This is a genomic window from Vibrio sp. V23_P3S9T160 (assembly GCF_963886625.1).
GTDB lineage: Bacteria > Pseudomonadota > Gammaproteobacteria > Enterobacterales > Vibrionaceae > Vibrio > Vibrio anguillarum.
On record NZ_CAWPDB010000116.1, the window covers coordinates 1 to 57,671 of the forward strand.

51 protein-coding genes (1 of these 51 running past the window's edge) are annotated in these 57,671 nt (G+C 42.6%); 37 read left to right on the forward strand and 14 right to left on the reverse strand.

The annotated features are described in order from the left end of the window. The first annotated feature begins 210 nt into the window (after nucleotides 1-210). Entirely contained in the window at nucleotides 211-1,131 is a 921-nt protein-coding gene (locus AACU59_RS08055; protein WP_094144734.1) for a precorrin-2 dehydrogenase/sirohydrochlorin ferrochelatase family protein, read from the forward strand. Between the two features lie 119 nt (nucleotides 1,132-1,250). On the opposite strand, the gene AACU59_RS08060 is transcribed toward AACU59_RS08055, so the two are convergent. Both AACU59_RS08060 and AACU59_RS08065 read right to left on the reverse strand, forming a co-directional pair. Next, complete coding sequence (locus AACU59_RS08060; RefSeq protein WP_010319065.1) at nucleotides 1,251-1,733, reverse strand: YajQ family cyclic di-GMP-binding protein; 483 nt, start codon at nucleotides 1,731-1,733, stop codon at nucleotides 1,251-1,253. Nucleotides 1,734-1,760: 27 nt separating this feature from the next. Further along, nucleotides 1,761-2,822 (reverse strand): 3-deoxy-7-phosphoheptulonate synthase, encoded by a 1,062-nt coding sequence (locus AACU59_RS08065; RefSeq protein WP_094144733.1) that lies wholly within the window; start codon nucleotides 2,820-2,822, stop codon nucleotides 1,761-1,763. A 206-nt stretch (nucleotides 2,823-3,028) separates the two neighbouring features. Between AACU59_RS08065 and AACU59_RS08070 the strand changes: the two genes are divergently transcribed. Next, nucleotides 3,029-3,919 (forward strand): putative PEP-binding protein, encoded by an 891-nt coding sequence (locus tag AACU59_RS08070; RefSeq protein WP_010319067.1) that lies wholly within the window; start codon nucleotides 3,029-3,031, stop codon nucleotides 3,917-3,919. Between the two features lie 119 nt (nucleotides 3,920-4,038). Continuing rightward, a complete protein-coding gene (locus AACU59_RS08075) occupies nucleotides 4,039-4,518 on the forward strand; it encodes a PaaI family thioesterase (protein WP_017047658.1) in 480 nt (159 codons plus the stop codon). A 14-nt stretch (nucleotides 4,519-4,532) separates the two neighbouring features. Here the strand turns inward: AACU59_RS08075 and AACU59_RS08080 are convergent, their stop codons facing one another. Next, on the reverse strand, nucleotides 4,533-5,885 hold the full coding sequence (locus AACU59_RS08080; protein ID WP_094144732.1) for a hypothetical protein: 1,353 nt from the start codon (nucleotides 5,883-5,885) through the stop codon (nucleotides 4,533-4,535). A 98-nt stretch (nucleotides 5,886-5,983) separates the two neighbouring features. Here AACU59_RS08080 and AACU59_RS08085 point away from each other — a divergent pair, with 98 nt between their 5' ends. Next, complete coding sequence (locus AACU59_RS08085; RefSeq protein WP_094144731.1) at nucleotides 5,984-6,817, forward strand: CvfB family protein; 834 nt, start codon at nucleotides 5,984-5,986, stop codon at nucleotides 6,815-6,817. A 204-nt stretch (nucleotides 6,818-7,021) separates the two neighbouring features. Here AACU59_RS08085 and rsmF read toward each other — a convergent pair whose 3' ends face one another. The 4 genes from rsmF to AACU59_RS08105 form a co-directional block, all read right to left on the reverse strand. Then, on the reverse strand, nucleotides 7,022-8,443 hold the full coding sequence (gene rsmF, locus AACU59_RS08090; RefSeq protein ID WP_202598762.1) for a 16S rRNA (cytosine(1407)-C(5))-methyltransferase RsmF: 1,422 nt from the start codon (nucleotides 8,441-8,443) through the stop codon (nucleotides 7,022-7,024). A gap of 112 nt (nucleotides 8,444-8,555) precedes the next feature. Then, complete coding sequence (locus tag AACU59_RS08095; RefSeq protein ID WP_094144729.1) at nucleotides 8,556-11,195, reverse strand: MlaD family protein; 2,640 nt, start codon at nucleotides 11,193-11,195, stop codon at nucleotides 8,556-8,558. Further along, complete coding sequence (locus tag AACU59_RS08100) at nucleotides 11,188-12,447, reverse strand: paraquat-inducible protein A (RefSeq protein ID WP_094144728.1); 1,260 nt, start codon at nucleotides 12,445-12,447, stop codon at nucleotides 11,188-11,190. Before AACU59_RS08100 ends, AACU59_RS08095 begins: the two co-directional genes overlap by 8 nt. A gap of 31 nt (nucleotides 12,448-12,478) precedes the next feature. After that, nucleotides 12,479-14,275, reverse strand: a complete 1,797-nt coding sequence (locus tag AACU59_RS08105; protein ID WP_094144727.1) for an ABC transporter ATP-binding protein — start codon at nucleotides 14,273-14,275, stop codon at nucleotides 12,479-12,481. A 91-nt stretch (nucleotides 14,276-14,366) separates the two neighbouring features. On the opposite strand from AACU59_RS08105, the gene AACU59_RS08110 reads away from it, so the two are divergent. The 14 genes from AACU59_RS08110 (at nucleotide 14,367) to rmf (ending at nucleotide 35,313) form a co-directional block, all read left to right on the forward strand. Next, nucleotides 14,367-14,840, forward strand: coding sequence for a GAF domain-containing protein (locus AACU59_RS08110; protein WP_017041971.1), 474 nt, complete (start codon nucleotides 14,367-14,369; stop codon nucleotides 14,838-14,840). Nucleotides 14,841-14,939: 99 nt separating this feature from the next. Continuing rightward, complete coding sequence (proQ, locus tag AACU59_RS08115) at nucleotides 14,940-15,569, forward strand: RNA chaperone ProQ (protein ID WP_017047653.1); 630 nt, start codon at nucleotides 14,940-14,942, stop codon at nucleotides 15,567-15,569. 17 nt (nucleotides 15,570-15,586) lie between these two features. After that, nucleotides 15,587-17,581 (forward strand): carboxy terminal-processing peptidase, encoded by a 1,995-nt coding sequence (gene prc, locus AACU59_RS08120; RefSeq protein WP_094144726.1) that lies wholly within the window; start codon nucleotides 15,587-15,589, stop codon nucleotides 17,579-17,581. 141 nt (nucleotides 17,582-17,722) lie between these two features. Further along, nucleotides 17,723-18,406 carry a hypothetical protein gene (locus AACU59_RS08125; protein WP_094143213.1) on the forward strand — a complete coding sequence of 228 codons (684 nt, stop codon included), beginning with the start codon at nucleotides 17,723-17,725 and terminating at the stop codon, nucleotides 18,404-18,406. A 210-nt stretch (nucleotides 18,407-18,616) separates the two neighbouring features. Further along, nucleotides 18,617-21,223: an aminopeptidase N gene (pepN, locus tag AACU59_RS08130; RefSeq protein ID WP_094145237.1), complete on the forward strand. Its 2,607-nt coding sequence runs from the start codon at nucleotides 18,617-18,619 to the stop codon at nucleotides 21,221-21,223. Nucleotides 21,224-21,288: 65 nt separating this feature from the next. Further along, nucleotides 21,289-21,507, forward strand: a complete 219-nt coding sequence (locus AACU59_RS08135) for a DUF2835 domain-containing protein (protein WP_013856912.1) — start codon at nucleotides 21,289-21,291, stop codon at nucleotides 21,505-21,507. A gap of 182 nt (nucleotides 21,508-21,689) precedes the next feature. Next, nucleotides 21,690-26,531, forward strand: a complete 4,842-nt coding sequence (locus AACU59_RS08140; protein ID WP_017041966.1) for an NAD-glutamate dehydrogenase — start codon at nucleotides 21,690-21,692, stop codon at nucleotides 26,529-26,531. 45 nt (nucleotides 26,532-26,576) lie between these two features. Further along, on the forward strand, nucleotides 26,577-27,587 hold the full coding sequence (gene pyrD / locus AACU59_RS08145; RefSeq protein WP_013856910.1) for a quinone-dependent dihydroorotate dehydrogenase: 1,011 nt from the start codon (nucleotides 26,577-26,579) through the stop codon (nucleotides 27,585-27,587). Nucleotides 27,588-27,776: 189 nt separating this feature from the next. Then, nucleotides 27,777-28,319: a cell division protein ZapC gene (locus tag AACU59_RS08150; RefSeq protein ID WP_010320557.1), complete on the forward strand. Its 543-nt coding sequence runs from the start codon at nucleotides 27,777-27,779 to the stop codon at nucleotides 28,317-28,319. Nucleotides 28,320-28,795: 476 nt separating this feature from the next. Further along, nucleotides 28,796-30,925 (forward strand): bifunctional 23S rRNA (guanine(2069)-N(7))-methyltransferase RlmK/23S rRNA (guanine(2445)-N(2))-methyltransferase RlmL, encoded by a 2,130-nt coding sequence (gene rlmKL / locus AACU59_RS08155; RefSeq protein WP_094145238.1) that lies wholly within the window; start codon nucleotides 28,796-28,798, stop codon nucleotides 30,923-30,925. A 3-nt stretch (nucleotides 30,926-30,928) separates the two neighbouring features. Next, nucleotides 30,929-31,177 (forward strand): glutaredoxin family protein, encoded by a 249-nt coding sequence (locus AACU59_RS08160; RefSeq protein ID WP_013856908.1) that lies wholly within the window; start codon nucleotides 30,929-30,931, stop codon nucleotides 31,175-31,177. After that, the gene (locus AACU59_RS08165) at nucleotides 31,155-33,071 is read left to right on the forward strand and encodes an ABC transporter ATP-binding protein (protein ID WP_017041963.1); all 1,917 of its coding nucleotides are present in this window, start codon (nucleotides 31,155-31,157) and stop codon (nucleotides 33,069-33,071) included. The genes AACU59_RS08160 and AACU59_RS08165 overlap by 23 nt, the downstream gene beginning before the upstream one ends. A 9-nt stretch (nucleotides 33,072-33,080) precedes the next feature. Continuing rightward, nucleotides 33,081-34,970, forward strand: coding sequence for a DUF3466 family protein (locus tag AACU59_RS08170; RefSeq protein WP_094145239.1), 1,890 nt, complete (start codon nucleotides 33,081-33,083; stop codon nucleotides 34,968-34,970). 169 nt (nucleotides 34,971-35,139) lie between these two features. Next, on the forward strand, nucleotides 35,140-35,313 hold the full coding sequence (gene rmf, locus AACU59_RS08175; RefSeq protein ID WP_010320553.1) for a ribosome modulation factor: 174 nt from the start codon (nucleotides 35,140-35,142) through the stop codon (nucleotides 35,311-35,313). A 135-nt stretch (nucleotides 35,314-35,448) separates the two neighbouring features. On the opposite strand, the gene fabA is transcribed toward rmf, so the two are convergent. Then, nucleotides 35,449-35,967 (reverse strand): bifunctional 3-hydroxydecanoyl-ACP dehydratase/trans-2-decenoyl-ACP isomerase, encoded by a 519-nt coding sequence (gene fabA / locus AACU59_RS08180; protein WP_013856904.1) that lies wholly within the window; start codon nucleotides 35,965-35,967, stop codon nucleotides 35,449-35,451. A gap of 71 nt (nucleotides 35,968-36,038) precedes the next feature. After that, nucleotides 36,039-37,682 carry a S16 family serine protease gene (locus tag AACU59_RS08185; RefSeq protein WP_017044702.1) on the reverse strand — a complete coding sequence of 548 codons (1,644 nt, stop codon included), beginning with the start codon at nucleotides 37,680-37,682 and terminating at the stop codon, nucleotides 36,039-36,041. A 164-nt stretch (nucleotides 37,683-37,846) separates the two neighbouring features. Here AACU59_RS08185 and matP point away from each other — a divergent pair, with 164 nt between their 5' ends. The 3 genes from matP to AACU59_RS08200 all read left to right on the forward strand — a co-directional run bounded on the left by matP (nucleotide 37,847) and on the right by AACU59_RS08200 (nucleotide 39,092). Beyond that, the gene (matP, locus tag AACU59_RS08190) at nucleotides 37,847-38,296 is read left to right on the forward strand and encodes a macrodomain Ter protein MatP (RefSeq protein ID WP_094145240.1); all 450 of its coding nucleotides are present in this window, start codon (nucleotides 37,847-37,849) and stop codon (nucleotides 38,294-38,296) included. A 14-nt stretch (nucleotides 38,297-38,310) separates the two neighbouring features. Continuing rightward, nucleotides 38,311-38,628, forward strand: a complete 318-nt coding sequence (locus AACU59_RS08195; RefSeq protein WP_013856901.1) for a DUF3634 family protein — start codon at nucleotides 38,311-38,313, stop codon at nucleotides 38,626-38,628. A 128-nt stretch (nucleotides 38,629-38,756) separates the two neighbouring features. After that, nucleotides 38,757-39,092, forward strand: coding sequence for a hypothetical protein (locus tag AACU59_RS08200; protein WP_013856900.1), 336 nt, complete (start codon nucleotides 38,757-38,759; stop codon nucleotides 39,090-39,092). A gap of 250 nt (nucleotides 39,093-39,342) precedes the next feature. Here the strand turns inward: AACU59_RS08200 and AACU59_RS08205 are convergent, their stop codons facing one another. After that, complete coding sequence (locus AACU59_RS08205) at nucleotides 39,343-39,639, reverse strand: hypothetical protein (RefSeq protein ID WP_094144240.1); 297 nt, start codon at nucleotides 39,637-39,639, stop codon at nucleotides 39,343-39,345. 258 nt (nucleotides 39,640-39,897) lie between these two features. Between AACU59_RS08205 and ccoN the strand changes: the two genes are divergently transcribed. The 11 genes from ccoN to ttcA all read left to right on the forward strand — a co-directional run bounded on the left by ccoN (nucleotide 39,898) and on the right by ttcA (nucleotide 49,893). Then, the gene (ccoN, locus tag AACU59_RS08210; protein ID WP_026027333.1) at nucleotides 39,898-41,325 is read left to right on the forward strand and encodes a cytochrome-c oxidase, cbb3-type subunit I; all 1,428 of its coding nucleotides are present in this window, start codon (nucleotides 39,898-39,900) and stop codon (nucleotides 41,323-41,325) included. A gap of 12 nt (nucleotides 41,326-41,337) precedes the next feature. Then, the gene (gene ccoO, locus AACU59_RS08215; protein ID WP_013856896.1) at nucleotides 41,338-41,952 is read left to right on the forward strand and encodes a cytochrome-c oxidase, cbb3-type subunit II; all 615 of its coding nucleotides are present in this window, start codon (nucleotides 41,338-41,340) and stop codon (nucleotides 41,950-41,952) included. 9 nt (nucleotides 41,953-41,961) lie between these two features. Beyond that, nucleotides 41,962-42,138, forward strand: coding sequence for a CcoQ/FixQ family Cbb3-type cytochrome c oxidase assembly chaperone (locus AACU59_RS08220; protein ID WP_010320252.1), 177 nt, complete (start codon nucleotides 41,962-41,964; stop codon nucleotides 42,136-42,138). Continuing rightward, on the forward strand, nucleotides 42,135-43,112 hold the full coding sequence (gene ccoP / locus AACU59_RS08225) for a cytochrome-c oxidase, cbb3-type subunit III (RefSeq protein ID WP_013856895.1): 978 nt from the start codon (nucleotides 42,135-42,137) through the stop codon (nucleotides 43,110-43,112). The genes AACU59_RS08220 and ccoP overlap by 4 nt, the downstream gene beginning before the upstream one ends. 86 nt (nucleotides 43,113-43,198) lie before the next feature. Continuing rightward, the gene (locus AACU59_RS08230) at nucleotides 43,199-43,678 is read left to right on the forward strand and encodes a FixH family protein (protein WP_017042885.1); all 480 of its coding nucleotides are present in this window, start codon (nucleotides 43,199-43,201) and stop codon (nucleotides 43,676-43,678) included. Nucleotides 43,679-43,681: 3 nt separating this feature from the next. Further along, nucleotides 43,682-46,054, forward strand: a complete 2,373-nt coding sequence (locus AACU59_RS08235) for a heavy metal translocating P-type ATPase (protein ID WP_094143507.1) — start codon at nucleotides 43,682-43,684, stop codon at nucleotides 46,052-46,054. Further along, nucleotides 46,055-46,225 carry a cbb3-type cytochrome oxidase assembly protein CcoS gene (ccoS, locus tag AACU59_RS08240; protein WP_013856892.1) on the forward strand — a complete coding sequence of 57 codons (171 nt, stop codon included), beginning with the start codon at nucleotides 46,055-46,057 and terminating at the stop codon, nucleotides 46,223-46,225. Then, nucleotides 46,222-46,902, forward strand: coding sequence for a sulfite exporter TauE/SafE family protein (locus AACU59_RS08245; protein WP_094125500.1), 681 nt, complete (start codon nucleotides 46,222-46,224; stop codon nucleotides 46,900-46,902). The genes ccoS and AACU59_RS08245 overlap by 4 nt, the downstream gene beginning before the upstream one ends. Nucleotides 46,903-46,990: 88 nt before the next feature. Continuing rightward, nucleotides 46,991-47,743 carry an FNR family transcription factor gene (locus AACU59_RS08250; RefSeq protein WP_010320258.1) on the forward strand — a complete coding sequence of 251 codons (753 nt, stop codon included), beginning with the start codon at nucleotides 46,991-46,993 and terminating at the stop codon, nucleotides 47,741-47,743. 127 nt (nucleotides 47,744-47,870) lie between these two features. Next, entirely contained in the window at nucleotides 47,871-48,818 is a 948-nt protein-coding gene (gene uspE / locus AACU59_RS08255) for a universal stress protein UspE (protein WP_013856890.1), read from the forward strand. Nucleotides 48,819-48,960: 142 nt separating this feature from the next. Next, a complete protein-coding gene (gene ttcA, locus AACU59_RS08260; RefSeq protein WP_013856889.1) occupies nucleotides 48,961-49,893 on the forward strand; it encodes a tRNA 2-thiocytidine(32) synthetase TtcA in 933 nt (310 codons plus the stop codon). A 66-nt stretch (nucleotides 49,894-49,959) separates the two neighbouring features. Here the strand turns inward: ttcA and AACU59_RS08265 are convergent, their stop codons facing one another. Genes AACU59_RS08265 through AACU59_RS08275 form a run of 3 tightly spaced genes read right to left on the reverse strand, consistent with a single transcriptional unit; the run spans nucleotide 49,960 to nucleotide 52,215 of the window. Next, entirely contained in the window at nucleotides 49,960-50,622 is a 663-nt protein-coding gene (locus AACU59_RS08265) for a DUF2987 domain-containing protein (RefSeq protein WP_094145883.1), read from the reverse strand. A gap of 2 nt (nucleotides 50,623-50,624) precedes the next feature. Further along, the gene (locus tag AACU59_RS08270) at nucleotides 50,625-51,431 is read right to left on the reverse strand and encodes a glucosaminidase domain-containing protein (RefSeq protein WP_013856887.1); all 807 of its coding nucleotides are present in this window, start codon (nucleotides 51,429-51,431) and stop codon (nucleotides 50,625-50,627) included. Next, nucleotides 51,424-52,215, reverse strand: a complete 792-nt coding sequence (locus AACU59_RS08275) for a membrane protein (RefSeq protein ID WP_026028002.1) — start codon at nucleotides 52,213-52,215, stop codon at nucleotides 51,424-51,426. Before AACU59_RS08275 ends, AACU59_RS08270 begins: the two co-directional genes overlap by 8 nt. Nucleotides 52,216-52,534: 319 nt before the next feature. On the opposite strand from AACU59_RS08275, the gene potA reads away from it, so the two are divergent. The 5 genes from potA (at nucleotide 52,535) to AACU59_RS08300 (ending at nucleotide 57,586) form a co-directional block, all read left to right on the forward strand. Further along, a complete protein-coding gene (gene potA / locus AACU59_RS08280; protein WP_010320264.1) occupies nucleotides 52,535-53,671 on the forward strand; it encodes a spermidine/putrescine ABC transporter ATP-binding protein PotA in 1,137 nt (378 codons plus the stop codon). Continuing rightward, the gene (potB, locus tag AACU59_RS08285; RefSeq protein ID WP_026027331.1) at nucleotides 53,655-54,512 is read left to right on the forward strand and encodes a spermidine/putrescine ABC transporter permease PotB; all 858 of its coding nucleotides are present in this window, start codon (nucleotides 53,655-53,657) and stop codon (nucleotides 54,510-54,512) included. The genes potA and potB overlap by 17 nt, the downstream gene beginning before the upstream one ends. Beyond that, the gene (potC, locus tag AACU59_RS08290) at nucleotides 54,512-55,282 is read left to right on the forward strand and encodes a spermidine/putrescine ABC transporter permease PotC (RefSeq protein WP_013856883.1); all 771 of its coding nucleotides are present in this window, start codon (nucleotides 54,512-54,514) and stop codon (nucleotides 55,280-55,282) included. The genes potB and potC overlap by 1 nt, the downstream gene beginning before the upstream one ends. A 106-nt stretch (nucleotides 55,283-55,388) precedes the next feature. Continuing rightward, nucleotides 55,389-56,423, forward strand: a complete 1,035-nt coding sequence (locus AACU59_RS08295) for an extracellular solute-binding protein (protein WP_029388221.1) — start codon at nucleotides 55,389-55,391, stop codon at nucleotides 56,421-56,423. A 125-nt stretch (nucleotides 56,424-56,548) separates the two neighbouring features. After that, a complete protein-coding gene (locus AACU59_RS08300) occupies nucleotides 56,549-57,586 on the forward strand; it encodes an extracellular solute-binding protein (protein WP_094145882.1) in 1,038 nt (345 codons plus the stop codon). Between the two features lie 31 nt (nucleotides 57,587-57,617). Here AACU59_RS08300 and cobB read toward each other — a convergent pair whose 3' ends face one another. Continuing rightward, a protein-coding gene (gene cobB, locus AACU59_RS08305) for a Sir2 family NAD+-dependent deacetylase (protein WP_013856880.1) crosses the window boundary here: on the reverse strand, nucleotides 57,618-57,671 show its end. 684 nt of this gene lie beyond the right edge of the window; the window shows 54 of its 738 coding nt (coding positions 685-738); its start codon lies off the right edge, out of view — the gene reads right to left on this strand; it ends in the stop codon at nucleotides 57,618-57,620.

Sequence of the window (57,671 nt, forward strand, 5' to 3'; positions counted from 1 at the left end):
TGTTCAATAGTGGGGCAACAGAATAGAAGCGGTATATTTCTCTTTTAACGTAAAATTAACAATTGTATCATTAGTGTGTTGTCAGGATTTTCAACTGCCTAATGGCGAAAATTTGGTTGATAATTATTTGGCTGCATTTAATTAGTGTCGCAGATGCCCTATTTTTGGTAGCATCAAGCGAATAGTTATCTAGATTATTCATGGAATGAAATGCAGTATTTTCCTCTGTTTTTGAATTTATTGGGCAAACCAGTGCTGGTTGTGGGTGGGGGCGAAGTCGCCTGTCGAAAAGTAGAAGCATTGATTCGAGCTGGGGCTCAAGTCACCGTCGTATCACCTAAGATTGAACGTTATCTTTTGGAACTGGTAGAGCAGAATCGTTGCCAATGGGTTCAAAACTTTTATTCATCAGAACTATTAACGAAAGAATACTGGCAGGTATGGGCCACAACGGATAATCCGTCGCTTAACCATCAAGTGCATAAAGATGCAAGAAAGACAGGTGTTTTGGTCAATGTTGTCGATGATCAACCATACTGTGATTTTATCACGCCATCGATGGTCAACCGTGGGCGAATTCAGATCGCAATATCCAGTGGTGGTGCATCACCAGTGTTGGTGAGAAATATCCGAGAAACATTGGAAGCGGTTCTTCCGCAAAATCTCTCGTTGCTTGCTGATTTCGCTGCCTCCAAGAGAAATTCAATTAAACAATCACTCAATTCTGTCAGTGCTAGAAGAAAGTTTTGGGAAGCCTTTTTAACTGATTCCAAAACAGAAAATGCAGTAAGCCGTGAAGAATTAGAGCGTTTATACCAACAAGCTCTCTTAGTGCCTATAGAAGAATCAGCACAATGTACATGGATAAGCTGTGGCGATGATGTTGAAATGCTGCCGATCAAAGCCCTACGTTACATGCAAAGGGCAGAGGTGGTTTTTTATGAACAACATTCTCCTTTTGAATTGATTGATCTTGTTCGCCGTGATGCTGAAAGGGAAAGTTTTAAGAATGCCGCGCAACTTGCAGAAAAGCTTGAGCAAGCAAAGTCTGATTGCAAAAGAATATGTGTTTTATTGCCTATAAACACAACAGAGTACGCTTTGCTTGTGGGGAAAGACTTAATGTTGTAAGACGTTGGGTATTTATTCACCCAAGTCAGAAGGAAGGAATCGATTCATTGTAAATGACAGTTATCAGTGATTGAAAAGCCACCTAATGAGGTGGCTTTGGTATTTTATTCGTGGTGCTGTTAGTCTCGGAAATTGTCATACTGGAATGGCTGGCCCATATCCGATTCACGCATTAGAGCGATCACTGATTGTAAATCATCTCTCTTTTTACCCGTTACTCTTACTTTTTCACCTTGAATGGATGCTTGGACTTTGAGCTTGGCATCCTTAATGGCTTTTACCACTTTCTTGGAGGTTAACGGGTCCAGTCCTTGTTTAAATTGGACATCTTTAAACCAGCGCTTGCCGGAATGTACGGAATCTTTCGCTTCCATCGCTTTGGCATCAACACCTCGTTTCGCGAGGTTGCCACGTAAAATATCCATCATTTGACCCAATTGAAAATCATCTTCTGCAGACAGTTTTACAACTTCATCTTTGAGTTCAAATCCAGCTTCTACATTACGAAAATCAAAACGAGTAGAAAGCTCTCGGTTTGCATTATCGACAGCATTACGAAGTTCAACAGTATCGACTTCTGAAACGATATCAAAAGAAGGCATGGTGTTTCCTTATCTATTGCTTAGTATTTACTTTAAGTTACGGCGGTCAGTGATCGCTTGTGCCAGCATATCCAGCATAGTTGCTGTGTCATCCCATCCTAAGCATGGATCGGTAATCGATTGACCATAGGTGAGGTTCTTTAAGTCATGCATTGGCTGATTACCTTCGATAATGAAGCTTTCAGCCATAATACCAGCAACGAAATCCTTACCTGTACGTATTTGTGTGCAGATGTCGGCCGTTACATCTATCTGTTTTCTATGCTGCTTTTGGCAATTCGCGTGGCTAAAATCTACGATGAGGCGCGGGGCTAAGCCGAATTCGATCAGTTGCTCGCAGGCTGCAGATACGGAGTCAGCGTCATAGTTTGTCCCTGTATCACCACCGCGTAAAATAACATGGCCAAAGGGGTTACCACTGGTACGATAAACGGTCATACGGCCATTTTTATCCGGTGAGTAAAAGTAATGCGATGCTTGGGCCGCTCGAATGGCATCAATAGCAATTTTGATGTTGCCATTCGTGCCATTTTTAAAACCGACAGGGCACGACAGTGCAGACGCCATTTCTCGGTGTATCTGAGATTCCGTAGTACGCGCACCAATAGCTCCCCACGTGATGAGATCTGCGATGTATTGCCCGGTGATCATGTCTAAAAATTCAGTCGCAGTAGCAAGGCCTAGCTTGTTGATATCTAATAATAATTTCCGTGCTTTATTGAGCCCTGTTTCCAGTGCATATGAACCATCCAGATTGGGATCTGTAATCAAACCTTTCCAGCCCACAACGGTGCGTGGTTTCTCGAAATAGGTACGCATGACGATAAACAGTTCATTTTTATATTGGTCTTGGATCGCACTCAAACGTTGAGCGTAATCCATTGCTGCTTCAGTGTCGTGTACTGAACACGGACCGACAATGACTAACAAGCGATCATCGTGACCAGCCAGAATATTTTCAATTTGACGGCGTGAGTTTGCGATGCGCTCTGCTACGTCGTCTGTGATCGGATGCGCATTTCCAAGCTCTGCCGGAGTCGGCATTGGGCCCAAGGCTTGAGTTCTTAATTCATCTGTTTTTAATGGCATGGTAAAGCCTGTACTCTTATTGCGAAGCGGTAAAGATAACGGAATTGGCAATAGGAATAAACTCCAAAACGGAAAACTTATTGCTTATCATCTGTAAGGTGAAATTTTATTCATAAATTCATCATAAATATTTACTTTTACTTGAATTAATACTCGGCTATGGGTATTTTCCTGAGCAAGATAATTAAAAATGTAGGGAGTAATGAATGAGTTTGGCACAACATGATACGATCCACCCTCAGTTGATCTTAGGTGATGCCCTTCCAGCGGCAATTGAATCAAGTGGAAATGCCCAGCATTTGTATGTATCGCTGTCCGACATTATTTTAGATTCGTTGTTTTATCATCCTTCGATTGAGCAACATTTTGCGAATCTAACTGAACTTGAGCAAGGCTCTTTGCAATCCATTCTTGATGACAAAGCGGTGGCGGAGCATTTTACGTCAACCATTGTTGATAGAGTCGTGGCAGCGGTTCAAAAAAATCACACTACGATTCGTGTCTGTTTGAGTGATGCAGATAGTTACACTTATAAGGCGTTGATCGGTGGAAGTGTTGAAACGGATGAAATTAACCCAGCGATGGGAGTGCGCGGCGTATCGCGTTTTTCTTCCAACCAGTATGCAAAAGCGTTTAGTTATGAATGCGCTGTGATCAAGGCATTGCGCAAGCAAGGATTGAACATCGAAATTGTGGTGCCATTTGTTCGAACATTAAGTGATGCGGCGACGATCATTGATCGTCTGGCAGAGCAGTCTTTACCTCGGAGTTTAGATGGTTTGAAAGTGCTTTATTCTTGCGATGTACCGTCAGCGGCATTGTTGGCAGAGCGTTTGATGCACTATTTTGATGGTGTGGTGATCAACATCGATAACTTAACACAATACACATTAGGCATTGATAAAGAGAATCCCGAACTTTCCCATTTGTTTAATCCAGAGAGTGAGGCGGTCATCACGCTGCTCGATTTAGCATCAAAAGCGGCACGTCATGCGAATAAGCCGATTTTGGTCGTCACCCAAGCACTCGCAAGTTATCCAAAGCTGCAGGAACACTTAGCTGAAAGTGTTCAGGCTGATGTTGTGGTAAAAATGTAATGATCTGATTTGGGCGCAGAATAGCTGCGCTCAACCCTAACTTTTTGTAACAACTCATTGACATTTTGCGGCGTATACCTTGAACTGGTCAGACAACTATATTGAAAAGGTCAAGCCTCATGCTCTCCCCATTAACAAAAGCGAATCTTTACTTAAATCTGTTTGGTTTTTTAAAAGTGCCATTGATTTGGTCCTGCAGGCCAAAGATTTTAGTGCTAAACGAACGCTCTGTAGAAATTCGAATTCCACTTAAACGTCGCAATAAAAATCATTTAAATAGTATGTATTTTGGTGTGTTAGCCGTTGGTGCAGACGTAGCGGGCGGTTTTATGGCAATGCATAAAGCACAACAGCGTGGCTCCAAAGTATCGTTGGCGTTTAAAGCGGTTAGTGCGGAGTTTTTAAAAAGGCCGGAGGCGGATGTTCATTTTCATTGCCATGATGGCCAGCTAATAGACAGTATGCTTGATGAAACTATCGCGACCGGAGAGCGGGTCAATCAGACAGTAAAGATCATTGCAACCTGTCCTTCATTGCATGGTGACGAGCCTATGGCGGAGTTTCATCTTACTTTATCGTTAAAGCGTATTGGTAAATAAGGCTGAATTAGAGACTACTCGCTTAATTCTATCGGTTCAATGTCGACAATCTTATTTCTATTTAAAACAATTTTCCAACGGTAGTAGCGGGGCTCTTCTTTATGGTTATCTTCTTTGATAATCAAGTTGAGCAAGTGCCGTTTTTCTACGGTTTCTTGACTCACTTGACCACCACTTAACTGATAAATGCGATTAGAGCCTTTGTCCATCAAACGGGTAATCGGGCGTAGATCAATGTGTAAAGTTTCGCGTGTTTCCTCATAGCCACTCATGAAGCGTGAGGTTGACATGGCCGTTTCTGAGCGATAGTGAAGTACCTGTTCCTCCCTTTGAACAATGCGTTTCTTTCGAATTGTTTTGATTCGGTCTGGTAATTTACTCAGGTTGGTATAATCAAGCCATTCAATTTTGTAACCCACAGATTTTCCGGTCGTTGGGTCTATGTAACGACGCTTCCATTTAGGTTTTCCTTTACGGATCCAGCGCCACAGCATATCGCGTAAGTCATCTTTAAAGATCTCGCGTAATGCATAAACAAACGACATAGCGATGATAAAAGAGGCGGTGATTTCCCCCCAATAGTCGCGAGCTGTAATGGCGATGACGGTGACAAACAGCATCACAAGCCCAGTCGCGATGCCTTTTACGGCACGCTTCATGTTATTACCTAAAGAGGTGACGTGTTCATTAAGCACAATGGGATGCTCGATTAAACGGCGTAGTAGGCGCATCTTGTTACTCAGCCGAGTGATGTCTTCCCCTGCCTTTGCCGAGTTGTAATTGTTAAGTTTACGATGTGCCTGTTCTTTTTCAACCAGTGTAATTAGACGCTCTTTGATGGTTTTATATTCACCATCGCGGTTCATGTGTGCGACTAGGGAAAGAAACTTTTGCTCAGTATACCAAGATAAATAGTTATCAATATTGGCATAATAGCGTTTTAAGCTCTCTTCATAAGGAATGCTGCGGCGCAATCTTTTCAAAATATCTAAAGAGAGTTCAATGACACTATCAACTTCATCTGATGTGACGGTGTCACTCGTCGTGTTGAGTTGCACTACAGCTTTATCTAAAGCGATAACATACTGATAAGCAAATAAACTCAAACTGACTCGATACTGAGTAGAAGAGAGATGGCCTCGTTGTGCAAGTCGGCTGTGCACTAAGGGCAGTAACGTTTTATCACTGTAATACGCACGCTCTTGGTGGATGAAGCTATAGTAAAAGTCAGATTCAGGAAGTATTTCGGGTGTTAGACCTAAATCACCGGGAATGAATAGGTAAATGTCTAGATCAAGTTCTTTGCTCTGAGACATGGCATGTGAAATTTTAAGCGTGATGGTATCTTGCTTATCGACATTAACCAAAGAAAGCTCCTGAAAAAATGCTTATTTTTCCCTTGAATGCAGGAAAGGATAACAGAGATCACGTATAATCTCTGCAAAATTGAGGTGAGACATAATAAATGATTAACGTTGGTCAAATAAACAGTTTAGAAGTCGTAAAGATTGCTGATTTCGGCGTATTTTTGGATGCTGAAGATTTTGGAACCACTTTACTGCCTAAACGATTTACCCCAGATGGGGTTGAATTGGGGCAGAAAATAGACGTATTTTTGTATTTCGATTCAGACAATCAACTTGCCGCGACGACTGAAAAACCGATTGCAAAAGTAGGCGAGTGGGGATTGATGAAAGTTCAGGGTGTGAATAGCACTGGTGTTTTTGTTGATTGGGGTCTGAAGGGTAAAGATTTATTGGTGCCTTACAGCGAACAGCGTGCTCGTTTTAAAGAAGGACAAACGATTTTAGTGTATGTCTACACCGATAAGGCTTCCGGCCGCATCGTAGGCACAACTAAATTCAACAAGTGGCTGGACAAAACCCCTGCAAACTATACGCAGAATCAGCAAGTTGATCTATTAATTGCAGAACACTCAGAACTCGGATACAAGGCCATCATCAATGGCGAGCACTGGGGGATGATTTTCCCATCAGATGTGTTTGGTAAGTTGTTTATTGGTAAGACCTTAAAAGGCTACATCAAAAATATCCGTGAAGATGGAAAAATTGACCTAGCTCTGCAAAAAATTGGCGTAGCAAAAATGGATGAGCTAAGCACTAAGATCATAGAGTTACTTGAGAAAAAGGGTGGTTTTCTTCCATTAAGTGATAAATCGACACCAGAAGCTATTTTTTCGATGTTCCGTACCAGTAAGGGAACCTTTAAGAAGAGTATTGGTGGTTTGTACAAGCAGGGAAAAATTACCATTGGGGAAGATGGAATTCATCTTGTATAGCTGAGGCGTCCACCTCCTGTTGCAATTTATTTTCCTTGACGATAAAAAAAGGCCCAAAACTTTTCCGTTTTTGGGCCTAGGGGAATGGCTCATTTGAGCCTACGCTAATCATTAAAATAGTCGTACTTATGCTTCCCCGTAAGTATAGTCGTTATCGCTAGAAGTGCGCGTGTTTTCTAGATTTTTGTCCTATTTTGGGGCGTGTTAAAACAAATTTTTATCTTTAACGAGTTCTCTTGGTAAACCATTTTTTATGCGGTTTCCTACCCATTTCCCTAGGCCAATCACATCGTTACCGAGTTTAACCAGCACTTCGCCAGAGCCAGTTTGTAGTGCTGGTCTGACATCTCTGCCCATGTACCAATCTCGCGCTTCTTCAATCGATAGTGTGATGCAGTTTGATTCGTTACCAGTCGCTAACGATGTAGCGACTTGATGTTGCCAGCGATAACCTTTTTTATGTGTTTCAGCGATTTTTATCCCCATGCGAGAGAAGCGGAATTTGCCGAGCATAGGTTCCAGTGCGTTTGGAAATAACCATACATCATTATCACGTAGCCAGACACTGGTATCATCGGGGATCACAACTTCAAACGTTTTCATGAGTTGATCCGCGATCTCTTGTGTGAGTTTAAGGTTGGCTTTCGCAAAAGGAAATTGACCTAAGCGTTTGTTGACTTCAGGGTGGGGTACAGAGCTAAGTTTACGGATTTTTGCAACAAAAAAACCTTCACAATCATAAGTTTGAGGGAATATATGCAAGAACCCTTCGTCTGTAATAGCTGCTTTTGCATCCTCAAACAATGAGCTAAGGGAAACAAATTCAACTGATTGTGGATATTTTTCTTTTAGATGCAAGCACACTTGTTGGTTCTCTTCTGTGCTCAATGTACAGGTTGAGTAGACCATCACACCGCCGGGCTTTAAAGCTTGAAACGCACTTTCAATCAAATCTTTTTGTGTTGTGGAAATCGACAATACAGATTCTTTGCTCCAGTTTTTCATCGCATCAGGATCTTTACGGATGGTACCTTCTCCTGAGCATGGCGCATCTATTAACACCGCATCAAATTGTTCCGGTAACCAACCGCCAAAGACTCGACCATCAAAATTGCTCAGTGCACTGTTACGTACACCGCAGCGTTCGATATTAGCATGCAGCACTTTAACACGGCTGGCTGAAAATTCGTTGGCGACTAATACGCCTTCATTTTCCATACACGCCGCAATTTGCGTTGTTTTTGAACCCGGAGCCGCCGCCATGTCGAGTACTGAATTGAACGATTCGCCGCCAGTGAAAAGAGCGGATACTGGCATCATAGAACTGGCTTCTTGAATGTAAAAAAGACCTGCCATATGTTCGGCGGTATTACCTAAAGGTACGACAGACTCATCGGCTTCAATCCAAAAACCCGTATTACACCAAGGCACTGGTGATAAAGCCCACCCTTTTTCTATGGCGCGTTGACAAAAGCTATCGACAGAGATTTTTAGCGTGTTGACTCGGATACTTTTACGCAAAGGACGCTGGCAAGCTGCAATAAAATCACTCATCGTTAAATGTGTGGGCAGTATCGCTTCAATTGTCGCAAGAAAAGGTTCAGGTAGGGTTATATTGGCGTGCAAAGCAGTATCTCGTCTGGGAGTTGAGGCCGGATTATATAAGAATCGTGATGAGATCAAAATAATAAAAAATGCAGCCGATCAGCTGCATTTTACAAGAATCAAGGTTAACCCTTTAAGGTTTTGGTATGGCTGTTCGCCATTGGCGCCATTCTGGTTTGGCTTCAGGGTATAAGTAAAATGCTTGGCCTTGTTTAGCGATAGGTTGTAGCTGTTTTTGCTCTGGAGTGGCAAATGTAATTCCGCCTTTCATGATGCTATCTAACGTGCCTGCTTTTATATTCGCACCAGATAAACCGATGGATACATCGACGCCAGAAGTGTTCCAAAATACGCTATTGCTACGAACCAGATAAGCGAACTCTTTTTGGATTTCAATGGTAAACATGACGCGGTCTGCAAAGTCTCCTAGAGCAACATGGGTTACTTTGCCCACTTCCATTTCACGGTAGAGAATAGGACTATCTTCAGTCACTGAGCCTCGCGTTTCACTTTGCAAGGTGAACTCAATGCCGAGCGCTTGTTGTGGCTGTTTTTCTAGTTCAAATTGGTACTGTGCATCGCCAAACCCGGGTTGAACCTCGATGCTGGAACTGAGTAAGTTTTGCAGGTTTTCAACACCATTGAAGCCAATTTTAGTTTTTGCTACCCAAAAGTGTGAACCATTTCTGGCAATGCCTAACGCATAACTAGGTTCGATTCTCGCTTGCAAAGTGACTCTATTTTGTTTGAAATCGGGTGTTAAAGATACAACCTCTCCCACAGTGATATTGTTATATTTGATAGCCGTTCCTAGCGTAATGCCAATGGATGCGTCGGCCGTCAAGATGATTTCTTGGCCTGCCTTACGGGCTTGATCGTAGCTGTCATAGAGCTTCCACAAATTCTGATCTTTGTTATCAATACCTTGCAACGAATCAAATGCAATGCCTCCTTGAATTAAAGTTTTTAAAGGAGCGGCTTTGACTTTTACGCCTGCAAGTGTTGCATTAATTTCGACGCCAGAACGGTTCCAAAAAACAGTTTGATTCGTAATCAGATGGCGATATTGATTCTCTATTTTGACCTCGATTTTCACACCTTCTTTAGTGAGCTTAAAGCCAAAAACACTGCCTACTTGAAGGTTACGGTATAGGAGCGGGCTGCCCGGATTGATCGGAGGAAGCTCGTCGGCAAAAAGAGTCAGTGTTTGTGAGCCGCTTTGGTTATATTTTGCAAGCTCAGCTAATGATTTGCTTTGATATAAAGGGTATTCATTGCTCGCTTTTTCAGCACCTTCGCTGATGAAACTTATTGAACCTGCGAGCAGCTGTTTGGCGGGAGGGATTGAAACATTAAGGCCTGATTCGGTGAGCTCCGCGGTGGCAGAGCCTGTAATGTAAAAACGATTCTGTGAGCGTATGAGTGATGAGTACTCTTCATCAATCAGCGTATTGAGCACAACACTGTCTTGCTGCAACTTTACGTCAATTACTGAACCTACCGCGATGCCTCGATACAAAATCTGACTGCCCACATCTAAGCCATATGAGCTTTCCGCTGTAAGTTTGATAGCAATCGATTTTGCTTGTGACTGATTAAATTCAAATTGGCGAATTGCAGTGAAACTTCTGGCCTTTTCGCCCTTGCCAGGAATGAGTGTCAAGTAATTCCCTTTGATCAAATTACCGATGTTCTCAACTCCAGAGAGTGAGACTTTGGCCTCTTCCAACACAAAACGGCTTCCCGAATTGAGCATATCGCTAAAAGCCGGTTGGATAGCGGCAGAGGCGATGATCTGTTGGTGACTTTTACTGAGCTGCAATTCCGTGATTTGACCGACTTCTATTCCTCGGTAAATGATGGGGGCACCAGTTTGGTTAATATTATGCTGATCGGGTAGGGTGATTTTCACAGGGATACCACGCCCTGCGGTTTTTAAATCGCGATAGAGACTAAATTGGGTATTTTGTTCAACAGGCTCCCCACCGTCCGGTGAATCGACGGCAATTGAACCACCGATTAATGCACTTAAACTTTCTAAGCGGACGTCAACACCTTCAAAGCCAATGCTTGCACCAACACCGCTGACATTCCAAAAACGGCTTTCATTGGTAATAATGTGGCGATACTCGTCTTTTATCGAGGCTTGAATGAGTACCGACTTTGCATCGTCATCGAGTTTGTAGTTAAACACTTCACCAATCGGAATTTTTTTATAGACGATTTGTGAGCCAACAGAAATACCCCCGAGATCGCGAGCCTTTAGAGAAATGATAAGCCCTTGATTAGGCAGTAGATCAGAAGGTGCACCATCTAAAGCACTAAACACTTTATCGTGTTCAGCTGAACTATTTTCGTTACCCGGTTGAATCGCAATATAGTTTCCTGAAACCAATGCATCTAAACCTGAAACGCCAGATAAACTGGCCGTTGGCTTCACTAACCAAAATCGGGTATTGTCATTGAGTAACTGAGTAGCTTCTGGATAAATATCGGCTTCCACATAGATGTTTTCTAATCCTTCGGACAGTTTAATCTCTCTTACCATGCCAACTTCGAGCCCTTGGTAGCGAATTGTTGTTCGCCCTGCGACTAAGCCTTGTGCGTCCGAAAAATAGATCTGGATTCGTTCGCCAGCATCGTGAATGGCTTTAACGACTAACCAACCTGCGAGCGCCATGGTGAGTATGGGCAGTATCCACAAAGGTGAGATGCCCCTGTTTCGCTTAACATCGGGAGTGTATGAGGGCTGGCTTGAAATTTGTTTACTCATGTGAAAGCTCGTTTTGGTCTGCGATTTCTGGGTAATTATCCCAGATGAGTCTTGGGTCCATACTTTCCGTGGCGAGCATGGTGAGTACAACCACCAAGCCAAAGGCAACGGCTCCATAACCGGGAGTGAAGTCGAGAATTTGACCGCGATCAACCAGTGTCAACATAATTGAGATGACAAACAGATCCATTACCGACCATTTGCCGATCCATTTAATCGCGAAGTAAATGTTCATTCTCTGACGGTGGTAAACCGTTCGCTTAAATTTAATCGCCAGTAATAGATAGGTCAGGCCGAATATTTTCACAATAGGCACGATTATACTGGCCACAAAAATGATGATTGCAATTCCGACCATACCACTATTAATCAGTGACGCAACACCAGAGAAGATGGTGTCTTCTAATCGCTGTCCGTTGGTAATTAAAATCGATATTGGAATCAGGTTCGCGGGGAAAATAGCGACACTTGCTGCAATTAAATAGGCCCAGGTTCGTTGTATCGAGTTGGGTTTCCGGTGATATAATTTTTGCGCGCAACGCACGCAGTGCGTATTTTCGGGTTGTGAAAGATGGCAATGGTGGCAATGCACCTCTTTACGCTCGAAGGCATATTGATTCTCTGGCTGCCACGCTTGCCAATAGCGCCTTACGCTAACTCGAGTCGCTAACAATACGGTTGCCAGTTGCAGTAAGACTAAACCATACAACCCCACACCGATAAAAAGGTCGGAATAATCTTGAAGTTTAAAACAAGATACCGCCACGCTGACTAAAAAAACATCGAGCATTACCCACGTTTTTAATCGCTGAATAATGATCAGTGAGCCACGCAGTAGATGAAACCATCGATAACGCAAGGCGAGATGAGCGGTCACTACGGAACCACACACTAAAAGTGGCGCAATAGAGCTGCAAAATAGCACCAATAAAGCGAGCGCTCCAAAGCCCTCTTCAGCCAGCGCAAAAACACCGGATGGCAAGGTGGCGGGGATCATCACCCCAACCAAGCGAATACTGATGAATTCAAAAAAATGAGAGGGGATAAACAGTAACAAGCAAGTGATGGCGACGGCTAAATCCCCAGATAAAGAGGGAGACCCACCGCGGTACAGTTGGGTACCGCAGCGTGGACAATAGGCACTTTTCCCATGCTCAACCTCGACGAGATCAACGGCCAATTCACAGCCGTGACACAACCTCACGTCGTTAGGTGATTGTGGATGTTGAATAAGCGCTGAATGTTGAGACAAACAATCATCCTAATTTATTGTTACCCAATTACTAAACGTACGATTGGAGATTTCCATAAAGGGTCTGATATAACCCATCTTGCTCGACTAATTCTCGATGCGTACCCATTTGGCTAACTTGACCATCTTCCAGCACGTAAATTATATCGGCTTGTTTCACTGCCGAAAGGCGGTGCGCAACAATTAAAGTAGTTCGACCTTTCAAAAATCCAGTCAGAGCATTGTGCAATGCCGCTTCAGTTACCGTATCTAACGCGGATGTTGCTTCATCCAAAATAACAAATTTAGGATTGCTCAGTACCATCCGAGCGATGGCTAAACGTTGACGTTGTCCGCCCGACAAGCGAATACCATTTCGGCCAACTAGCGTTTCTAAACCGTCACTGAGATTCGCAGTCACATCATCCAGTTGTGCAATATGCAGCGCTTGCCATAATTCCTCTTCTGCATATTGACCGCCGAGGGTCAAATTATGCCTTAAGGTGTCGTTGAATAGTATAGGTTGTTGTAATACCACGGCAATGTTATCGCGAATAATATCAAAACTTATCTCGTCAGTGGTCGCACCATTAAAACGGATCTGCCCGGAATTGGGCTGATACACACCAATTAACAGTTGGATCAACGTGGATTTCCCACCACCACTTGCGCCAACCAACGCAACTTTTTTACCCGCCGGAATCGTGAGCGAGAGATCGTTGAGCACACTCTTTTCACTATCGTAGGCAAAATTAACGTGAGAAACCTCAACATCGACCTGGCGGTTATCTGTGAATGGGTTAATTTTGCAAATAGGGCGAGGCTCTTCCTCCAGTGCAAGCAGATCATTAATGCGATGGAAGGCCGCCTTTGCACTGTACCAAGAAAATTGAATACTCAGCAGCTCTTGCACTGGGCCTAACATAAACCACAAATAACCGAAAACGGCGAAAATTTGCCCTATGGTCAAGTCGCTAAAGACCACCATCAGCATCGCGACCGCTCTAAATAGCTCAAAACCAAGTAAAAACAGGAGAAATGAGACGCGCCCTGCAGCCTCTGATTGCCATGCATATTTGTCTGCATTCTGTCGGACTTGGTTGGCTTGCTGTTTGAGTTCATTGAGAAACTCTCGCTCTTTATTAGCGGCACGCAATTGATAAATGCCATCTAATGTTTCGACTAGCCGATTTTGAAAGCGTTCATACGCTTGGTTTTCTCGCTTTTTCAGATGTTTGACTTTGCTTCCGAGTTTACGTGAAAAGTAAATCACAATCGGGTTGACCAATAAAATAAACAGCCCTAAACGCCACTCAAGCCAGAGTAGAACACCTGCTGTGCCTAACACGGTCAGTAGGCTGATGATAAATTTACTGAGTGTGCTACCTATGAATTGATCAATGGTTTCGATGTCGGTGATTAAGTGAGCATTAATACCACCACTGCCTTTGGTTTCGTACTGCCTGATGCTTATCCGTCCTAATTTATCAATCATTTTGCAGCGCATTTGGTAAGTGATGGTTTTGGACACCAAAGTAAATTGACGGCTTTGAAGTATGTTGAGCGCTTGGCTGACGCTACGCATCAAGACTACTAGCAATAACGTGAGCGCAATATAGCCTGTTGGGTTTTGCATCGATGTCGGTAGAATAGTGTTCATCATCGCCAAACCAGAAGCGGGTTTATTCAGCAGAACTTCGTCGACCATTAATGGCATTAATAGTGGAATAGGGACACTAACCAGCGTTGCAATAACCGCGATCGCATTGGCAAATAGAAGTGTAGGTCGATGTTTTTTTACTTGTTTTATTACCCAAGAGCGGCTAATAGTATCATTGGAATTAGTCATTATGATGAGAATGCATCCTATTTATCGTGTGAGAAATTGTACGCTGTTCAAAAATAGATGTCTTCCGTTTTCAAAAGGTCGTTGAGTTTATATGAACATAGAAGAATACCGCCGTCTTACCAAGCAGGCGGTGGCACTGGTTGAATCTGAAACGGATTTAATCGCTAATCTTGCCAATTTGAGCGCCTTATTTAACATGGAGCTTGAAGATCTTAACTGGGTGGGTTTTTACCTAATAAAAGAAGAGCAACTGGTTCTCGGTCCCTTTCAAGGAAAACCAGCTTGTGTACGCATTCCCTTAGGAAAAGGTGTGTGTGGTACTGCGGCGGCGACTAACCGTATACAACGTGTTTATGATGTCCATGAGTTTGCTGGTCACATTGCTTGCGATGCTGCGAGCAATTCTGAGTTGGTGGTGCCATTTTCTATCAATGGCCAAGTGGTGGGAGTATTGGATATTGATAGCCCAACAATTGGCCGTTTTTCTGAAATTGATGAGAAAGGGATGGCAGAATTAATGATTGAGATAGAAAAGCTGCTCAATTCACACGCTAACAAGGCATAAATTGGTCATTGCCTGTGGTTTTTCGCATTTAGGTCACTATAATACCGAACATATTTATCTTAATGCCTCGCGGAAAGACCGCATAAACCAGGAATCCTCATGGAAAACACTGAAAAGTTAAAAAACAGCAAAGAAGTTATTGCGTACATTGCTGAATGTTTCCCTAAGTGCTTTACTTTAGAAGGTGAAGCAAAGCCTTTGAAAATTGGTATTTTTCAAGATCTTGCTGAACGCCTAAACGAAGACTCAAAAGTAAGTAAAACACAGCTGCGTGCTGCGTTAAGACAATACACGTCGTCATGGCGTTATCTACATGGTGTTAAACTAGGTGCAACTCGTGTTGACCTTGATGGCAACCCATGTGGAGAGTTAGAAGAAGAACATGTAGAGCACGCACAAGCCGCATTGGCAGAAAGTAAAGCTCGAGTACAGGCTCGTCGTAAAGAGCAAGGACAAAAAGCACGCGAAGAGGCAAAAGCGAAGCAACCAAAAGCGAAAAAGCCTCAAGCACAAGCTCGTCGTCCTCAAGCGAAAGCGCCAAAATCTGAAAAACCTGTCGAGACGCGCGCTTTAAATGCTGATGAAATGATCACTGGCAAACAAGTGAACGTAAACATGGGTAAAGGAAACATGGCTGCGACCATTGTTGAAGTTAATAAGGAAGATGTGCGCGTTCAACTTGTCAACGGCCTACAAATGGTTGTGAAAGCGGAGCACTTGCGCGCATAAAGGAGAAATTCCTACGCATGAAATGCCGTTCAAAATTAACGTTGATCGCTGCTGGCCTATGGCTAGCAGCGTCATCCGTTCAGGCCTTAGAAGCCACTCTTAGCAAAGAAGATTTACCTCTTCTTGCCCCAGAAATGCAGCATGAAACGGCGAGTAAGCGTGTGACTTCCCGTTTTACTCGTTCTCATTACAAACACTTCAACTTGAATGACGATTTCTCGCAAGCTATCTTCAATCGTTATCTCGAATTGCTCGACTACAACCGCAATATCTTTACTCAGAGCGATATTGATTCCTTTCATGCGTGGTCGACACAACTTGATGATCAACTCAAGGCTGGCAATAACCAAATTGCATTTGATGTTTATAACTTATCAATGCAAAAGCGCTTTGAGCGTTTTCAATATGCGCTTTCTCTGCTCGACAAAGAAATTACATTTGAAGCCGATGAATCGATGGAACTTGATCGCTCAAAAGCAGCTTGGCCGAAAGATAAAACCGAGCTCGATAAGTTATGGCAGCAGCGTGTCAAATATGATGCACTGAACTTAAAGCTTACGGGTAAAGAGTGGCCGGAAATTAAAGAAACGCTAGGCAAGCGTTATAATAACGCGATCAAACGTCTGTCTCAGACCCACAGCGAAGATGTATTTCAGCTTTATATGAATGCTTTTGCGCGTGAAGTTGATCCGCATACTAGTTATCTCTCTCCACGTAATGCCGAGCAGTTCCAATCAGAAATGAATCTTTCATTGGAAGGGATTGGTGCTGTACTGCAAATGACCGACGACTACACCATCATTCGTTCGTTAGTTGCGGGTGGTCCTGCCTCAAATAGCAAGCAGTTGGGTGAAGGCGATCGTATCATTGGTGTGGGCCAAGATGGCAAAGAGATGGTTGATGTTATCGGCTGGCGTCTAGATGATGTCGTACAACTGATCAAAGGCCCGAAAGGCACTAAGGTGAAGTTGCAAGTTTTGCCGGAAGGTAAAGACGCTAAAAGTCACGTTGTCACTATTGTTCGAGACAAAATTCGTTTAGAAGATCGAGCGGTTAAATCAAAAATCATCGAGAAAAATGGCAAGAAAATAGGCGTGCTTGAAGTCCCTAGCTTCTATGTCGGTTTAGCGCAAGACACGGACAAATTGCTGACTGAACTGAAGCAGAAAAAAGTGGATGGCGTGATCGTCGATTTACGTAATAACGGTGGGGGTGCATTAACGGAAGCGACGGCATTATCCGGCTTATTTATTGAAAGCGGCCCGGTTGTGCAAGTTCGCGATAGCTATGGACGAGTAAACGTTAATAGTGACACGGATGGAAAAATCAGTTATCAGGGTCCTATGACGGTATTGGTGAATCGCTACAGCGCATCAGCCTCAGAAATTTTTGCAGCGGCAATGCAAGATTATGGACGAGCGATCATTGTTGGCGAAAACTCATTCGGTAAGGGAACGGTTCAACAGCATCGCTCGTTGAATCATATCTACGACTTGTTTGATAAAGAATTAGGCTACGTTCAATATACGATTCAGAAATTTTATCGTATTGATGGTGGCAGTACGCAGAATAAAGGTGTTGTGCCTGATATTGCGTTACCCACTGCGATTGAAGCAAAAGATACCGGTGAGAGCGTTGAACCTAATGCACTTCCTTGGGATCAAATTGAGCGAGCTAAATACGACAAGTTACAAGCTAATGAAAAACTGATTCCTAAGCTATCTGCGCAGCATCAAGCTCGTATTGCCAATGATATGGAGTTCGGCTTCATTAACGAGGATATTGCAAAGTATAAAGCGGAGAAAGATGACAACACCATTTCTCTCAATGAATCTGTGCGTAAGCAAGAAAGTGACAAGGCAGATGAATTGCGTTTGGCGCGGATTAACATGCGACAAGCCGCCAATGGTTTGAAGCCCTATAAAACCTTGCAAGATGTGCCTAAAGATTATGAAGCTCCAGATGTTTATTTAGAAGAAGCAGTGGCGATCACTGTTGATATGCTAAATTAGCAACCAGTATCAATGAAAAGCGAGCCTTAGTGCTCGCTTTTTTGATCTTATTTAAACCAAATAAATAACGTGATACAGATCAAACATTTCGCTTTATCGTACAACCGGTTCTAAGCTTAAGAAAAAAGCGAGGAGCGTGTTATGAAATGGATAAGCATCATTTTTACCTGCATTGTTCTTATCAGCACCAGTGCGGCACAAAGTCAAAGTAGTGGTACGCAGACTCATCAAGACTTAACTCAGTTTGATCTCCCTTTTTTACTTGGTGATTGGTACCTACTTAACCCCAATCCTGACACTTCTTCCGATGATTTTCGTTCTATTAAACTGACCTTGGAATCGAATTATCGTTTCAAGATCGATATTCAAAAGAAAAATTATAATGTGGATCACTGGGAAGGTGAATTTGACGCCAGCGATAACAGCTTGATTTTGGGGCTTAACTCATCGCAACCTCAAGTTTATCAATACCAAGTGAACCACAACATGCTCAACTTAAACGGCATTATCTTCACTAAAGCTTTACCAAATGCGTTGGCAGGGGTGTGGTCTAGCAAACGGATATTTGGTGAAGATGCGATAGCAACCGACATTAACCAACTTGATCTCGTTTTACAGCCGGATTTTGTATTTATGTTCAGAGTAAGTGGTGCTAATGGTAACGAATCGATCCATAAAGGGGTGTACTACACAGAAGGTGATCATTTGGTGCTCCTTTATGAAGACGGAGAACATGATACTCGCTATACGCTTGTTAGTGATATGTTAACTTTAGAAGTGGAGAATGGTTCCATGTCGGTTGTTTTAGCGCGAGTAAATCCGTAGTCTTGCAATCTTCTATCATAAGAAAGGCAATGAGTGAAACCTGTTGATATATGGGTAAATTGTCAGCGAAATAACGAGGTATTTGTCTTAAATGCCTCGTTTTTCGGTTTGAGGGGTTGTTATTAATGATAACAAGCCTTAGATCTATAGTCATCTTACTGAATGTTTATCAAAAACGTCACATTTCACTCCGTCAACAAGGATTCCGACATGGCTCATACACCCCAAGCCAAGTATCGCAAAGATTATCAATCTCCATCACATACCATTACGGATCTCGAATTAACATTCGATCTCTTTGATACCAACACCACAGTGACTGCCGTTTCTCACGTTAAGCAGCAAAAAGAGAATAACCAATTGGTGCTGGATGGTGAAAACCTTGAGCTGAAATCGCTCAAAGTGAATGGCACCGAATGGCAAGATTTTCAGCTGCTTGAAAGCGGGCTCTCGATCTCATCATTACCTCAAGAGTTTGAATTGGAGATCGTGACACTGATTAACCCTGAAGCGAATACCGCACTAGAAGGGTTATACAAATCGGGTGGTGCGTTCTGTACGCAGTGTGAAGCGGAAGGTTTCCGTCGCATCACTTACTTCCTCGATCGTCCAGACGTTCTTGCAAAATACACAACGACCGTGATTGCTGACAAAAAAGATTACCCATTTTTATTAAGTAACGGTAACCGTATCGAACATGGCGATCTCGCAGAAGGGCGTCATTGGGTGAAGTGGCAAGATCCACATCCAAAACCTGCTTACTTATTTGCTCTCGTTGCGGGTGATTTTGACGTATTACGTGATCAATATAAAATCAAGTCCGGTCGCGATGTTGCCCTCGAGATTTTTGTTGATAAAGGTAACCTCGACCGCGCTTCTCATGCGATGACATCACTTATCAACGCAATGAAGTGGGACGAAGAGCGCTTCGGCTTAGAGTATGATCTCGACATTTACATGATCGTTGCCGTTGACTTTTTCAACATGGGTGCGATGGAGAATAAAGGGCTCAACATTTTTAACTCTAAGTTTGTGTTAGCCAATGAAAAAACCGCTACCGATACTGATTATTTAGGTATTGAAGCGGTGATTGGCCACGAATATTTCCATAACTGGACTGGTAACCGCGTCACTTGTCGTGATTGGTTCCAATTAAGCTTAAAAGAAGGCCTAACGGTATTCCGTGACCAAGAGTTTTCATCTGATTTAGGGTCGAGAGCCGTGAATCGCATTAGTAATGTGCGCATTATTCGTGGGCCACAATTTGCTGAAGATGCCAGCCCAATGTCACACCCAATTCGTCCCGATAAAGTGATAGAAATGAATAACTTCTATACATTAACTGTCTATGAAAAGGGCAGTGAAGTGATTCGTATGATGCATACGTTATTAGGTGAAACGAATTTCCAAAAAGGAATGAAGCTCTATTTTGAGCGTCATGACGGCACTGCCGCTACCTGCGAAGATTTTGTGGCAGCGATGGAAGATGCTTCAGGCGTCGATCTTACCCAATTCCGTTTATGGTATAGCCAATCTGGTACACCGATTGTTTCAGTGAGCACTGAATATGACGCACAACAGAAAACCTATGCCTTAACCGTAGAGCAAACAACCGAACCAACGCACGAGCAAAAAGAGAAAGCAGCGCTGCATATTCCTTTTGATGTTGAGTTATACACCGCTCATGGTGATGTAATTGAGTTACAATGTAACGGAAAGCGAATCTCTAATGTACTGAACGTAACACAGGCCAAGCAGACCTTCGTGTTTGAAAATGTGCCAGAGAAACCGATCCCTTCCTTGTTGCGCGAATTTTCAGCACCAGTGAAACTGGAGTATGACTACAGTGATGATGAGCTTATCTTCTTGATGGTCAATGCTCGTAACGAATTTGCTCGCTGGGATGCAGGCCAAATGTTGTTAGCCAAATATATCCGTAGCAATGTGTTTGGAGTGCAGTCGGGGAAGGCGGCGGATTTGCCAGAATCGGTAGTTGATGCATTCCGTGGTGTGTTACTGAGTGAGGTTCTAGAGCCTGCTTTTATTGCGGAAATGCTCTCATTACCTAGCCATAATGAGGTTTCAGGTTGGTATAAACGTGTGGATGTTGATGCCATAGCGACCGTACTTAAAGCGATGAAAGTACAGCTTGCTAACGCATTGCAAGATGAGCTCAATGCGGTTTACCACAGTTTAAAACAGACAGCATACAGCATTGAACACAGTGCAATTGGTGAACGAGCATTACGCAATACTTGCCTTGCTTATTTAGCTTATACCGACCAAGGCAATGATTTGGTGCTGGCTCAGTATCACAGCGCCAACAACATGACTGACACCATCGCCGCTATGAGCGCTGCGAATAGTGCACAGCTTATGTGTCGTCAAGCACTGATGGATGATTACAGCAATAAATGGAAACACGATGGATTGGTGATGGATAAATGGTTTGCACTGCAAGGGACTAACCCCGCGCCAAGTGTTTTGGATACCATTCAACAAACCATGAAACATGAAGCATTTAGCTTAAAAAATCCAAATCGTACGCGCAGTTTAATTGGTTCATTCCTCAGCGCAAACCCAGTTAATTTCCATGCAAAATCGGGTGAGGGATACCGTTTTGCAGGGCAGATACTGCGTGAACTCAATGATAGTAACCCCCAAGTCGCGTCGCGTTTAATTGATCCTTTACTTAAATTCAGGCTCTACGATGAAACTCGTCAAGCAATGATGAAATCGGAGTTGGAGACTTTGAAGTCAATGGATAATTTAGCTCGGGATCTCTTTGAAAAAGTAACAAAAGCGCTCGAATCTTAAGGATCTTAACTCTACTAAGAGCGAGGTGATAGATACGTCTCCTCGCTCTATTTTGGTTAACGGCTATGAAGCAATACTATTTTACTCTCAATATTTCTTATCAAACTTACTTAGCGCACTATTCTGGTGTAGCAAGCTCTGTACAAGTCTACACAGATCAAGGTTTACGCCTTCAGCTACCCGCATCTCGATTTCGTCCATTTCTTAGCCAAATTGGAGTAAAAGGTCGATTTCGGCTGACAACTGACCAAAATAACAAGTTTGTAAAGTTAGAAACTCTGTGAGCTGCTGATTTTCTAGATATTTAAATAGGAATCTTAATCACATTCTCAAACATTTCACCTCAGACCTGCCCTAAAACTGTTAACTATTTGTCAATAAAGCTTTTACAATAAAGCAAGCATTACCAATGGTAAGCGCTATGCTTACCGCATACCCTACAAAAATAATAATCTTGGAGTCTACTATGACTGCGCGTGAAACTTTAGTGCCAGTTCTGCTTGAAAAAGTGTACAAACTGATTCAAGACAAACTCGATCTTGCTCATCAACCGCTCGTGACCCAACTTGCTCAACATCTATTTAGTAACATTTCGAAAGATGATCTGACTGAACGTAATGAATCTGACTTATATGGTGCGATAGTTAGCCTATGGCATCATATTAACGAGAAAAACCCAGAGGAGCGTTCAGTACGGGTATTTAACCCGACAGTAAGCCGCCAAGGTTGGCAGTCAACGCACACGATTGTTGAAATAGTAATCCCTGATAGCCCGTTTCTTGTGGACTCCATTAAAATGGCGCTCAGCCGTTTGGATTTATCGTCACACCTCATGCTCAATGGCCCAACGCAAATCTCGCGCACCGATAACGGTGTTATTACTTCGGTAAACCAAGGTGAGGGTGTTCTGCAATCTCTTTTTCATATTGAAGTCGACCGCCTTAGCAGCAAAGAAGCGATGACACAGTTGAAAAATGAGTTGCTTAGTATTTTGAGCGATACAGCTTTAGTGGTGCAAGACTGGCAACCAATGTCAGAAAAACTGGTCCAAGTGATTGCGCAATTGGAGACACAAAAAGAGTTCATTCCTGTAGAAAGTGATCGTTACGAAGAAACCATCAAATTCTTAAAGTGGATGGGAAATCATAATTTCACTTTCATGGGATACAAAGAATACGACCTCGTGACGGTCGAAGGCGATACTGAACTGAGACCAACAGCAGAAAAAGGGTTGGGTTTATTTTCTGATTCAAAACGTGTGCGCAGCGTAAAATTATCTGACTTTCCTGATTCTGCGCGCCTTGAAGCCAAAAAGCCTTTTTTATTGATTGTCACTAAAGGCAATACCCAATCACGTATCCACCGCCCAGCTTATACCGATTATATCGGCGTTAAAAAGTTCGACAAGGCAGGTAAAGTGATCGGTGAACATCGCTTCACTGGCTTGTATACCTCTGCTGTATATAACCAAAGCATCGAAACGATTCCGCTGATCCGCGAAAAAGTAGAACGTATCCTAAAAGCCAGCGGTTATCGTGCAGGCTCGTATTCCTATAAAGCGCTGCACAATATTCTAGAAAACTATCCTCGTGATGAGTTACTGCAAGCACGTGAAGAAGAGATGTTAGAAGTTGGGATGGGCGTAGTGCAAATGCAAGATAGGGATTTGCTGCGTCTGTTTGTTCGTAAAGACCCGTTTGGTCGTTTCTTCAGCTGCATGGTCTATGTGACCAAAGAGCGCTATAACACCGAGCTTCGCCGCCAAACGCAACGAATTTTCAAACAGTACTTTGGTTGTGAGCAAGATGTTGAGTTCACCACTTATTTTTCAGAAAGCCCATTGGCAAGAACACACTACATCGTACGTGTTGATAACAACAATATGGATGTCGATGTAAAAACGGTAGAGCAGAATTTAATGGAAGCATCATCAACTTGGGATGATCGTTTATCAGATGCGATCGTAGCAAACTTTGGAGAGAGTAAAGGACTGCCATTATCGAAAGAATACATGCGTGCATTCCCTCGTTCTTACAAAGAAGACATGATGCCGGGTTCAGCGGTGGATGATATCCAGCGATTGGAAGCCTTAGATGAAGAGCACAAACTCGGCATGTTGTTCTATCGCCCACAAGAAGAAGCGGCCGATTCAAAAGCGGTGCGCTTAAAACTCTATCACCGTGACGAGCCAATCCATCTTTCTGATGTGATGCCGATGTTGGAAAACTTAGGGCTGAGGGTGATCGGAGAGTCACCTTATGAAGTACGCAAGTTAAATGGTCAAACGTATTGGATCTTAGATTTCTCAATGCTGCATAAGAGCGATAAGAGTGTCGATCTTCGAGAAGCGAGAGATCGTTTTCAACAAGCATTTGCGGCTATTTGGGCTGGTGAATTAGAGAGTGATGGCTTCAACCGACTAGTACTCGGTGCTTCATTAACTGGGCGCGAAGTCTCGATTCTTCGTGCTTATGCGCGTTACATGCGCCAAGTGGGTTTCCCATTCAGTCAACAATATATTGAAGATACACTCAGCCATTATCCAGATGTAGCAAAAGGGCTGGTGGAACTATTCTTAAAGCGGTTTGATCCTAAACACAAAGGGGCTCAAAAAGGACAAACGGATCTTATCAACGCTATTACTGAAGAGTTAGATCGTGTTGATAGCTTGGATGATGATCGTATTATTCGCCGTTATATGGAGATGATCAGTGCAACGATCCGTACTAACTACTTCCAGCTGGATGAAAACAATCAGATCAAACCTTGGCTTTCTTTAAAAATGAAACCGAAAGAGATTTCTGAAATTCCAGCTCCTGTGCCGGCTTTCGAAATCTTCGTTTATGCGCCTGATATTGAAGGTGTTCATTTACGTGGTGGTAAAGTAGCACGTGGCGGATTACGTTGGTCTGATCGCCAAGAAGATTTCCGTACCGAGATTCTAGGGTTAGTGAAAGCGCAACAGGTAAAAAATACTGTTATTGTTCCTGTGGGAGCAAAAGGTGGTTTTGTGTGTAAGAAACAGCACATGTTTACCACGCGTGATGAGATCTTTGCCGAGGGACAACGCTGCTATAAACGTTTTATTCGTGCATTACTCGATGTTTCCGACAATATTATTGAAGGCGAAGTCGTTCCACCTAAAAATGTCGTTCGTCATGATGAAGATGACCCTTACTTAGTTGTAGCCGCGGATAAAGGGACAGCAACATTTTCCGATTTGGCTAACTCAGTGTCAGCAGAATACAATTTCTGGCTAGGTGACGCTTTTGCTTCTGGTGGTTCAAATGGTTACGACCATAAAGCAATGGGGATTACAGCAAAAGGGGGATGGGAGTCAGTCAAGCGCCACTTCCGTGAGATGGGCATTAACTGCCAAACCACAGATTTCACAGCGATTGGCATCGGCGATATGGCTGGAGATGTGTTCGGTAATGGTATGCTGCTGTCTAAACACATCTGTTTGCAAGCAGCGTTTAACCATTTGCATATTTTCATCGATCCAACACCAAATTCAGCAAAAAGTTGGGAAGAGCGCAATCGCTTATTCAACACGCCACGATCTAGCTGGGAAGATTACAACGCAAAGTTGATCTCAAAAGGTGGTGGCATCTTCTCTCGCAAAGCGAAATCGATCACCTTAACGCCTGAAATTCAAAAAATGATCGGCACTAAGAAGGCTTCTGTTGCGCCTAATGAGCTGATTAAAATGATTTTGAAAATGGAAGTGGATCTTCTGTGGAACGGAGGCATCGGCACCTATGTTAAATCATCGAAAGAGAGCCATTCTGATGTAGGTGACCGTGCTAACGATGCTCTAAGAATTGATGGACGCGATCTTCGTACAAAAGTGATCGGTGAAGGTGGTAACTTAGGTATGACTCAACTTGGACGTGTTGAGTATGCATTAACTGGTGGTCGTGTTAATACCGACTTTGTTGATAACGTTGGCGGCGTCGATTGCTCGGATAATGAAGTTAATATTAAGATCTTCTTGAATGGCTTGGTGGCGAATGGTGATCTTACCGTCAAACAACGTAATCAGATCTTAGAGTCGATGGAAGACGAAGTAGGAGGCATCGTTATTGAAGATGCTTACGCTCAATCTGAAGCTATTTCTGTCACTGAGCAACAGGGTGTATCGTTAGTTAAAGAGCAAATTCGTTTCATCCATGCTATGGAAAAAGCAGGGCACCTTGACCGAGCATTGGAATACATTCCAGATGATGAAACTTTGCTTGAGCGTGAGAAGCAGGGATTTGCATTAACCCGTCCGGAGCTATCGGTATTAGTGGCATACGGCAAAATGGTGTTGAAAGAGGAATTGGCTTGTGAAGAGATTTCTCACGATGAATTCCATTCACAGCAGTTGATCAACTATTTCCCTACTGAGTTACGTCGTAACTATTCTCAGCACATGCAACAGCATCCACTTCGTGCAGAGATCATTGCTACGGCTCTGGCCAACCAGATGGTGAACGAAATGGGATGTAATTTCGTGACCCGTCTGCAAGAAGAGACTGGTGCGAATGTTGTCGATATTGCCAATGCTTACACTGCGGCAAGAGAAATCTATGGTTTAGGCCGTGTTCTTGAGCAGGTTCGTTTACTCGACAATAAAGCAGAAGCCGATGCACAGTACGATGTGATTTTCTTAGTACGCCGAACCTTACGCCGCTTATCTCGTTGGTTGCTGCGTAATCGTTCAGGCAAACAATCGGTCAAAGATTTGATTGCGCTTTATCAAACTGACGTCAATGCCGTTTCCGCTGAACTAGACAATATGCTCGTTGCTGAAGAGGTTGCAGAGCATAATGCCATGGCTCAAGTCTGGATTGATAAAGGCATTAACTCCGAACTGGCGAATTACGTTGCTCGTTTATCAAGCCTGTACTCAGCACTGGATATATCCACAGTGGCTCGTGATAAAGGTAAGACCGTTGCTCAGACAGCTAAGCTTTACTTTAACTTGGGTGATCGTTTATCACTGCACTGGTTCTTAAAACAGATTAACGGTCAAGCGGTGGATAACAACTGGCAAGCACTAGCTCGTGCTGCATTCCGTGAAGATTTAGACTGGCAGCAGCGTCAACTCACTGCGCAAGTATTGAATTGTACTTGTGCGCCAGAAGAACTCGATGTAATGAAAGCACTGGATGAATGGATTGCTAGTAATGAAGTATCCTTAATGCGCTGGGAGAGTATCCTCAACGAATTTAAAGTTGGTGCAGTACATGAATTTGCAAAATTCTCAGTAGCATTAAGAGAATTAGTACTTTTAAATTTGAATTGTGCGGCAAATGAGTAAATAATAACGCCCCGTTTATACGGGGCTTTTTATTTCGGAGGCACAATGCTCTACCGCTTAGCCAGGACTGGCTTTTTTCAACTTGATGCCGAAAAGGCACATGATCTCGCCATTGAAAACTTTAAACGTTTCACAGGCACCCCTCTTGATCTCTTCTATCGTCAACACTTACCCAATCGCCCAGTCGAATGCATGGGTTTAACTTTTAAAAACCCTGTAGGTTTGGCCGCTGGCCTAGATAAAAATGGGGAATGCATAGAAGCTTTTGGTGCAATGGGGTTTGGTTTTGTCGAAGTTGGTACCGTGACTCCACGTCCTCAATCTGGTAACGATAAACCGCGTTTATTCCGTTTGATCCAAGCGGAAGGTATTATCAATCGAATGGGCTTTAACAACTTAGGTGTCGACAACCTGGTTGAGAACGTTAAGAAAGCTAAATATGACGGCATTATCGGTATCAACATTGGAAAGAATAAAGATACACCGATTGAAAATGGGGCAGATGACTATCTTATTTGTATGGAGAAAGTCTACCCATATGCTGGTTACATAGCAGTGAACATTTCATCCCCCAACACTCCTGGGTTACGAACGTTACAATATGGTGAGGCATTGGATGATTTGCTTGCCGTACTGAAAGCGAAGCAATCTGAATTGGCTAAGCTGCATAATAAATACGTTCCGTTAACATTAAAGATCGCTCCTGATCTTTCTGATGACGAACTTAAACAAATTTGCCAATCGTTACTCAAGCATAATATTGATGGCGTTATCGCGACTAATACCACATTGGATCGGTCGCTGGTGGAAGGTATGAAATTCGCGAATGAAGCGGGTGGGTTAAGTGGCCGTCCTGTTCAATCAAGAAGTACTGAAGTGATTAAGTGCTTGTACCAAGAGTTGGGTGATAAGCTGCCCATTATTGGAGTGGGTGGTATTGATTCTTGTATCGCTGCAAAAGAAAAAATGTTGGCGGGCGCGAAACTAGTACAAGTCTATTCAGGATTCATTTACCACGGCCCAGGTTTAGTGAGAGATATTGTCAAGAACCTGTAAATAAGTGCGATTTAAAGGTATTTACTCAGAAAAATAAAAAGTGACTGGGTCAAAGTAAGAGGGAATGAGTTATTCATTTCCTCTTTTTTTTTATATTTCTGTTCTTAAAATTACATTCACTAGCTGGCAAAGGTAATTAAGCGTTTTACCTAATAGTTTGATAATTCATTAAAATTAGAGAGTGGAACGATGCTTAAACCAAGTGACAAATGGAGTTGGTATTATTCAGATAGCGAAAGCTGCCTGATGTTGTACCTTGGTGATGAGATGGTTTTTAAGACCAATCTTTACCGTAATCTGCTCGTCGATTGTGCTTTTGCTGAGAATCATTTTTCAGTCGATGATGCGAGTGCTTTCCAAACCTACAAAGAGCAAATTGCCTATTTAGGTTTAAGTGAGCCAAGACAAGCCGAATTAGCACTCTATTGTGTTGCCGCTAAGCGTTTTCATAAACCTGTCCAGCCTAAAAGTTGGTTTTTTGATCATCAAGGCTACGGTTTTGAACCGAGTGAAGGTGACATTGTTCGGTTGGTCAACGGCTACAGCCAAGGTTATTTCATCGTACTTGAGGTAGGGGACTGCGCTAGTCTTTGCGCCTTAGTCGATTTGGATGCGTTCATACTGAATGGTTCCAAACAGCTGGAATTCGGACAGGTCATTAAGGTTATGCATGACCGTATGGCTTGCGCCAATCATATTTTGCTCGAAGAGCACGTTGCTCTTGTGAGTTAACTTTTCCCTAATAGCACAACGTTTCGTTCCTTTGTTTCATTTCCCATCGGCTTAATAGCCGATTTTTTTTGCCTAGAGCTTTTCCCCAACTCAATCCTATCCGTCTGAATTCGATCTTAAATGTGAGATTTGTTCAGGATTCTGATGTTTTTTTCTTCAAAAGTGACGTTATAAACAGTGTCTACATTGCTAGAAATGGCCGACATATTCCCATTTTTAGCTCATTTGTAATTAATTTACACTACAAAAATCAATCTGGTATAGTCCAATTGTGCAGTGAATAAATACTCACTTATCCCGTAGGCCTTGCTATATCTAGTGAGATGTTTTTGCAATGCTCGAAGCTTGTCTATTTGTAAAATTGGCGAGTAGTTAAGCAATTGAATGGTTGAGAAGGTGAAAGAGACACTTTGTTTTACTCAAGCGTGGGATTGTCAGGTATAATGCGTGGTCATTTTTATCAGTAAAAGAGCAGTATGAATCAATATCTAGCGGTTACCTCAAACGGTCTTGAGAACCTATTAGTTGAAGAACTAACCAAATTAGGGATTACGGACGCAAAACCCGTGCAGGCCGGGGTAAAATTTAAAGCGTCGAAAGAGCAGATTTATCGCTGTTGTTTGTGGAGCCGTCTAGCATCAAGATTTGTTCGCGTCCTCTCTGAATTTACCTGCCAAAATGATATGGATCTTTACTTGTCAGCAAGTTCAGTGAACTGGGTTAATCATTTTCATAGTTCGAAAAAGTTTGTTGTCGACTTCAACGGCACAAATAACGAAATCCGCAACAGTCAGTACGGCGCGATGAAAGTAAAGGATGCGGTTGTCGACTGTTTCACCAAAAAGAACTTACCGCGCCCTTCGATCGATAAAGATCATGCAGATCTTCGTGTCCATGTACGCTTGCATAAAGATAAAGCCATTTTAGGGATTGATATGGTGGGCGGTGGTTTACATCAGCGCGGTTACCGTACCGAAGCGGGGCGAGCACCACTTCGTGAAACATTAGCAGCGGCTATTATTTTGCGTAGTGGATGGAGTGAAACGAAGCCACTGCTCGACCCAATGTGTGGTTCTGGTACTTTGCTCATTGAGGCGGCCATGATGGCTGCTGGTATGGCCCCTAGTCTCAAGCGTCCAAAGTGGAGTTTCGAAGCGTTAGAGGATTTTGATGCAGAACTATGGGCGCAAATAAAATCAGAGGCCAATGTTCAAGCAAGACGTGGTGTCAAGAAAGTTGACTGTAAGTTCTTTGGTTTTGATAACGATGCACGAGTGCTGCAAACCGCGAAAGATAACGCTCGCCGCGCAGGGGTTGAAGAACTGATTACCTTCCAGCTAGGTGATGCGGCACTGATCAAACGTCCTGAAGGGTTTGAGGATGGTGTAGTTATCTGTAATCCACCCTATGGTGAACGTTTAGGTACACATCCTGGTTTGATTGCTTTATACACGGCATTTGGTGGGCAATTAAAGGCTGAATTTGGCGGTTGCCAAGCGTCGATTTTCTCAAGCTCTGACGAATTACTCAGTTGTTTGCGTATGCGCGCTGAAAAGCAGTTTAAGTTAAATAACGGTGCGTTACCTTGTCACCAAAAGAACTACTCAATTTCATTGCGCACGGTAGAGCTGGGAGCGTCTATTTCTCAAGAATCGGTGATTGCTCCTGATTTTTCGAATCGTTTAAAGAAAAATATTGCGAAAATTGGTAAGTGGGCGAAACGTGAATCACTCGATTGCTATCGTATTTATGACGCTGATTTGCCTGAATACAATGTTGCGATCGATGTTTATCTCGACCACCTAGTGATCCAAGAATACGCCGCACCTAAGGATATTGCAGAAGAAAAGACTAAACGCCGTTTAACAGATATCATTCGTGCCGCGATTCAAGTCACCGGAACAGAAGCAAATAAAGTGGTACTCAAAGTTCGTGAAAAACAGAAAGGACGCTCTCAATATCAAAAATTAGGGCAAATTTCTGAGACAATGGAAGTGAACGAGTATGGCGTTAAACTGATTGTCAATTTACATGATTATCTCGATACGGGTTTATTCCTTGATCATAAATTGACGCGTCGTCGCTTAGGGCAAATGGCAAATGGTAAAGACTTCCTCAATCTATTTGCTTACACTGGCTCTGCAACCGTTCATGCCGCTTGCGGTGGAGCAAAATCAACCATGACGGTTGATATGTCTAAAACCTATTTAGAATGGGCTAAAGACAACTTAAAGCTCAACGGTCAAGTTGGACACCAGCATCGCTTTGAACAAGCTGACTGTGTGCAATGGCTAGAGACTGCAAAAGAACAATTTGATTTGATATTTATCGATCCGCCGACATTCTCAAATTCCAAACGTATGGAACACACATTTGATGTACAACGCGATCATATTAAGTTGATGGAAAATTTAAAACGTATCCTACGTCCAGAAGGTACGATTGTGTTTTCAAACAATAAACGACATTTTAAAATGGATTTAGAAGCGTTAGCTGAGCTTGGTTTAGTTGCTCAAAATATTTCAGCGCAAACATTGCCACTGGATTTTGAACGCAATAAGCAGATCCACAACTGCTGGACGATTTCCCATGCATGCAGTGAATAGGGAATGAAGTTGTTCACGCTTTACAGTACTGAAGGATGCCATCTCTGTGAGATGGCATTTCAGCTTGTTCAGCAGGCAAACATTGCTGAACAAGTACAACTTGTTGATATTGCATTTGATGATGCGCTCTTCTCTCGTTACGGGGTCACTATTCCGGTTCTTAAATACCAAGAATCCGAACTGAGCTGGCCCTTTGACCAACAAACATTACTTCATTGGTTAGAAAATAATGGCATTAATTACCATCCATAACGGTCAATTAGCATTTGGTGACCACCCATTACTCGATCATGCAGATTTCGCATTGCAAGAAAATGAACGAGTTTGTCTCGTCGGCCGAAACGGTGCAGGCAAGTCGACTATGATGAAAGTTCTTGCGAGAGAAATCATCATGGACGACGGAAAAATGCAGATAGAACAAGATGTTGTTGTTTCTCGATTAGAACAAGATCCGCCTAGAGATGAAGCTGGCACCGTTTTTGATTATGTTGCTGGTGGATTAGCGGAAGTTGGTGAGTATCTAAAGATCTATCAAGATCTTTTAGATCTCATCGTTATCGATCCAAGTGAAAGTAATATCAATAAGTTATCTCGTATTCAAGAGCAGCTAGAGCATACAGGGGCATGGCGTTTTGAAGAACGTATCCAAAATGTTCTGGCGGCGTTGAAACTGGATGGCCACACCAAACTAACGGATTTATCCGGTGGATGGCAGCGTAAAGCGGCTCTTGCAAGAGCACTAGTGTGTGATCCTGATGTCCTTTTGCTTGATGAACCGACTAACCACCTTGATGTAACCACCATCGAATGGCTCGAAGGCTTTTTGAAAGATTTTAGAGGCTCGATCATCTTTGTATCGCATGACCGGACGTTCATCCACTCAATGGCGACACGCATTGTTGATCTTGACCGCGGTAAACTCAGCTCGTTTCCTGGTGATTATGATCAGTACCTTGTCGCCAAGGAAGAAGCCTTGCGCGTAGAAGAGATGCAAAATGCCGAGTTTGATAAGAAATTGGCCCAAGAAGAAGTTTGGATTCGCCAAGGCATCAAAGCGCGTCGTACTCGTAACGAAGGGCGTGTAAGAGCACTCAAGAAGCTAAGAGAAGAGCGTAATGATCGCCGTGAGGTACAGGGCAAAGCAAACTTGCAAATCGATGACGCTGCGCGTTCAGGAAAAATTGTCTTCGAAGCGAAGGATATTAGCTATAGCATTGATGGCAAAAACATTGTCTCGAACTTCAGTTTCAATATCATGCGTGGTGATCGCATTGCACTTATTGGCCCTAACGGATGCGGTAAAAGTACGCTGCTGAAACTGCTGTTGGGTGATTTACAACCTCAGAGTGGCAAATTACATTGCGGTACCAAACTTGAAGTTGCTTATTTTGATCAGTACCGTGAGATCCTCGATCCTGAGAAGTCGGTAATTGACAACTTAGCTGACGGAAAACAAGAAGTGATGGTGGCTGGGCGCCCACGGCACGCATTAAGCTACTTACAAGATTTCTTGTTTGCCCCTAAACGTGCGAGAACGCCAGTAAAAGCGCTATCTGGTGGTGAGAAAAACAGACTGTTGCTTGCTCGTATTTTCCTCAAACCGAATAATTTATTGATTTTAGATGAACCAACCAACGATTTAGATATCGAAACTTTGGAACTTTTAGAAGATTTGCTTGCCAATTACCAAGGCACATTGCTGCTTGTCAGCCACGATCGTCAATTTGTTGATAATACTGTAACAACGAGTTGGATTTTTGAAGGCGATGGCAAAATTGAAGAATTTGTTGGAGGCTATCACGATGCTCAGCAACAAAGAGCTCAGGTTTTGCAGTCACGAGTTGCTGAAAATGTCAGCAATAAAGAAAAAGTGGTTGAGGAAACTCTCAAAACAGCGCCAATTAAGACAAAACCTAAAAAGTTATCTTATAAACTGCAGCGAGAAATGGATGAGTTGCCCGCAATGTTAGAGCAACTTGAGAATGATATTGAAATGCTTCAACAGCAAGTGAACGATCCTGAGTTTTTCATGCAATCAGCAGATAAAACACAGCCCGTTTTAGATAAGTTAACTGCGAAAGAGCAGGAGCTTGAAATTGCTTTCGAGCGCTGGGAAGAGCTCGAAGCAATGCAACAGGAAAGTTAGAGATTATTAATGAGTAGTAAAACATTTAAAATCACCGTAATTGCGGCCAGTATTCTGGCTGCCACTCAAGCTCATGCTGCACTTTACCAAATTGTAGAAGTGACACCCGGTAACTTAGTCGCTAATGAATATTATGGAAGGGCAATACAAAAAGATAACCTTTCAGCAAATCCTCTTGGATGTTTTACGGCCGGAAATAGCTGTAATACTTTTGCGTTTGGTGGCGATACGCTCAATGGTTCTGATGGCATTTCCTATCATGATGAAGTGCCATTCAAAATGGATAATCGTTTTGTTTATCAGGATATTGATGATCTCAAAAACTATTGCTCTAACGAACTCGGTTATTCTACTTGTGAGGCATGGGCTGATAAGCAATGGCATGGTTTTGAGTACAACAATGTTGAAACTGGCGGTTTGAAACGTGAGCGTGATGCTTGGGATAATGGTAGTTATCTACAAAATGCAGCGGCCTTTGTTAATTCATCGCAAGTTGTTTTGACTTTTGGCTCTATTGCAAATACTCAGAATACCGTTTTAATTGGGTTAGACGGTACTTCTGCTTTTGGTATTACGAGCAGCGGTTACACCCAGTCTGGGAGTAATTACGCTCTAGGCTACCGTCAACGTGGTTTTTATCATGGCAATATTTTAAATCCACCAACAGACACAACAATTGTCAAAGACACAAATAATAAAATTGTTGAAAAAATGGGTCGGACGTTCGCTTATGATGTATTCAATGATGGTACCCATAAGTTTGTGGTTGGTAGTTCATCAGTTAGCCCTTATTTAACAGGTAACGGTGATGATGATAACAAAGACTACAATGGCGATGTTAACACTTGTGTGAGTGATGGTCTCGATCCACAGTTAACTCGTCAGTGTCAAAATTTTGCATTTGCAACGCAAGCTTATATGTGGGACACAACATCTACATCGACGGGTTACCGCGTAACAGGGTGGGTCGGTGATGTTGAAGCAAACCGTAGCGGATACTCTGCACAAGCAAGTGTAAGAGGCGCTGCTATTCCTACATCTGGCAGTTACGCTAACAAGCCAGTTATGGCTGGTTTTAATACCTATCGCGATGATGATGTGTTTAGAATGCAAGCAACGGTATTCTATCCTAACGCAAGTTACGACGTAACAACTCCTAAGCATGATATGTGGAGTAGTAAAGTTATTACTGGCACAGAACTGAAAGTGGATGGAGATGTGATTTACTCCAACTCATTAGCGACAGATATTAATAACCATTTAATCGTGATCGGTGAAACAAAACGCAAAGGCGACAAACCTGAAAGCGGCGCAGCAGCAAACCGTATTTTTGTGTCGGATGCTAATAGTGGAACGCCTGTAGCTAACTATCTATCAGGTGGAATTTTCTTTACCGGTGCTGGCGGTGAAGCGAAAGCGATCAACAATTTCAATGAAATTGTCGGTCAAATCGATGCAGAAAAAGGTCGTGAGGATGGAGGCAAACAACGTCGTCATCGTGGCTTTATCTATCCTTTCAACGGTACAGGGAGTAATGCAGCAAGAATGGCGTTGTTCCAGAACCAAGGTTGGTGGTTAGATGATCTAACCAATGGTGGGGCTTACTCACAACATAATAACCAGTTCCGTATTTTTGAAGCCTCAGATATCAATGATGATGGTGTGATTGCAGCAAGTGCATTTAAATGTACTGGTGGCTATGACGATTTCTCCCATAACTCATACTGTACTTCTGGAAGTGAAAGCGTTGTCGCGATTAAACTGATCCCGATTGCTGGCGCGGCGGCTAGCGATATTGAAGTCCGCAGCACGGCACTTCCGCCCGTTGAACGTAAAGGCGGTAGTATGGGGTGGATTACTCTGACACTACTTGCTCTCTTTGGGTTCCGCAGAAAATAATTAAATAGTGTAAAGAATGGCGCAAGTTCACAATTTAGAATCTGCGCCTTTTTTGTAACTTGAGAAAGTCGAATTTTTGAGCAATTCTTAATTGTGGCGTAACAGATATGCCATGTAGATTTAATAGTTGTATGTAAGACACAAGTTACTGTATGAGGACTACACTATGATGAAGAGACAAAAGCGTGATCGCCTTGAAAGAGCACAGTCTCATGGGTATAAAGCTGGCTTAAACGGACGTTCCGTAGAGGCTTGCCCTTATCAACAAACGGACGCTCGTTCATATTGGCTAGGTGGTTGGCGCGATGCCAGAGATGACAAACAAGCTGGTCTCTACAAATAAACTCCCACATACATGCAAAAGGATTTAAGCCCCGGAAGGGGCTTTTTAGTATTCAAGTCACACTAAAGCACTATAACTAAGTGTTTTGATGAGAAAAAGCGACTCTATGAGTCGCTTATGAATAGTTTAACGTCATTAAAAAGCAGAAGTATCTTGGAAAAGACCTACTTTTAAATCCTTTGCAACGTAAATCTCTTTGCCATCGACAAGAACGCGACCATCAGCTAGGCCCATTACAAGTTTACGGTTAACAACCCGTTTCATCGTGATTTCGTAAGTTACTTTTTTTGCTGTTGGTAGGATCTGACCTGTGAACTTAACTTCACCAACACCTAATGCCCGGCCTTTTCCTTTGCCACCAACCCAGCCAAGGAAGAAACCAACCAATTGCCACATCGCATCTAAACCTAAACAGCCAGGCATTACAGGATCGCCAGGGAAATGGCAATCGAAGAACCATAGATCAGGAGTAATATCTAACTCAGCAAGAATAAGGCCTTTACCATACTCGCCCTCGGTTTCTGACATTTTGGTGATGCGGTCCATCATCAACATATTTGGCGCTGGCAATTGAGGGTAGCCAGGCCCAAAAAGCTCACCTTGGCTAGAGGCTAGTAAGTCTTCACGATTATATGAATCTCGTTTATTCTGCATTATCAGTTACTCCAATTTTTGATAGGGTGCATATTAGGGAACACGTGTACGCTAAACAACTCCGATCAGTGCTACACAAACCAGTTTTTAATGCGCTCTGCAATACTGTGTGATTGGTCATGCCTTTCAAAGTTTTCAATACGTTGAGCAATTTTATTAATGATGCTTTCTTCGTCATCGCCTCTGAATGACGCACCCATAAGGATCGGTACTGCTTCATCAACTGTAGCGACTGGCCAAATATGAAATTCATCATTTTTAATGCTATTGACTACATCTTTATGAAGCGCAAGATGTTTTAGATTTGTTCTTGGTAGAATGACGCCTTGTCCACCCGTGAATCCCTGATGCTTACACACATGGTAAAAGCCTTCAATTTTTTCGTTTAGCCCGCCAACAGCTTGGACTCGCCCGAATTGATCAACCGCACCTGTCACAGCGATTTGTTGGTTAATGGGATGTTCAGATAAAGCGCTTACTAAAGAACATAACTCGGCTAGTGATGCACTGTCGCCATCCACTTCGCTGTATGATTGTTCGAAGACAACTGAAGCAGAATAGGGAAGCGGTGCGTCAAGGTTCATTGAACTGCTTACAAAGGCTTGCATTATCATCATGCCTTTTGCATGCAAATTACCACCGAGCTCGGCTTTGCGTTCGACATCGGTAATATCACCGTCACCAAAGTGCACAACGCATGAGATACGAGCTGGTTCACCATAGGAAAGAGGATGGCCAGCAACATCGATCACCGTTAATCCATTGACTTGGCCGACTTGTTCGCCTTGAGTTTCAATAATGACTTGTCCATCAAGTATGTCGTCGAGTGCTCGTTGCTGCAGATAAGACTCTCGATAATAGCGTTTGTCTAAGGCACTTTCGATATGAGATTTAGTAATCGGATACTGATTTGACTCTAAGGCCGCTTCTTCTATGAGTGTTCTGTGCCATATTACACATAACGGTGTGTAATGTTGATCTTCCGTGAAACGGGCACCTGCGGTCATAAGAGCAGGAATGGCATCTTCAGTCAGTGTAGGGAGTTGGTATTCTTCAGATATCCAACGTAAATAAGCGAGATAGGTCAATATCGACTGTTCATCAATTTTCAGGTCCAACTCTAATTCGGTGTAGAAACAAAAGCTTGAGCGGACGTCTGCATCCAAATAGTCGACATCGGCTAACTGGTTCCTATCACCTAAAATGATCAGTTTGACCTCATATCTTTTAGAGATTGGTGAGGGGTGTGGTGATTTAGCATCACAATTAATGGGGCTTACATCTTCGCCTAATACTGCCGCTTTTAATAATGGCCACATTTTAGGATTAGCCAACAGCATATTAGCGGAGATCAGAAGATAACCACCATTGGCTTTATCCAATAAACCAGGAATTTCGCTGGTGATAAGCCCATTTTCAGCGCGGTATTGGCCAAAGATAGTCCCCATATCGAGGGACTCCGTACAAATAACGTGCGAGTTTGGCTTTATTACTTGAAGTTTTTGACTGACTAATTGACGATAGATTGAGTTATCTGGCGCGTTGATCAACATCACTCGTGTAAAACCTTTCAATTGAACAAACTGCTGAATAGCGGTTGCTAGTCTGGGCTGTGTGTCGAGTAATGTTACCGGAGATAGACTAGGGTACTGAGCTAGTTGCGAGTGGAATTGATCATACTGAGGTGTGACTGAACGCCAAATATTTTGAGTCATTGAAATCTAGTGTTTATTAAAAGAAGCCAGATTATATAGAAAAATAGCAATGTCTAACAGCTCCATTATTATGCTTGATCTTGTTCGCTTTTTTGAATCCAAAAATTGAACTCTGAACGATGGTGGGTTACGCTGTCACCCTAACTTGGCATGGATTTTACGTTATGAAATATCAACAGCTTGAAAATTTGGAATCGGGTTGGAAGTGGCAATACTTAATTAATAAGTGGAAGGATGGCGAAACAATCACTCGTTATGTAGACAAAAGTGAAGCTCTAGCTGCAATTGAACAGTTAAAAAAAATAGAGCATGAACCCCATCTGGTTCTTGGGTGGATTGATCAGCACATGTCACTTGAACTGAGTAATAAACTCAAGCAAGCAATTAGAGCCAAACGCAAACGCCACTTTAATGCCGAGCAACTACACACCAGAAAGAAATCTATCGATCTCGATTATCGAGTGTGGGAAAAACTATCATATCGAGCCAATGAGCTTGGTTGCACTTTGTCTGACGCGATTGAATACCTGTTAAGTGAAGCATCTCGTAGCGAAAAAGCGAGTAGAACCGTCTCAAGTTTAAAAGAAGATTTAAGTAAATTACTGTCTGAATAAGAAAGGAGATAAAAATGTTGTATGTCATTCTGGCTGCTGCTGCAGTTATCTTTTGGTTAGTCGCTGTTGATCGGCCTATATTGAGAGTTAAATTCAAAGATGGTGTCGTAGCACAAGTTAAAGGTCATTTCCCTCCAAGTTTTAAACATAATGTGACTGAGATTGCTGAAAAGACAGATTTGAGCGGCGAACTGAAAGTTTACCAGCAGAGAACGGGTGTTAAGTTGGTTTTTTCTAAAGACGTACCTAAAAAAATTCAACAACGTATTCGCAATGTTTTTCCTCATCAGGGATTTCATACAAAAGAGCAACGAACCAAGAAGTCACATTGAGTCTGCCATTCTTAATTTACAGATTGTTTTCATTAAAAAACGAACATCGTCGAAACGATTAACTTTACACATCGTCCATTTATAACTCGCTGATATCATGATGGAAGTCTCTGTAAAGGTTCTCGACGATGAAAAAAATCTGTGTAGTTATCATTTCGTTAGTGATAGTAGTTTTCTGTTCAAAGGGTTATGCCGACGATTCAGAAAGTAATCCTGTCGCGAAATCAATAAAACAGCAAACGCTGAAAGCTCTTAAAAAATATAGATCTAAGCTTGATGGATATTGTGACGTGATGATCGAAATGAAGCATGTTCAAAGTTATGCAGAAATTGTAGGCGTTGGGACAAACGGTGATTACCAAATCTGCGCGAAAGCAAAATCTAAAATTAAGATTGGCAAAAAATTTAAATATAAAGTTCCAGAGAAATACATACGGATACAAATCAATGCAGCAGAGTTATGAGTAAGGTGTGATTTCACTGTGAAATGAAAATTTGGATGTATGGTTTCAATTGCTATGATGGTTTACAAATCAAAGTGCGTATTATGTATATTATGTTAAATTGCAAATGATCATATTTTAGTGTACGAATATTTCTTTCCTCTTTTCTATCTATCCTCATGACATTAAACATAATCAGTATTTACCATAAAATACCTAATAACTAGTCTGATAATCGAAGATTTCATTCTAGTTATTATTTAGTAAGAGTTTATGGTGAATTTGGTTGGATTATCCAGTGGTCGGAATGTTGAATAAGTGTTCCATTTGTATGTATTTCTAGTTCAGGAATTCGTGGCCCAATTATGTATTGATTTGGGTTTTTATCATCTTTAATCACTATAATTTCCTGTTCATTTACAAATACAGAACAATTTGGCGTTGGAGTGCAGCTCGTCATGTCGACGTTTTGATAAGAAAAAGTCCTCCAGAAAAAAGCGACCAAAAGAATGAGCAATGTGATTAGTATTTGAGCAAACCTGTGTTTTGTAAGCTTTTCTGAAGCCATGATGCTTCCTTCCTCGTGTAACAAACTTCAAAGTTTTGAAATAAAAGGCCAAATCCTGAACAACTGTAAGGTTACTACTCTGTCATTGAATTGTTAATTGCAGTATAGTTGACGGTTGAAAATGCCACTTTTTTTTAAAGTCAGCAATAGATAGTAACGTTCTGATAAAGCAGTATTTCTATTGTGGATTTGGGGGGCATTACGACATGTGTCGTGTTGGAAGTAAAGTGTAGTTAATTAGAAATTGGAAGCATGCAAATGAGCCAAGAAAAGCAGCTTGAACAAAACTACAACTATACAGTTGTTCGGCAATTTACCTTAGTGACTATTCTCTGGGGTATTGTTGGGATGGCTGTAGGTGTTTTGATTGCCGCTCAATTAGTTTGGCCACAGCTAAACTTTGATACGCCGTGGTTGACGTACAGTCGCTTACGTCCTCTGCATACTAATGCGGTTATTTTTGCGTTTGGTACAAGTGCCCTCTTTGCAACATCTTATTATGTTGTTCAGCGTACTTGTCAAACTCGTCTATTTGGTGGTCCTCTTGTGCCCTTCACCTTTTGGGGATGGCAAGCCATTATTTTATCTGCAGCAATAACTTTACCTTTGGGTTATACCTCCGGTAAAGAATACGCGGAATTAGAATGGCCAATTGATATCGCCATTGCTCTTGTATGGGTATCTTATGCGATAGTGTTTTTTGGAACACTCGTCAAACGTAAGACGGCACATATCTATGTGGCAAACTGGTTCTTCGGAGCTTTTATCCTTACTGTTGCTGTATTACATATTGTAAATAGCATGGCAATCCCTGTTTCTATGGGTAAATCGTATTCAGTTTACGCTGGGGCGGTGGATGCTATGGTTCAGTGGTGGTACGGTCATAATGCGGTGGGTTTCCTACTTACTGCCGGCTTCCTTGGTATGATGTATTACTTTGTACCAAAACAAGCTGAACGCCCTGTTTATTCATACCGTTTATCAATTGTTCACTTTTGGGCTTTGATCTCTCTTTACATTTGGGCTGGTCCGCACCATCTACACTACACTGCTCTGCCTGACTGGACTCAGTCACTTGGCATGGTGATGTCGTTGGTGTTGTTTGCTCCTTCATGGGGCGGGATGATCAACGGGATCATGACGTTATCTGGTGCTTGGCATAAACTGCGCTATGACCCAATCTTACGATTCCTCATCGTTTCATTGTCATTCTACGGAATGTCTACGTTTGAAGGACCAATGATGTCGATTAAGACAGTTAATGCACTGTCACACTACACCGACTGGACTATTGGTCACGTACATTCTGGAGCTCTAGGTTGGGTGGCAATGGTGTCGATTGGTTCGGTATACCATTTAATCCCTCGCCTATTTAACCAAGAGCGTATGTACTCTGTTGGTCTGATCAATGCTCACTTCTGGTTAGCGACTATTGGTACGGTGCTCTACATCGTTGCGATGTGGATTTCAGGTGTTATGCAGGGCTTGATGTGGCGTGCTGTTAACTCTGACGGTACGTTAACGTACAGTTTTGTTGAGTCTGTCCAAGCCTCTTACCCATTCTATACCGTTCGATTCATTGGTGGATTTATCTTCTTAGCAGGTATGTTCCTGATGGCTTACAACACGTATAAAACGGTTTTTGCACCAGATAATAGCTTAAAAGCTATTCCTCAACCGGCATAAGGAGATGAAAGAATGAGTTCTAATAATCGCCATGAAATCATCGAACGTAATGTCGGTTTACTGGCTATTTTCATTATTTTTGCCATCAGTTGGGGAGCCTTGGTTGAAATCACGCCATTGATTTTCCAAAAGCAAACTACTGAGCCTGTTGAAAATCTTAAGCCCTACACTGCGCTGCAACTTGAAGGCCGTGATATCTATATTCGCGAAGGTTGTAACGTTTGCCATAGCCAAATGATTCGCCCATTCCGTTCCGAAACGGAGCGTTATGGTCATTATTCGGTGGCTGGTGAAAGTGTTTGGGAGCATCCATTTGTGTGGGGTTCGAAGCGGACTGGACCTGATTTGGCTCGTGTTGGTGGTCGTTATTCTGATGAATGGCATCGAGTTCACTTGACTAATCCTCGCGAACTGGTTCCTGAATCAAACATGCCCGGTTTTCCTTGGCTAGCAAAAAATGTGTTGGACGGCAAGCTTACGCAAAGCAAACTTGAATTATTCCGTAATCAGTTTGGTGTGCCGTATACCGATGAACAAATCGCGAATGCAGCAAAAGATGTCGAAGGGAAATCAGAAATGGATGCAATCATTTCTTATCTTCAATCTCTTGGTCACGCAATGAAGTAAGGGGTAGTTATGGATATCGGTACTATTCACAGTATTTGGACCATAGTGCTGTTCGTCTGTTTTATAGGCGTAGTGTGGTGGGCCTATGGCAAAAACCGTAAAGCTCGTTTCGATGAAGCGGCTAACCTCATTTTTGCCGATGAACAGCCCAAATCCTCTAAGGAACAAGGAGTGACTAAACAATGACGACATTTTGGAGTCTATGGGTCATCATCATTACGGTGGGAACTTTGCTGGGCTGTGCGATTCTGCTCGTTTGGTGTTTAAAAGACAAAATGGGAGTGGAAGAAGGCTCGGATATGGGCCATGAATACGATGGTATTCGTGAGCTCAACAACCCTCTGCCTAAATGGTGGACCTATCTTTTTATTAGTACGTTTATTTTTGCCGCTATCTATCTGACCCTCTATCCTGGGTTAGGTAGTTTTAAAGGTGTACTTGGTTGGCAAAGTTCAGATCAAACCATTCGCTCTCTTGATGAGTCCAAAGCCTCGATTGCAAATGCGCAAAACAATAAAGTGTTAGTACAGTATGCAAAAGAGTTAGATGACGCAAACACCTACTTTGGTGAAGCATTTAAACGCTTAGCTTATACTGGCGGCGGTTCGGATTTACGCCCTATTCCTGAAATTGCAGCAGATTCTGATGCATTGAAGGTTGGTCAGCGTTTATTCTTACAAAACTGCTCTCAGTGTCATGGTTCTGACGCTCGTGGTCAAAAAGGCTTTCCGAATCTAACCGATAATGCTTGGTTATATGGTGGTGAACCAGAAGCGATTGTGACCACTATCCGACATGGTCGTATTGGACAAATGCCAGCTTGGAAAGATGTCCTCGGTGAGCAAGGTGTGAAGGAAGTGGTGAGTTATACCCTAAGCCTTTCTGGGCGTTCTGTGAACGTTCGAGAAGCGGAAGCAGGTAAAGCTCGCTTCGTCGTTTGCGCCGCTTGTCATGGTACGGATGGTAAAGGTAACCCTGCGTTTGGAGCACCTGATCTTACTGATAACGATTGGTTATTTGGTGACTCAAGAGCCGATGTTACTCAAACGGTCATGCATGGCCGATCAGGTGTTATGCCTGCTTGGAATGACATTCTCGGTGAAGATAAAGTTCAACTGGTTGCTGCTTACGTGTGGAGTTTAAGCAATACCGAGAACTAATTGCACAACAAAGGCAGCTCTTTATTAGGGCTGTCTTTCTTCTCTTTTTAATAAGCCTTCTTTATTTTGTTGTTGAGAACTTTTTTATGGTAACTCCTTGGTATAAACAATTCTGGCCGTGGTTTCTGATCATCTTACCGTTAACTGTGGTGATATGGACGATTGCAACGGTTATCGTCTTTTCTCAGAATTCAGTGTCATTGGTGACAGAGGATTACTACAAAAAAGGCAAAGGCATTAATATTGACCTATCAAAAATTAACGAAGCAAAAGCATTAAAGCTCAGCTCGGAAGTCTACTCTGAGGGTAATGATATTATCTTCAAATTTAATAAAGGTGAGCTTGAACACTACCCCGCGATTAAAATGATGTTTGCTCATCGGACACTGCCAGACCGTGATTTCACACAACTTGTCGCATCGGATGCACAAGGTATATATCGCATTACCCTGCCTGCCCCGTTACAAGGCCCTTGGTTCATCGAACTCACTCCTCACAATGAGGAGTGGTTAATCCAAGGTCGAGTAACGTTTCCAATGCCAACTTCTACTCAATTAATGAATTAAACTATGTGCAAAGCGTGTTACCACTGTGGTGAAGATGTACCAGCCAACACAGATTATAAACTCGATATTCTAGGTGAAAGCAGAGATATGTGTTGTCCCGGTTGTGAAACCGTGGCTAAAACCATTGTAGAAAGTGGCCTAGTATCTTATTACCAATACCGAACGACCACTGCAGATAAAGTGGAGCTTGTGCCAGAGCAGCTCAAAGCACTCATTCATTACGATAATGACGATGTACAAGCAGAGTTTGTTCGTAACGACAACGAAACGTCAGAAGTGACGTTATCGGTAGAAGGTGTTTCTTGTGCGGCTTGTGCTTGGTTAATTGAAAAACAACTCTCTCATAAAAATGGGGTAATTTCGATAAGGGTCAATACCACTACCAACCGTGCTTTACTCAGTTGGGATAAGACACAAACACGACTCAGTGAATTACTTTCGACTATTCATAAATTAGGTTATAAGGCTGCCCCTTTTGAAGCAGACGCACATGAGGCAGCCTACCATCAATCAATGAAGCAATATCTTTATCGCTTGGGTATTGCAGGTCTAGCCACCATGCAAGTGATGATGCTTGCTGTGGCGCTCTATCTTGAGGTCTTCGGTGATCTTGATTCTGAGTTTCGCAATTATTTTCGTTGGGTTAGCTTGATCTTTGCAACCCCCGTACTTTTATACTCTGCCCTTCCCTTTTACCTCAATGCTTGGCGAAGCATTAGAGGCAGAACATTAGGTATGGATGTTCCTGTTTCTATCGCTCTTATTTTTGCGTATGTTGCTAGTCTGATAGCGACAGTGACTGAACAAGGCGAAGTCTTTTTTGAATCCATTTCAATGTTTACCTTTTTCTTACTGGTTGGACGATTTTTAGAGATGCGGGCGCGTAGAAAAGCCGCGGCGGCTAGCGGCAATTTACTGAAATTGATCCCTGCGGTTGCAACTACGTTGGATGGCCGTCAAGTGCCTGTAAAAACTCTAGCTCTTGGTGATCGAATTCGCGTGTTGCCTGGAGAACACGTCCCTGCTGATGGTCGAGTGTTGAATGGGCGTATTCATATTAATGAATCAATGTTGACCGGTGAATCAGTGCCAGTTGTCAAAACAGTCGGTGATGCTGTTTTTGCTGGCACATTAAATGGCGATGAGTCTTTCGAGTTGGAAGTTACTGCATCTAAAGCAGATTCCGTTATTTCCAATATCGTTAAACTGCAAGATGAAGCTCAAATGTCTAAGCCTAAGATTGCAGAAATTGCAGATATTGTCGCGAGATATTTTGTAGCTGTAATTTTGATTATTGCAGCAGCCACTTGGTTTTATTGGCACCAGACAAAACCTGAAGATGCATTTTGGATCATGTTAGCGGTCTTGGTGGCAACCTGCCCGTGCGCGCTTTCTCTTGCCACTCCCACAGCCATCACTTGCGCTACATCACGAATGGGTGACTTTGGTATTTTATTGAGAAAAAACCATGTCTTTGAAACACTTTGCAAAGTTAACCATTTGATTATTGATAAAACGGGAACGTTGACCCGTGGTGATATCGAAATTAGTGACGTTGAGTTGCATAGTGATATAGACGAAAACCATTGTTTGGCGCTAGCGGCTGCTTTGGAGCATCATGCCAATCACCCCATTGCCAGAGCGTTTGCGCAATATCGTAATGACGAGTTTCGTGTTGAGCATGTGCAGAATATGATTGGGTCTGGTATTCAAGGTCATTATTTAGGAGGCGATGTTCGTATTGGCAGCGCCGAATTTGTTTTGAACGACATCAGTGACGCTCGAGCAAATCGTATTTATCTGTCGCTCAACGGGCACCACGTGGCAACCTTCACGTACCGCGATCCTATCCGTAGTGAAGCGAAACAATTTATCGATCGTTTCCATCATGAAGGAATTAAGATCACGCTATTAACGGGTGACTCTCAACTTAATGCACACAGTGTGGCCGCCGAAATGGACATAGATATTGTCGTATCGAATGCCAAACCAGAAGATAAACTGAGTTACTTAAAGTCGTTACCAGATGATGATATCACCATGATGATTGGCGATGGCATTAATGATGCGCCAACGCTTGCTGGTGCGCACTTATCAGTCGCCATGGGTAGTGGAACCGATGTCGCAAAAGCATCCGCTGATATGGTTTTACTTGGAGATAGACTCGACAGATTATTGGAAGCCAGAAGCTTAGCGTTAAAAGCTCGCAAAATTATTCGGGAAAATTTAGCGTGGTCACTTGGATACAATATTATTATTTTGCCACTCGCCGTTGCGGGGCTGGTTGCTCCTTACATTGCCGTGGTGGGCATGTCGGCGAGTTCGATTATTGTGGTATCTAATTCTCTTCGACTACTCAAAAAGAGGGATAAGTAGATGGAAAGTCTTTATATATTGATCCCCATAGCGATCGTTTTGGTTACAATCGCCGTCATCATCTTTTTATGGGCAGTAAAGAGCGAACAGTTTGAAGATTTAGAACGCCAAGGACACAATATTTTGTTTGATGAAGATGAACTTACCTCATCAAAAGAAGAGAAAAAATGACCGCAGATTGGATTGGTGCTTTCTTTATCGGTTTGCTTGGGGCTGGCCACTGTATGGGAATGTGTGGCGGAATTGCTTCTCTTTTGACCTTAGGTGAAAAACGCAATGATCGACTCCCAATACTGCTTGTTTTTTACAACCTTGGACGTATTGCCAGCTATATGCTGTTTGGCGGTTTATTAGGAGGCCTCGCCGCCTCGCTATCCGAATTTTCTACACTTAATCATGCGTTGATTTGGTTGCGGCTCATTGCGGCAGGCCTAATGATTGTACTTGGATTGTATGTTGGCCGTTGGTGGTTTGGTCTGTTAAAGCTGGAGAAGGTTGGGCAAAAAATCTGGAGTTTTATTTCGCCTTTTGGGCAATCATTGCTCCCGCTTAGGAAAACGTGGTTCGCTCTCCCTTTTGGGTTTATCTGGGGATGGTTACCTTGTGGGCTAGTTTACTCGGTACTGACTTGGTCTGTGGTGTCCGGTAGTGCGCTGTCTGGGGCACTGGTTATGGCCTCTTTTGGTTTGGGAACCTTACCTGCGATGCTTCTTGTTGGTTACGGAGCGACCCGTTTGAAGAACATTCAACAATCATTCATATTTCGTCATTTTGCTGCGATTTTTATCATACTCTATGGTCTATACACGGGTTATGGAGCAGTGAGTATTTTATCATCTACGTGGTAGCTGTCTGATTTATGGCATCTTTTTTCGCTATCCTTTAGGGGTAATGGGTGCTAAAATATTGATGTACATCAAAAAGTGAAAGGTTGTTATGATTTCTGATAAGCCAGCGGCAAAGCGCATTCAATCTGGTGGTTGTGCAATTCACTGTCAAGATTGCAGCATTAGCCAGCTTTGTATTCCTTTTACTCTCAATGAATCTGAACTTGATCAACTTGATCAAATTATTGAGCGTAAAAAACCTATCCAAAAGGGCCAAGAGCTATTTAAAGCTGGTGACGACCTTAAGTCTCTCTACGCTATTCGCTCAGGTACAATTAAAAGTTATACCATTACTGAGCAAGGTGATGAACAAATCACTGCGTTTCATTTAGCGGGTGATTTAGTTGGTTTTGACGCGATCACTGATGATTCTCATCCTAGCTTTGCTCAGGCTCTAGAAACATCAATGGTATGCGAAATACCCTACGAAATTCTTGATGATCTTTCGGGTAAAATGCCTAAGTTACGTCAGCAAATTATGCGCTTGATGAGTAATGAAATTAAGGGCGACCAAGAGATGATTCTTCTGCTATCTAAAAAGAATGCAGAAGAAAGATTGGCGGCTTTTCTTTATAACTTGTCGACTCGTTTCTCTCAGCGCGGCTTTAGCCCTAGAGAGTTTCGTCTGACAATGACTCGTGGTGATATCGGTAATTACCTTGGTCTCACTGTTGAAACGATCAGTCGTCTACTCGGCCGTTTTCAGAAGTCTGAAATCCTTAGCGTTAAAGGCAAATACATCACAATCCTTGACCATGACCAACTGATGGAACTGGCAGGCGTATCTAAAGAAACTAAGTAACTTCAATGAGGTAGCTCTTAAATGAGCTACGTCATACTTCTGTTAAAAACTCTCTTTTTTTCTAAAATTCTCGCTGGTTATGAGCTAAAGTAACTCTAACGCCCTCCTCCATAATTAAGGAGTCGATATGAGTATTTATAGCAAGATTCTGGTAGTTGCTGACATCAACCACGATGAACAACCCGCCCTTGCCAGAGCCATACAGTTAGCGCAGCAAAGCACGTCTTCTAGCCACATTACATTTTTTCTATCTATTTATGATTTCTCTTATGACATGACGTCGATGCTCTCTGTTGATGAACGTGATGCTATGCGACGTGGTGTTATCCATCAGCGCGAGCAATGGATGAGGAAAGTAGCTGAACCGTATATTGATAGTTCGATCCAATTTGAAGTAAAAGTGGTGTGGCATAACCGCCCTTATGAAGCGATTATTGCTGAGATATTTTACGGAGAACATGACATTCTGATCAAAGGGACGCGCAAGCATGATGTCCTGGAATCCGTTATTTTTACACCGACAGATTGGCACTTATTGCGTAAATGCCCAACTCCAGTGCTATTGGTTAAAAATTCAGATTGGCCACAGAATGCGAATATAATCGCTTCGGTACATGTGGGGTCAGAAAATCCGGCTCATATTGATTTAAATGATTGCATGGTTGAACAACTAAAAAGCCTCACCACTCGTTTAGGTGCGACGCCTTATCTGGTGAATTCATACCCTATTACGCCAGCGAATATCACCATTGAGCTGCCCGAGTTTGATCCAATGACCTACACTGATGCTGTTCGTGGTCACCATTTGATGGCAATGAAAGCATTGCGACAAAAGCATGGTATAGATGAATCTCAAACACTTGTAGAACAAGGCTTGCCTGAAGACGTCATTCCTCAAGCAGCTGAAAAGCTCAATGCGGCGATGGTTATTCTTGGTACGACGGGGCGTACAGGGTTATCGGCAGTATTTATTGGCAACACGGCAGAACAAGTCATTGATAAAATTAACTGTGATGTTTTAGCATTAAAGCCGCATGGCTACGTGAGCCCTTTAGATCCTAAAACCTCTATTTAAAATGGCCCGATCTATCATCGATCCCCCTTGTCATAGACGAGGGGGATTTTTTATCTTCCTTACTTGTTAGATCTGGCATCTGCGCTATTTATCCGTATCATACGCACTCTATTTTGTTTTAAAGATTAAAGACCAGACACTGATGACTGAGCAAATTCAAGAGCGCACCAAAGCTCAACAATATAATTTCAATAAACTTCAGAAGCGTATCCGTCGTAATACGGGTCAAGCCATTGCTGACTTTAATATGATTGAAGATGGCGACCGTATTATGGTATGTCTTTCTGGCGGTAAAGATAGCTTTACCATGCTGGATATTCTAATGAGCCTTCAGAAAAGTGCCCCTGTTAGCTTTGAGCTTATTGCCGTGAATCTTGATCAAAAACAGCCCGGATTTCCTGAACACATTCTGCCGCAGTACTTAGAGCAACTAGGCGTTGAATATAAAATTGTCGAAGAAGACACGTATTCTATTGTTCAAGATAAGATCCCTGAAGGGAAAACCACCTGCTCACTTTGTTCACGCTTACGCCGCGGTATTTTGTACCGTACAGCCAAAGAACTCGGTGCGACGAAAATTGCGTTAGGCCATCACCGTGACGACATTCTAGAAACGCTATTTTTGAACATGTTTTATGGTGGAAAGATCAAAGGAATGCCACCTAAACTTGTGTCTGATAACGGTGAACATGTGGTAATTCGCCCTCTAGCCTACTGTCGTGAAAAAGACATTATCAAATATGCGAACATGCGAGAGTATCCGATTATTCCATGTAATCTATGTGGCTCTCAGCCAAACATGCAACGTCAAAACATTAAGCAAATGCTAAATGGCTGGGATAAACAGTTCCCTGGGCGCATCGAGACCATGTTTAGTGCAATGCAAAATGTAGTGCCTAGCCATTTGGCTGATTTCAAGTTGTTTGACTTTAAGTCGATTAACCGTGATTCAGGCGTTATTAATGGCGGCGACATTGGTTTTGATAAAGAAGAGATGCCAATCCTAGCGCTCGAAGATGAGGATAGCGTGATGGAGTTTGATCCTAGTTTGAAGTTGGATGTCACCAATCTTTGATATTCCTACAAAGATAAAACGAGTAAGGGCTGCGAATGCAGCCCTATTGATATTAGCCCAACATGTCTAATGTTTCGCTTTGGGAAGATAAGGTAACACGCGAACCGTTTCTTGTGGTAACTGCATCGATCCACCTTCACCCAGTTGACTGAGATCCACTTGGGCTTTGCCATTTTCTATGTTAATGGTTTCGCCGTTACTCAACTGAATGACCGAATTCAAATTATTGGCAAATTCGAGTGTGACACCAGAAACATCGGGTGTGAACCAACTCGCAAACATCCCACCGAGCTCTTCCAGTAATTTTTCCATCTGAGGTAATAAGATGGCGACCTGCTGGTAAGATATTTCTCCTTTGAACTGCTCTTTTGCCATAACAACAGTCGAAAAGTCACAACGCATATCTTGAGGAGTATCGACAAACACTAACGGATTCGCTTGCCGTAAATGATCGTCTAAAGGAAGTAGTAGCTCGTGGTTGCTACTGACTTTCAACGCTTCATAGTGCTTTTCTTTTTCCATCCAAGCCTTCTCTATTGGGCAGAGCTGCTTGGTATTGGCATTAAGGAAATAATAAGCGACTTTGACATTGGGGTACTCTTCTTTCACGTTATTTTTCATTGCTGAAAACAACTTGGAGTATGTAAACATATACTCTTGAGCGTTAACGGGAAATGCGTTAGCAAGGCATAACGTTGTCAGTAATAAGGTAAGCGTTCTTTTTTTCATTATTATTCTGTCCAGAAAGGCTGATTGTGACGCATCATAGATTGAAGATCTTGCACATAAGCTTCTCCGCGCTCTGAGTATTTCAGTAAGCCATTGGTCATCTCCATGGCACTGTCAGCACTCAATAAATCGGCATTATTTTTTCTTAATCGAAAACGAATCTCTCGTAAATCATGATAAGCGGAGTTGCGGTTAACATTCATGAAGTAACCGTGGATTGACTCTTGAACAGAACCAAAACTCGCCACTTCGTGAGTCATACCTTCCACTCGTTGCAAAGGTACCAACCCACACCCTACACTGTAACACCATTGACCGAAATAGTTGTTTCCTTCAGTTGCAAAGCGAGAGGTTCCCCAAGCCGATTCATTCGCTGCCTGGGTCAAGACTAACGCTTCGGGTAAAACGTCAACTCGATGCAGCATGTTTTCTAGCCATGCGCTAGTGATGCCTTCTGCAGGAATCGGTACTTCATATCGCTTAGAGAGTTTTTGCGCCTCACTATAGTCACTTTTGGCTATCTGATTGCTTAGATGATGTTGTGCAATCCTCTCTAATATTTCACGCTCTCGCAAAACACGTAAATTTTCCCAAGCTATCCCTGGTTTTAAGAAAGAAAAAAAAGCATGCTTTTTCTCATTCACATCATCGATGGCTGAGAAGTCAGGCGCTTTTCCAACAGCTCTAGCACCTTGCAAAGATGGAATGTCGCTTTTGTAAGTCGTCTCAGTTGAGGTTTGCTTGACGTAATAAACGCTGCAGCTCACAACCACGAGCGAGATGGCGGTAAGTAAGATTATTTTACGCATTGAACACCTGAGAATTTGGATTATTGTCGGATTGATTAGTCGCTATGATCTTTAGTTTGATGCCAAACATATTGCGATAAATAATCCCTTTAGCATGGAAGAAGAAAGGTAATACAAAAATGAAACCTATCCCATAAAAGAGCGCGGCGGCAACGAACATCAGCATGATCACGGAATAAATCACGGCAATAGGAACGATTTTTTTATTTACTGCGCGTAAGGATAATAGCAGTGATTGCATAGGTGGAACCCGTTTTTCGCAGATCAATAAGATGGATTGGCTAAACGCAATACTCAAATACATTGATAGCAATGGGAAAATCATTCCTGCTACACCTTGCAGTAATAAGCTGAATAGCGTTGCTAAAATCACTGGGATGGTGAACTGTAATCCCTTACCTATATGTCTTGGCTGTGTTCTTAACCCAGCGACATGACTCATCGCCATTAAGCTCACGCCAGCATAAATAGGTGCACTAACGACCTCATAGCTAAAATTAGCCACAAAAATAGCTTGTACAATATTGCCTGTGAAAGCTTCTGGTGTTTCTAACGCATCCAAGATTAGTGATGGATCACCCAGTTGCAATTTTAAAGCAATATAGAAGATCGCAAGCTGCACAAATAAAAGAATCACGATGGAAGGAGAAAAGGAGATAAATTGCTTGATCGTACAATCCCATGCCTCTTTGAGCACGGCGTTGACTTTTAGCTCGTAATCTCCCTTGAGCGCATGCTCTACACTACCGCCTAAATTGAAATCTTTTTCAATATCATTATTCATAAAATGTCCTAGGCAACGGAAAAGCAAGTTGCCTGTATTTGGGTCACAAAGTTATTGTCATTATACTGCAATACACTCTAGTCCAAAATCAGAAGCCTAAACTGATCTTGCATTATTATGTGTTTGGTTGATAATTAACCACTTGAAAGCATTGAACAGTTAGTTAGTTCTGTATGGTAATCAATCTTTACTGCTACCTACAAAACTTTTTCTGTATCAATATAAGAAAACGCTTTGAATTCACTCTTTTGGTGATTATGATGCGCGCCTCAATTGTGTATAGCGACAGGTCGTAAGATAGGCATCCCTATAGACCAAGGTGGGAGAAAAACAGACGTTGAACGTAAAAAAATCAGTAGGAAAACCAGTAGTTCGTCTTTCTGGTATCAGTAAAAGTTTCGATGGTAAGGAAATCATTGGCAACCTAAACCTTGATGTTAATCATGGCGAATTCTTAACGATACTTGGTCCTTCTGGCTGTGGTAAAACAACAGTACTAAGAATGATTGCAGGTTTTGAAACCGCAGATCAAGGTTCAATTACTCTTGATAATCAAGATGTTACAAAAGTTCCTGCTGAACAGAGACACGTTAACACCGTCTTTCAAAGCTATGCACTTTTCCCACATATGACAGTATTTGAAAATGTCGCGTTTGGTTTGCGTATGCAAAAAGTGCCAACGGCGGACATTGAACCCCGTGTGATGGAAGCACTGCGGATGGTACGCCTCGACGCGATGGCCCAGCGTAAACCAAGTCAACTTTCTGGTGGTCAACAACAACGTATCGCTATCGCGCGTGCCGTTGTTAATAAACCTAAGGTTCTGTTGCTAGACGAATCTTTATCCGCGCTTGACTATAAACTGCGTAAGCAGATGCAAATGGAGCTTAAGCAGCTTCAACGTCAGCTTGGGATCACCTTTATCTTCGTTACGCACGATCAAGAAGAAGCTTTATCAATGTCGGATCGCATTATTGTTATGCGTGAAGGGAAAATTGAGCAAGATGGCTCTCCACGTGAAATTTACGAAGACCCTAAAAACCTATTTGTTGCTCGCTTCATCGGTGAGATCAACGTATTTAATGCTGAAACGATTGAACGAATTGACGATAAGCGTATTCGTGCACATATCGAAGGTGTTGAAGCGGTGGTTTACCACGATCAAAATGTACAACCCGGACACAAACTACAAGTTTTGCTGCGTCCTGAAGATCTTCGCATCGAAGAGATTAAAGAGTCAGAAGAAAAAGGCATTGTTGGACACGTGACAGAACGTACCTACAAAGGCATGACTCTAGAATCTGTAGTCGAACTGGAAGAATCAGGCATGCGCGTGACGGTTAGCGAATTCTTTAACGAAGATGATCCTGATGTGGACCATTCTCTCGGCCAGAAAGTCGCTATCACTTGGGTTGAAAGCTGGGAGGTAGTACTCGATGATGAGCAAGAAGCTTAATCTTCAAAATGCTATTATCACATTGATTGTTGGGTGGTTAGTGCTGTTTGTGCTAATCCCTAACGTTATGATCATTGGTACTAGCTTTTTGACTCGCGATGAAGCCAACTTAATTGAAATGACCTTCACGCTTGATAACTATACACGCCTATTGGATCCACTTTACGCCAAAGTGCTCATGCACTCTTTCTATATGGCAATTGTGGCTACCCTTCTCTGCTTGGTTATTGGTTATCCATTTGCCTACATTGTCGCAAAAATGCCTCAAAAATGGCGTCCAATTATGCTGTTTTTGGTGATTGTTCCTTTTTGGACGAACTCTCTTATCCGTACCTACGGATTAAAAATAGTGCTGGGCACGCAAGGCATCTTAAACCAAGCTTTAATGGCTTTAGACATCATAGACAAACCACTGCGTATTATGTACACCGAGACAGCGGTAATGATTGGCTTGGTTTACATCTTGCTGCCTTTTATGATTCTTCCGCTCTATTCTGCTATTGAAAAATTGGACGATACCTACATTGAAGCCGCGCGAGATCTAGGGGCAAATAAGCTTCAAACTTTGCTCAAGGTAGTATTGCCATTGACCATGCCGGGTATCATCGGGGGCTGCTTATTGGTGTTACTGCCAGCATTAGGTATGTTCTATATTGCGGACTTACTCGGTGGCGCGAAAAACCTGCTGATTGGTAACGTGATTAAGAGTCAAGTATTGAATGCTCGTGATTGGCCATTCGGCGCCGCGACCAGCATTGCCTTGACTCTGGCAATGGCTGTAATGCTTTATGCATACTATCGTGCTGGTAAGTTATTGAATAAGAAAGTGGAGCTAGACTAATGGGCAAAACAGTTAGATTTAGCTTTATGAGTTTAGTGTATGTATTTCTATACCTACCGATCATAGTGCTGATTGTAAACTCATTTAATGACAACAAATTTGGCATTAAATGGGGCGGTTTCACTACGAAGTGGTACCACGCTTTAGTTGCAAACGACAGCTTAGTTCAGGCAGCATGGCACTCGCTGAATGTAGCGGTTTTTTCAGCCACAGCAGCGACGCTGATTGGCAGTTTAACTGCTGTAGCCCTTTTTCGTTATCAATTTAAAGGTAAACGTGCAGTTAATGGTATGTTGTTTGTTGTGATGATGTCCCCAGATATTGTCATGGCAATTTCGCTACTTGCGCTATTCTTAGTGTTAGGTGCTCAGCTAGGTTTTCTTACTTTGTTGATTGCACACATTACATTCTGCTTACCTTTCGTTGTTGTGACTGTTTACAGTCGCCTCAACGGATTTGATGTAAAGATGCTCGAAGCTGCCAAAGATCTCGGTGCTGGCGAATGGGTGATTTTGACCAAAATCATTTTGCCATTAGCGAAACCAGCGGTTGCGGCTGGTTGGTTACTGAGCTTCACATTGTCATTAGATGATGTGATCATTAGCTCGTTTGTGACTGGTCCTACTTACGAAATTTTACCATTGAAGATTTATTCTATGGTTAAAGTCGGGATTTCCCCAGAAGTTAACGCTCTGGCGACCGTGATGTTAGTTGTTTCTTTAGCTCTAGTAATCACATCACAGTTGTTAGCAAGGGAAAAAGTGAAGTAGAATCGACATCTTGTAATACATTACGCGAAACAGAATGACAAATCGTCATTCTGTTTTTCTATCTAACGCCTAAAAATAGGCAACGTTTGGTTTGGAGCTAACGTCAATGAAAAAATGGGCTACTCTATTAGCTGGTAGTGCATGTGCGCTTTCTTTGTTCTCTGGAGCAGTAACAGCGGACGAAAACAAGGAACTAGTATTCATGAACTGGGGGCCGTACATTAACAGTGGTCTTCTGGAGCAGTTTACTAAAGAGACCGGCATCAAAGTGATTTATTCAACTTATGAGTCGAATGAAACTTTGTATGCAAAGCTAAAAACACACAACCAAGGTTATGATCTTGTTGTTCCATCCACCTACTTCGTTTCTAAAATGCGCGATGAAGGTATGTTACAAAAGATTGATAAGTCTAAATTAAGCAACTTTAAAAACCTTGATAACAACTATTTGAATAAACCTTACGATCCAAATAATGATTATTCAATTCCACATGTGGTTGCTATCACTGGGCTTGCGGTTAATACCGATATGTACGATCCCAATGATTTCCAAAGCTGGGGTGACCTATGGAACCCAGAGTTGAAAGGCCAGCTAATGTTGATGGATGATACTCGTGAGGTATTCCACATTGCCCTTCGTAAGTTAGGTTACTCAGGTAACACTACGGACGAAAAGCAAATTGATGAGGCCTACGCTGAGCTGCAAAAACTAATGCCTAATGTATTGGTATTTAACTCAGATAACCCTGCCGCTCCTTACCTCTCTGGTGAAGTTGGCTTAGGTATGCTGTGGAATGGCTCTGCAGCAGCGGCGCAAAAAGAAGGCTTGCCAATTAAGCTTGTTTTCCCTAAAGAAGGCGGTATCGGTTGGGTTGACAACTTTGCTATCAGTTCTGGTGCCAAAAACGTAGAAGCCGCACATAAGATGATCGACTTCTTGCTACGTCCAGAAATTGCAGAACAAATTTCTCGCGACACGGGTTATTTAACCGGCGTGAAAGCGTCTAATGAGAAATTTAAAGACAGCCCTGCTCTTTTCCCATCTCAAGATGATTTAGATCGTGTTGAATGGCAATCTGCCGTTGGTGAAAAAACCGTGCAGTATGAAGATTACTTTATGAAGTTAAAAGCGGGTCAATAATTCCGCAAAAAGTATGAAATAGGCAGCACTAGCTGCCTATTTTCGTTAAAACTGGTATACTTTGCACTTTCGTATCACGCACCCTTGCCTAGTTAAGCTTTGGCACCGACTAAAATGGAAACGTAATGAAAAGCACACTGTATGCTGGCGCTATTTGCGCAGCAACTCTATTCACTACGCCTGCAATGGCTGCAGATCAAGAGCTTTATTTTTACAACTGGTCTGAATATATCCCCCACGACGTTCTCGAAGATTTCACCAAAGAGACAGGAATTAAAGTCATTTACTCAACCTATGAGTCTAATGAAAGCATGTATGCCAAGTTAAAGACTCAAGGTTCCGGTTACGATCTTGTCGTGCCATCCACCTACTTTGTTTCTAAAATGCGTAAAGAAGGCATGCTGCAGGAGATTGACCACGCTAAGCTTTCTCATTTTGCTGATCTTGATTCTAACTATCTCAATAAATCGTTCGACCCAAACAACAAATTTTCTATCCCTTATATCTGGGGCGCAACGGGGATTGGTATTAATACCGATATGCTTGATAAATCACTGATCAAACACTGGGGCGACTTATGGGATGCCAAGTGGGAAGGTCAGTTGATGATGATGGACGATGCTCGTGAGGTGTTCCATATTGCACTGAGTAAGCTTGGTTACTCACCTAATACGACGGATCCTGACGAAATTAAAGCGGCCTATGAAGAGCTTAAAAAACTGATTCCAAACGTGTTAGTGTTCAACTCCGACTTTCCGGCAAACCCTTTTTTAGCGGGTGAAGTTTCTTTAGGTATGTTATGGAATGGCTCGGCGTATATGGCCCGCCAAGAAGGCGCTTCAATTGACATTATTTGGCCAGAAAAAGGCGCGATTTTCTGGATGGATAGCATATCCATTCCGGCTGGGGCCAAAAACGTTGATGCGGCTCATAAGATGATTGATTTCTTATTGCGTCCTGAGAATGCAGCAAAAATCGCATTAGAAATTGGTTACCCAACTCCCGTTAAAACAGCCTATTCACTGTTACCCAAATCTTTCGCCAATGATCCTAATATCTTCCCTCCACAATCTGTGATGGACAGCGGGTTTTGGCAAGATGAGGTGGGAGAAGCGAATGTGTTGTACGACGAATACTTCCAGAAGCTCAAAGTAAATAATTGATCATATTCAATGTTTAGATAACACGCCTACTCTAGGCGTGTTTCTTTTTTGGCATTTCTAACCCTAATATCTCTTCCACTAACCG

What these genes read in the sequence shown, in the direction of transcription:
- AACU59_RS08055 (WP_094144734.1), top strand. Translation starts at nt 211, where the DNA reads ATGCAGTATTTTCCTCTGTTTTTGAATTTATTGGGCAAACCAGTGCTG.
- AACU59_RS08060 (WP_010319065.1), bottom strand. Translation starts at nt 1,733, where the DNA reads ATGCCTTCTTTTGATATCGTTTCAGAAGTCGATACTGTTGAACTTCGT.
- AACU59_RS08065 (WP_094144733.1), bottom strand. Translation starts at nt 2,822, where the DNA reads ATGCCATTAAAAACAGATGAATTAAGAACTCAAGCCTTGGGCCCAATG.
- AACU59_RS08070 (WP_010319067.1), top strand. Translation starts at nt 3,029, where the DNA reads ATGAGTTTGGCACAACATGATACGATCCACCCTCAGTTGATCTTAGGT.
- AACU59_RS08075 (WP_017047658.1), top strand. Translation starts at nt 4,039, where the DNA reads ATGCTCTCCCCATTAACAAAAGCGAATCTTTACTTAAATCTGTTTGGT.
- AACU59_RS08085 (WP_094144731.1), top strand. Translation starts at nt 5,984, where the DNA reads ATGATTAACGTTGGTCAAATAAACAGTTTAGAAGTCGTAAAGATTGCT.
- AACU59_RS08095 (WP_094144729.1), bottom strand. Translation starts at nt 11,195, where the DNA reads ATGAGTAAACAAATTTCAAGCCAGCCCTCATACACTCCCGATGTTAAG.
- AACU59_RS08105 (WP_094144727.1), bottom strand. Translation starts at nt 14,275, where the DNA reads ATGACTAATTCCAATGATACTATTAGCCGCTCTTGGGTAATAAAACAA.
- AACU59_RS08110 (WP_017041971.1), top strand. Translation starts at nt 14,367, where the DNA reads ATGAACATAGAAGAATACCGCCGTCTTACCAAGCAGGCGGTGGCACTG.
- proQ (WP_017047653.1), top strand. Translation starts at nt 14,940, where the DNA reads ATGGAAAACACTGAAAAGTTAAAAAACAGCAAAGAAGTTATTGCGTAC.
- prc (WP_094144726.1), top strand. Translation starts at nt 15,587, where the DNA reads ATGAAATGCCGTTCAAAATTAACGTTGATCGCTGCTGGCCTATGGCTA.
- AACU59_RS08125 (WP_094143213.1), top strand. Translation starts at nt 17,723, where the DNA reads ATGAAATGGATAAGCATCATTTTTACCTGCATTGTTCTTATCAGCACC.
- pepN (WP_094145237.1), top strand. Translation starts at nt 18,617, where the DNA reads ATGGCTCATACACCCCAAGCCAAGTATCGCAAAGATTATCAATCTCCA.
- AACU59_RS08135 (WP_013856912.1), top strand. Translation starts at nt 21,289, where the DNA reads ATGAAGCAATACTATTTTACTCTCAATATTTCTTATCAAACTTACTTA.
- AACU59_RS08140 (WP_017041966.1), top strand. Translation starts at nt 21,690, where the DNA reads ATGACTGCGCGTGAAACTTTAGTGCCAGTTCTGCTTGAAAAAGTGTAC.
- pyrD (WP_013856910.1), top strand. Translation starts at nt 26,577, where the DNA reads ATGCTCTACCGCTTAGCCAGGACTGGCTTTTTTCAACTTGATGCCGAA.
- AACU59_RS08150 (WP_010320557.1), top strand. Translation starts at nt 27,777, where the DNA reads ATGCTTAAACCAAGTGACAAATGGAGTTGGTATTATTCAGATAGCGAA.
- rlmKL (WP_094145238.1), top strand. Translation starts at nt 28,796, where the DNA reads ATGAATCAATATCTAGCGGTTACCTCAAACGGTCTTGAGAACCTATTA.
- AACU59_RS08160 (WP_013856908.1), top strand. Translation starts at nt 30,929, where the DNA reads ATGAAGTTGTTCACGCTTTACAGTACTGAAGGATGCCATCTCTGTGAG.
- AACU59_RS08165 (WP_017041963.1), top strand. Translation starts at nt 31,155, where the DNA reads ATGGCATTAATTACCATCCATAACGGTCAATTAGCATTTGGTGACCAC.
- AACU59_RS08170 (WP_094145239.1), top strand. Translation starts at nt 33,081, where the DNA reads ATGAGTAGTAAAACATTTAAAATCACCGTAATTGCGGCCAGTATTCTG.
- rmf (WP_010320553.1), top strand. Translation starts at nt 35,140, where the DNA reads ATGAAGAGACAAAAGCGTGATCGCCTTGAAAGAGCACAGTCTCATGGG.
- fabA (WP_013856904.1), bottom strand. Translation starts at nt 35,967, where the DNA reads ATGCAGAATAAACGAGATTCATATAATCGTGAAGACTTACTAGCCTCT.
- AACU59_RS08185 (WP_017044702.1), bottom strand. Translation starts at nt 37,682, where the DNA reads ATGACTCAAAATATTTGGCGTTCAGTCACACCTCAGTATGATCAATTC.
- matP (WP_094145240.1), top strand. Translation starts at nt 37,847, where the DNA reads ATGAAATATCAACAGCTTGAAAATTTGGAATCGGGTTGGAAGTGGCAA.
- AACU59_RS08195 (WP_013856901.1), top strand. Translation starts at nt 38,311, where the DNA reads ATGTTGTATGTCATTCTGGCTGCTGCTGCAGTTATCTTTTGGTTAGTC.
- AACU59_RS08200 (WP_013856900.1), top strand. Translation starts at nt 38,757, where the DNA reads ATGAAAAAAATCTGTGTAGTTATCATTTCGTTAGTGATAGTAGTTTTC.
- AACU59_RS08205 (WP_094144240.1), bottom strand. Translation starts at nt 39,639, where the DNA reads ATGGCTTCAGAAAAGCTTACAAAACACAGGTTTGCTCAAATACTAATC.
- ccoN (WP_026027333.1), top strand. Translation starts at nt 39,898, where the DNA reads ATGAGCCAAGAAAAGCAGCTTGAACAAAACTACAACTATACAGTTGTT.
- ccoO (WP_013856896.1), top strand. Translation starts at nt 41,338, where the DNA reads ATGAGTTCTAATAATCGCCATGAAATCATCGAACGTAATGTCGGTTTA.
- AACU59_RS08220 (WP_010320252.1), top strand. Translation starts at nt 41,962, where the DNA reads ATGGATATCGGTACTATTCACAGTATTTGGACCATAGTGCTGTTCGTC.
- ccoP (WP_013856895.1), top strand. Translation starts at nt 42,135, where the DNA reads ATGACGACATTTTGGAGTCTATGGGTCATCATCATTACGGTGGGAACT.
- AACU59_RS08230 (WP_017042885.1), top strand. Translation starts at nt 43,199, where the DNA reads ATGGTAACTCCTTGGTATAAACAATTCTGGCCGTGGTTTCTGATCATC.
- AACU59_RS08235 (WP_094143507.1), top strand. Translation starts at nt 43,682, where the DNA reads ATGTGCAAAGCGTGTTACCACTGTGGTGAAGATGTACCAGCCAACACA.
- ccoS (WP_013856892.1), top strand. Translation starts at nt 46,055, where the DNA reads ATGGAAAGTCTTTATATATTGATCCCCATAGCGATCGTTTTGGTTACA.
- AACU59_RS08245 (WP_094125500.1), top strand. Translation starts at nt 46,222, where the DNA reads ATGACCGCAGATTGGATTGGTGCTTTCTTTATCGGTTTGCTTGGGGCT.
- AACU59_RS08250 (WP_010320258.1), top strand. Translation starts at nt 46,991, where the DNA reads ATGATTTCTGATAAGCCAGCGGCAAAGCGCATTCAATCTGGTGGTTGT.
- uspE (WP_013856890.1), top strand. Translation starts at nt 47,871, where the DNA reads ATGAGTATTTATAGCAAGATTCTGGTAGTTGCTGACATCAACCACGAT.
- ttcA (WP_013856889.1), top strand. Translation starts at nt 48,961, where the DNA reads ATGACTGAGCAAATTCAAGAGCGCACCAAAGCTCAACAATATAATTTC.
- AACU59_RS08265 (WP_094145883.1), bottom strand. Translation starts at nt 50,622, where the DNA reads ATGAAAAAAAGAACGCTTACCTTATTACTGACAACGTTATGCCTTGCT.
- AACU59_RS08270 (WP_013856887.1), bottom strand. Translation starts at nt 51,431, where the DNA reads ATGCGTAAAATAATCTTACTTACCGCCATCTCGCTCGTGGTTGTGAGC.
- AACU59_RS08275 (WP_026028002.1), bottom strand. Translation starts at nt 52,215, where the DNA reads ATGAATAATGATATTGAAAAAGATTTCAATTTAGGCGGTAGTGTAGAG.
- potB (WP_026027331.1), top strand. Translation starts at nt 53,655, where the DNA reads ATGAGCAAGAAGCTTAATCTTCAAAATGCTATTATCACATTGATTGTT.
- potC (WP_013856883.1), top strand. Translation starts at nt 54,512, where the DNA reads ATGGGCAAAACAGTTAGATTTAGCTTTATGAGTTTAGTGTATGTATTT.
- AACU59_RS08295 (WP_029388221.1), top strand. Translation starts at nt 55,389, where the DNA reads ATGAAAAAATGGGCTACTCTATTAGCTGGTAGTGCATGTGCGCTTTCT.
- AACU59_RS08300 (WP_094145882.1), top strand. Translation starts at nt 56,549, where the DNA reads ATGAAAAGCACACTGTATGCTGGCGCTATTTGCGCAGCAACTCTATTC.